Below are 57,671 nucleotides of genomic sequence, written 5' to 3' on the forward strand. Positions count from 1 at the left end.
CTGGCTCCGTTCGAGAGCCCGAAGATCCGGCCGAGCGCGTCGAGGGTTTCGACGGTCGGGTTGACCGGGGAGCCGTTCGCGCCGAACCCGCGCTTGAGGTAGCGCAGCTGGGTCTCGGACAGGACGCCCTTGGAGCGCTCGGCGAGTTCGGGGATGGCCACCGGGGACTGCGGCGGGGTCCGGTTCGCGCGCCGGTCGTTTTCCACCAGGATGAGGTGATTCAGTCGCTGGGCGATCTTTTCCGCCCTCGACTTGGTGGAGCCAGATGCCGATTCGCTCACAGACAGTACCGCTTTCCGCTATTCACAACTGCTCCAACTATACCCTCGGTCATTAAAGTGCGCCTGTTTGATCGTGGACACTCAGTTACCACGAGGCCCTGAACAGGAAGTATGTAGTGACTTGACGGTAGGCCGCACTATAGTGAGGGAGCCGGGGCAGCCCGGTAAGTGCACATAGCAACCACGGGGGTGTCGACATGCTTGCGCGTTCCGTCCAGCCGGAGAGAAAGCGCCGCCTCAAGGCCGGCGACCCCCCTTCGTCCCGGTTCACCACTTGCGCAGGAACGCCCCGTCGCTGCGCGTGACCACCCTTCCCGAGCGACGACCGTGCCGGATCGCGGACGCCAAAGGAACGCCGTCCACCAGGTAGGAGTCGCCGCACCGGGCAACCGCGGCACCCTGGCCCGCGGCCGCATCGGCGGCGTCGGCCGGCGTGAGCCAGCAGCCGGCCGGGAGCCGCACGAGCAGGCCCCGGGCCGGGGAAGAGGTAGCACCCGCCACCGGGTCACCCACTTTCGGTCTGAGCCACAGAGCCGAGATGCGCTGCGGCTGGCCGGCCGCCATGGCCGACCAGTCGACCATAAGTGCAACATCGACAATAGACAACCAATTGATCCATCAGCATCCCAGCCGAGGGCGGTCCCGTGCTCCTGTCCACCTCTCAGCCCGTGTCGCGGGACTCCGGCGACCTCGACGAGATCGAGCGGTGTGCCCGGGCCGCGGCCGCGGCGAGCACCCCGGAGGAACGCAAGGCCGCGCTGGGCACCCTGTACATGGCGCTGCGCGACCCGGTCGTACGCGACATCCGCGCCCGGGTGGACAACATGGCGACCGCGGAGGATCTCGCGCAGGAGACGTGGGTGCGGGTGGCCCGTTCGATCGGGCAGTACAACAGCCGCTCGGGCGGCTTCGTGCCGTGGCTGTTCACCATCAGCAGGAACCTGGTCGTCGATCACTACCGGGCGGCCGGCCGGCGCGCCCAGGAGATCCTCAGTTCGACCCCGGTGGCCGTTGACGTTCCATCGGAGGATGAGGCTCCCGAGCGTTCGGCGGAACGGCGCGAGGTCGCGGCCATGTTGAAGGGCTGCCTGGCTAAGCTGCCCGAGCGCCAGCGCGAGGCGGTGTACCTTCGGGTGTGCGTCGGGCTGAGCACCGCCCAGACCGCGCAGGTACTCAGCACGCGGCTGCGCCCGACAACGGAAGGCGCGGTGCGTGTACTGCTTACGCGCGGCCTGCGTAAACTCTCACAGATCCTGCCGGAAGACGCCGCAGCTCACAGGCTGGCTGAACCTCTTCTTGCGCCGGCTCCGCGCGCAGAGGAGGGTGCTGTGCGTGAAGTGATCAGGGTGTAAGGCGACGAGATTGGACCTGGGATGCGACGCGCTCATGTCGACCGGCTGTGTCGGACCCTCTCCGGAGACGGCGCCGGCGTGCACGATCGGGCTACCCGGCGCGCCGCGGCGGTCGCCAACGCGCTGCACCCGGCAGAGCCGCTGAGCGAAGCGGCCTACCTGCGGGGCCTGGACGCGATGTTCGCCGCCGTGGACGAGAGCTTCGAACCGCCCGTCTCCGTCGCCCCGGAGGCCGGGGCCACCCCGCTCCCTGCCGAGGAGATGACCGTTCAGCCCGCTGAGGTCGGCACGGTCAACGTCGACGGGATGCGCGTCGTCGCCGCCCGGTCCGTCGAGGCCCTCAGCGACACGGACCTGCCCGAAATCGCGGCGCAGGTCGCCCAGTTCATGGCCGAGCGCCACGATCTGGCTGCTCACGATAGGTAGACATGCAGCTTCGCCCCCCGGTGATCGTCGTCTCGTCGAGGATCGACGCCGACGCCACGCTGATCATCGACGGCGACCAGCCACTCGTGGTCATCCGCCCCGCCCAGACGTTCGACTCGGCAGTCCTCGCCGTCCAGGCCGCGCTGCGGGCGGACTTTCCGCACCTTCACCCTGACCAGATCCGCGCGATGGTGCGGGCTCAGCTCCCCGACCTGCCGACCATGGACCGGCTGATGGGCGTCGGGGAGTCGCCGCCGCCCATCGACCGGTGCGCCCCGGTTCGCTCCGGCCGGCAGATCGTGCCGCGCGCGCCCAGACGGCGCAGGTCCGCCGCCATTGGCCAGATACTGCTCGCCGCTGTCATCGCCGCGGCCGGCGTCGGCGTCGGGTACATGGTGGGGCAGCACGGGAGCAGGACCGCCGCCGTGCTGGATCGGGTGCCCGTCCCCGCCGCCACGCTGTCCGCCTTCGCGGCCGACCCGGCGTTTCGGCAGTTCGCCGCCGCCGGGCAGATGCGCTGCACGAGCCTGGGCCCTCTGCAGGCCCGGTGTACGGACGTCGATCAGCTGGTCATGTACAGCGAGGCCGCGATATCACCCAACTCGGTTGCCTACACGTTCAGTTACGGCACTGAGCGGATCTACATGATGGCGTTTCGCAGCAACGCCGATGCTGCGGCGTGGGCGCAGGAGAGCGGATCGCAGAAGACGCTGGACAACCTGAGCGTGGTGACGAGGTTCGCGTTGTGGGGTTCGGACGCGGCCCGGCTGCGGGAGTACCAGGAGCTGATCGTCGAGGCCGCCCGGCAGGAGCAGACACGCCCGGTGTCGGCGAGCCTGACGGTCAAGATGCCGGATCGGCTGGCGGCTCTGGCGTTCGGCACACTGGGGGTCGTGTCGAGCCGCCTTGACCGGCTTGATTTGGCGCCGAACGCGCCCGGGTTGGTCGCCGCGGTGCACCTGGTGCTGGGCGGCGAGACGGAGCCGCCGGCGTCGGCCCGGGTGACCGCGTCGGCCGATGGGTCGCTGGTCACCACGATGCTCGGCGTCGACCAGACCGCGTCTCCGCCGGCCAAGCCTGTTCCGCCGCCTCCGCCGCCTCCGCCGGCCGAGCCGTCCGAAGCTCCGAACCCAGACGGTGGCGCCAAGTCCCCGGAGCCGCCACCGGAGACTCCCCGCCCCTCACCGAAGCCGAGCACCGGAACGTTGTCGCCGTCCGCCACACCGTCCCCGACCTCCGGCGCGACGTCGTCCCCGACGCCCCCGGCGGAGAGCGGGCAGCCGCCGTCCCCCGGAACCGAGGCCCCGGCAGGGCTGCCCGTACCCGAGGACCACACGGACCCGGCCGGCACGTCGGAGCCGGACGACGCCGCGCCGCCTTCCGATGAGGTGTCCGAGACGCCGGTGGAGAGCCTGCTGCTGGCGGGGCCGCCGACCGGCCGACCGCCGACCGCGGCCCCCTCGACGAGCGGCTTCCTAGAAGGGCGGCGGAGGGCTCTGCGGCCAGTCCGCTGAGGAACTGGCGGGGGACGAGGCGCTCCAGGGGTCGGCGTCCGTCGTGGCCGGGCCGGGCCGGCTGGCCCGGGCGACCTTGGCGGTCGCCGAACGCAGGCTCGGACCGACCTCTTCGACCTCGACCTCGAAGACGGTGCGTTTCTCCCCCGCGGTGGTCTCGTACGAGCGCTGCCTCAGCCGGCCCTGCACGATGACGCGCATGCCGCGCTGGAGGGACTCGGCTGCGTGTTCGGCCTGCTGACGCCAGACGTTGCAGGTGAGGAAGAGGCTCTCACCGTCCTTCCACTCGTTGCTCTGGCGGTCGAAGGTGCGCGGGGTGGACGCGATGCGGAACTTCGCGACCGCTGCCCCGGAGGGGGTGAAACGCAGGTCGGGGTCGTCGACGAGGTTGCCGACGAGGGTGATGGCGGTCTCTCCTGCCACGGGTCTGTTCTCCTCCGGTCTCAGCGGGCCGCGAGGGCGGCGATCTTGGCGCGGGTGCGGGGGCCGGCGACACCGTCCGCGCGGCCGAGCCCCGGGTGCTTGCGGATCATGTCGTTCACAGCGGCCGCCGTCTGCGGCCCGAAGTAGCCGGTCACCGGCAGACGGTGGCCGATCCGGTTGAGCTGCGCCTGGATGGTCTTCACCTCGGCGCCGCGCGCGCCCGGCTTGAGGCTGGCCGTCTGGTTGGTCTGGGTTCCGAGGGCCGCGTTGGCGATCCGGGCGCGGGTCTTCGGGCCGGCGACGCCGTCCGCCGGGCGGAGGCTGGGGTTGAGGCGGACGAAGTCGTTGACGGCGTTGGTGGTGAGCGGCCCGTAGTAGCCGGTGGCGGGCAACTGGTAGCCGATCCGGTTGAGCTGGTGCTGCAGCTCCTGGACCTCGGGGCCGCGCGCGCCCGGCGCGAGCGCGCCGGCTGTCGTACGGCTGCTGCTCCCGGTGGCCGTCCCGGCGGCGAGGGCGGTGATCTTGGCGCGGGTGCGGGGGCCGGCGACGCCGTCCGCGCGGCCGAGCCCCGAGTTCTTGCGGATCACGTCGTTCACCGCCGCCTCGGTCTGCGGCCCGTAGTAGCCGGTGGCGGGCAGCTGGTAGCCGATCCGGTTGAGCTGGTGCTGCAGCTCCTGGACCTCGGGGCCGCGCGCGCCCGGCGCGAGCGCGCCCGAGGGGCGGGTGGGCTGCGGGTCCGGCTGCGGGTCGGGGCGGGGCTCGCTGGTTGTTCCGCCGGGCGGGGTGACGGGCTTGGCGTCGTCGGGAAGGGTGATGCTCTGGCCCGGCTTGATCTGGTTGGGGTCGGTGATCTGCGGGTTCGCGTCGAGCAGGTGCCCGAGGGTGATACCGGCGAGAGCGGCGATGGCGGAGAGGGTGGCTCCGGCCCAGATGACGACGCGTCGGGTGGTGCTCGGCGGCGTGGTGTTGCCGGAGCCCGCACCGGCGAGGGTGAGCAGGGTGGCGAAGGCGATGTTGCCGGGGTCGCCGTGGTCGTTCTCCGGGACGTGCTGGTGGCCGCACCAGCCGCGGAAGGAGTTCCACGCGGCGAAGGAGAGGCGGACGCCGTTGCGGCCGTAGGAGTCCGGGTAGGGGGCCCACTGGGCGGGGCCGTCGAGCGGGATGCCGTTGTGGTCGCGGTGCCAGGCCATGAACGCGGCGAGGTCGCGCAGCGCCCAGTCCGGGGCCTCGGGCCAGAAGATGTGCTGGATGCCTTGGGCTGTCCAGCGGCGGTGGGTGGCCGGGTCGCAGGTGCCGATCAGCTCGATCTGCACGGCGCCGGCCGTGTTGGTTTCGACGCCGCCGGGAGCGTTGACGAGGGCGCGGGCGGAGTGGTCGAACGGGAAGTGCTGGCGGAAGAGCAGGCGGCGGGCGGCGAAGTCGGGCTTCGCGGTGACGTGGGGTGCTTCGGCTCCGCCGCTGTAGTCGGGCCAGCCGGTTCCCTCGGTGGTGTGCAGGACGCCGCACCGGGGGTTCATGTAGCTGCCCGGGTAGTGGTCGGCGAACCACTGCGAGCGGTCGGCGCCCGGGTAGAGCGTGTCGGTCATGCTGCGCCCCTTCGTGATGGTGAGGGGCGCAGCGTCGCGGCCGGCGGGGGCTAGTGTCTCGGGCTGTCGGGGGCCGGCTCGGGTGGGTACTCCAGGGCGTGGAGGGTGACGGCCAGACGGTCGGCGAGTTGCTCGGCGTCGACCTCGTCGGCCGGGGCGGTGGTGGTGGTGGTCTCCTCGGGGGCCTGGTCCTTGCCCCAGTGGGTACGGTGCTGCCGTTCCAGGTAGAAGCTGATGGCCTTGAAGTCGGGTGCGGCGCGGTCGGTGACGGTCTCCTCGATGATCTGGCCGGTCTCCGGGTCCCGGGCCTTGCGGGTGGTCTCCTTGATGACGAAGCCGCCGTTGATGAGGCGGCGGAGCTGGACGACCGCGCCGGCGTGGGCCAGTTCTCGGGCCTGCTCGATGCGTTCGTGAAGGGCGAGGTAGTCGTCTTCGCCGGGCTGGGCCGGTTCGCCCTGGCGGCGGCGGTCGGCTTCCTCGCGGCCGCGAGCGAGCCAGCGCAGGAAGGACGCCTTGTGGACTCCGGCGACGGCGGCCGCGGTCTCAACGGGCATGCCCTGGCGGGTGGCTTCGATGAGCTTGTGCTCGGTGTCGGGGGTGAGCAGGCGCCGGCGGCCGCGGCCGCTCCCCTGGGGGGCGTCCGGGCCGTGGCGGGGCTTGCGGCGGGTCACGGGGCGGTGGTGGGTCAGCTTCGGCGGGGCGTGAACTGGTCGCCGCAGGTCGGGCAGCGGACGAGGCGCGGGCCTTCCTCGTTGTCGTCGTCGTTGAAGGAGGTGTCGTCCCCGAGGTCGGAGGTGAGTGCGAGGGCGGGTTCTTCGCCGAGGGCTTCGGCGGGGGCCGCACGCAGCAGAGTCTCCATCTCGTCGTCGGTGTAGGCGAGGGAGTCGAAGAGGCTGGCGTCGGTGGTGACGAGGTCTTCGAGCATGCCGGCGAGCATGCGGCGGTCCCAGTCGGCCTGCGCGGTGATGCGGTTGAGCTTGATGATCAGCGCGTCGGCTTCGGCGTCGGTGCGGGAGGACCAGCCGCGGGTGACGGGCAGGAGCCACGAGCCGTCGTCGTCGAGGAGAACGCCGTCTGGGGTGGTCTCGCCGTCTGCGTACATCTCGACGAGGGCTTCGTGGCGGCCGTGGCCGGCGATGCTGCGCCCGGTGCGCTCGTCGACCAGGACGGGGTCGACGAAGCCGTGCTCGCGGATGCTCGCCTTGATCAGCGGCAGTTCGTGGAGCTTGGGGTTGCGGGTGGCGGGGGTGAGGGCCTGGAGAGGCATGTAGGCGATCCAGCGCGGTGCCTGGACGGGTGGCGTGGTCACGGGCCCTCTTCTCGTGGCGGGTCGGGCGGTCGCGGGGGCGGGGCTCAGTGGTGACCGCGGGTTCCAACCGCGCGCCCCGCTCACTGTGTGGGGCAACCAGGAGGCCGTCAGCCGTCGCCCCCGCGACCGGTGTTGCTCCGGGCTCGCTCCCTTGTTCCCGGGCGGGGGCGAGTCCGTGGCCGTGGGGTGGTTCGCCGGTGCGCACGATGGCGGTCCGTCCATGGCCGGCCCGGACGGTAGTGGGGTCGGAGCCTAACGTCTCTCGTTAATCATTGCTTGTGTTACAGTTATTCGGTGTTGGGGCAGCCCAGCCGGCCGGGGTCTGTAACGCCCGGGGACGGTTCGTCGTACCCCCAGGTGTACGGCCCGGCACGAGCACGTCCGGGAGAGCACCCGGACTCACCGAAAGGACACCCGCGTGACGGACCAGCAGGAACCCGAGGCCACAGCGCCCACGCTCGCCGAGCTCAGCCAGCGGGCCACCGTGCTGAACCAGATGGCCAGCCGCTTCACGGAGCTCGCCGCGGTGGCGAAGACCGACCTCGACTCCGCGGTGCTCGCCCAGCACACGAGCAACGGCGTGAAGTCGATCTCCACCAGCATCGGCGGCAGCAAGGTCGTCACCTGGACGGTGCGGGAGCCCAAAGCCCCCGGCACGGTGGTCGTCTCCGACCGGGCCGCGCTCACCGACTGGGTTCACCTGAACCACCCCGAGCATGCCGGGTGGGAGGCGACGATCATCGGCGCCTTCGAGCAGGTGCTCATCAACGCGGCCGTCCACGACAAGGAGAGCGGCGCGATCATCCACAAGGACACCGGCGAGGTACTGCCCGGCCTGGCCTGGAAGCCCTCCCCTGCGCCGTCGAGCGTCGCCCCCTTCTGGACCCCGGACGGCCGCGACCAGGTGATGGAGTACCTGCGCGACGGCGCCGTGGCCGAACTGATGGCCACCGCCCTCCAGCTCGGGCAGGGGGACGAGGTCTGATGTTCCCGGTCACGCAGTTCCCGAAGGCGGTCTGCCTCCGCGTCGACCCGGACGTGATGTTCCCTTCGGCGAAGGACACCAAGGGCATCGCCTTGGCGAAGGCGACCTGCGCGTTCTGCCCGCACAACGACGAGTGCATGGAAGCCGCCCTCGCCACCCCGGCGGGGCGGGACGAGGGCGTACGGGCCGGAACCACGCAGGACGAGCGGCGCAAGATCCGCCGCCGCCGCGCCGCCGCCACGCGCAAGGGTCGGCAGGCGCTCGCCGCCTGACCCGGCCGCATAGAACCACCGCCCGGCCGGGCCGTTAACCCGGCCGGGCTCCACCCGAGGATGACACTCTTGAGCACCGCCTTGCCCGACGCGGCCCGCCGGCCGTCGCCCACCGCCCCGGCGTCCTGCTGCACGCACTGCCGCCAGCAGCGCGCCGCGCTCGACGTGGGCCTGTCCGCCCCCGCGTTCCGCCTGCTGTCCGCGATCGCGCTTCGGACAGCGGGCGACACCGCGTGCTCCGGCGCGGCGGCGGCCGCCGACCTGAGCCCGTACCAGGCTCGGCCGCTGCTGGGCGAGCTGGTGCGCTCTGGCCTGCTGGCCCGGGCACGGCACCGGCGCTCCCGTACGACCGTCACCACCTACCGTCTCCTGGAGGTGGCCCGGTGAGCCTGGAACCGATGCTGTGGGCACTCAAGGACAGCCCGACCGCGGACACGTTCGAGCGACTGATCCTGGTCACGCTCGCCGAGCGCGCGGACTCGGACGGCTGCAACGCGTTCCCGTCGAAGGCCACCCTGGCGAAGGCGGCGCTGTGCGACGAGAAGACGGTGGGACGCAAGCTCAAGCAGCTCCAGCAGCGCGGTCTGCTCGGCGAGGGCGATCAGAGCGCGGCCCGGCACATACCGGAGCGCTACCGCCCTGTGGTGTACGACCTGCTGATCCCGCACTCGTGGTTCGGGCACCGGATCGACCGGGTGAACGAGGAGCGGCAGCAGAGGGGGCTGGCGCCGCTGAGCGCCCGGTCGCGGCCGGACATCACGCCGGCGCCGGCCCGGGTCCGGCGCGCCGACTTCGGCAGGAAACGCCCCACCGACGAGGAGACCGCCGCGAGGGGGGACTTGAAGTCCACGGACTCTCAGTCCCCCCTGAATCCGAAGGGCGCAGGGGGGACTGAGAGTCCTGGCAGGGGGGACTCACAGTCCTGGGAGGGGGGACTTCAAGACCCCCAAACAACCCCTATAAACCTCCCCGGTAACCCGCCCCAAGGCGCGGGAGGCGTCGGCGTGCCCTCTCCGGCCGGCGCGGGGCCGGGCAAGCCGGACGGCGGGGACGGCAAGCCGCCCCGCCCGAAGTCGAAGACGCAGCAGGACGCCGAACGCCGCGCGGCGCAGGCCGAACAGGACCAGGTGCTTGACCAGCTCGCACGCGACGGCGCGACGGCTTGGTGGGACCACGCCCAGGCGCAGTTCGGGCCATGGGCCGGCAGCAAGAACGGCTTCATGATGCTGATGGGCATGATCCGCCGTGCCGCCGGTGCGGGCTACACCAAGCAGCAGATTTGGGCGGCCCTGCTCGACTGCGGACGGCACGTCCCGTCCGCGCAGCAGTGGCAGGGCGCCCTCGGCACGGCCGCCGGCAAGGCAGTCGTGCCGGGCCGGCGCGGCACGACACCGATGTACGACGACGCCGCTTCGCACCCGCGGGCCGAGCAGCCGGCTGCGGACTCGGTGGTCGACGCCGTGCTGAGCGCGCTGGACAGTCGATGAAGGGCAGCAGCACGGTGACCTCGATGGCCGAGCTGGTGCTCGGGCGGGAGCTCACGGACGCGGACCACGGCGCCACGGTCAAGGCTCTGGCGATCCGTGAGGCTCGCGCGATGATGGCCCGGGGGACGGCGGAGCAGCGCGCCCGCGGCGCGGTCCCGGCGCAGGACGGCGCGGTGTGGGAGCAGCCGGACGAGTACCGGCAGGGCATCTACGCAACGGCCTGGCTCAAGAGCCTCGACCGGGCGCGGCACCGCGCCTACCTGCGGCACCACGTCACGGTGCCGCCGAACGGGCTGCCGGACGGGCACGTGCTCCTCGATGTCGACCAGCACCCCGAGGTGCTCGCCTACTGGGTGCAGCGCCTGGCGGCCGGCCTCGACACCAAGCAGCACCTGGTCGCGTTCGGCAACGTCGGCTCCGGGAAGACGGCGGCGCTGATCGCGCTGGGGTCGCTGGCGGTGAGCGCGGGGGTCATGACGCGGTATGTGCGCCACGGCGACTACGTGCGCTGGCTGCGCCCGGACGGCGCGCCGCCCGGGCTGACCCAGCTGCAGGTCCGGGAGTTCCACGACCGTGCCGGGCTGCTGATCCTGGACGAGCTGTGCGGCGAGATGGACGGTCAGGCGACCGAGGCCGTACGGCAGGCGACCGGGGACCTGTTGTCCGCCCGGATCGCCTCCGGGCTGCCGACCGCCATCGGCACCAACCTGCACTCGGCGCAGATCGCGAAGATCCTCGGCGACCGGATCGTCTCCCGGCTCGGGGAGAGCGCGACGGCGCTGCAGTTCGTACGGCCGGACCGGCGCCAGCCGGTGCGCTGGTGAACCGCCGACCGCGGGCGCCGCGCCGCCGACCGCTCGCCAGGGTGGCTAGGGTGCGCAGGGAGGATGCGAGAGGACGGTCCCCCATGCCCGAGTACGATCCGGCGGCCCGCGCCAAGGTGGCGACGGCGGTCGCTCAACGCGAGGTCGCCCAGTTCGCCGCCGCCCTGGTCGGCGAGACCTCCACGGCCAGGCCGGCCCATGACCGGATTCGTGAGGCACGCCACCTGCGGCTGCTGGCCCTGGAGGCGTTGGACCGAACGGTGATCGCCGCACGGCTCGACGGTGCCGGCTGGGACGAGCTTGGCGAGGCGCTGCTACTCGACCCCGAGGTCGCGCAGGTCCGCTATGAGGCGGCGGCCGCGCGGTGGGCCGCCCCAGCGGCGGCGGCAGCACGTGGCCCAGGCGAGCCGGGCGATCCGGACGTGGCGGGCACGGCGGAACTGCTCGATGCTTGGTACGCGGCCGCCCGGCCGGTGCTCGACCCTCAGATTGAGGAACCGGTCGACCGGCCGGTATCGAGAACACTCCACCCAAACTAATCATTGTTCATGATACAGTTAAGGAGGGGATGCAAGGCTGCCGAACCCGGCAGCATCACCGGGCCAGCAACCCGGACAACCGAAAGGACACCCGCGTGACGCTCCTAGTCCCGCCGCGCCGCCTCGACCGCGAAGTCGACGAGCCCAGCGGCCTCCCGGCCTGGCCCCGCCTGCTCCTAACCGGCGTGGAGAAGAGCGGCAAGAGTTACGAAGCCGCCCTGGCGTCCACGTCCGACCTGATCGGCCGAACGTACTGGGTAGAGATCGGCGAGGACACCGCCCACGAGTACAAGGAACTCGGCCCGTACAAGATCGTCCGCCATGACGGCAGCTACCTGGACATCCTCGACGCCGTCCGCTACGCCGTGCACCAGCCGCGCGGCGAGGACGGCAAGCCGAACCTGATCGTGGTGGACTCCGTCACCATGCTCTGGGAGCTGCTGTGCGACGAGCAGACGGAGGTTTCCCGGCGGCGGGCCAACGAGCGGGGCGCGCCGCCGAACAGCGAGCTGACCATCACCGCCGACCAGTGGCAGAAGGCCAAGTCCCGCTTCAAGGACGTCATCAACACCCTCAAGTACCACGACGGGCCGGTGCTGCTCCTGGCCCGCCTGGAAGACGTGGTCCTCTTCGACGGGGACAAGCCCACCCGGGACCGGGTGTGGAAGGTCAAGGCGGAGCGGTCGCTGCCCTTCGAGTGCACGGCCGTCGTCCAACTGCGGGGCCGGGACTCGGCGTTCCTCACCGGCGTACGGTCGCTCAACCCCGACCTGAGCACCGCTCTCATCCGCCCCCTGCCCGGGTTCAGCGTCGACAAGCTGTTCCGCGACCTCAGGATGCACGAGCGGGTCGCCCGCTCCACCTACGTGGCGCCGAACCCGGGTGCCTTCTTCCGCGAGCAGGCCGAACAGCTCGACGTGCTCGACGACCTGCCGGACGACCCGTCCAGCGAGCAGCTGGGCAAGCTGATCATGCTCTCCTTCGGCACCCGGAACCCCGAGTACCTGCACCGCCTCACCGCGTTCTACGGCCACGAGGCCCTCAGCCGCCGCAAGGTCACCGGCAAGGACGGGCCGGTCTCCGCGTCCGACGCCATCGAGCGCGCGCTCAACGTCCTGGCGGGCACCACCGAGGTGAAGGCCCCGCAGCCCGGGCTCGCCGCCGGCGGCCCGGGCGGCCCCGAGGGCGAGCCGCCGCGCTGCGCCATCCCGGCCTGCTCCACGCCGATCGACCAGGTCCGCCCGTACCCGGCTGGCCCACGTTGCGCGCAGCACAGCCCCCAGCAGCAATCCTCCGCGGACGCGCCGGAGCAGCAGGCCGAGGGGGAAGCACCGGAGCCCCACGCCCCGGCATCGGCCGCCCCCGTCCTCGGTGACGCTCCGGCGGCTGCACAGCCCAGCTCCGAGGCCGATCAGGTCGGAGTCGAGCAGCCAGTTCAGGAACGACCGGTTCTGGAGCGGCCGAACCCGGCGCAGATGCTGCGCGACGAGGCGGCCGCCCAGGCGATGGTGCTCGGGATCAGCGTCGACAAGCACCTGACCGACCTGGCTCCCCCCGGCAGCACCGCCGGGCAGCTGCCGCCGTCGCGGCTGGCCGCGCACCTGCGCCAGTGGCGGCCGATCGTCGTCACCGCGCTGCGGGACAAGGGATTCGACGACGTCGCCGACCGGTACGCGGCGCTCGGCACTCGGGCACCGGCCCGGGAAGCCGCCGAGATCATCGGCGCGGCGGCGCTGCAGTAGCAACCGCCGCGTGGGCGGGGCCTCGGCCTCGCCCGCACCGACGTTCTACGGCCTGGGCGCCGTACGGCGGTTCTTCTTCGCCGTACGGCGCCCCCGGGCTGCCGCGGCTTCCTCCTCGCGGCGCAGCCGGGTGTACTCGGCGGGGAACATGTCGGCCAGCCGCCGGCGGGCGCGCTGCGCGGGGTTGCGGCCGCGGTCGAGTCGGCCGCTCGCCCGGGCGGCGTCGCCGGCGGCGATCACCTGGGCGAGCTGCAGTTCCTCTTCCAGGGCGGTGCGCAGGCGACGGATGCGCTCGGTGTAGGCGTTGCGGGACTCGTCGTCGCCTTGGGGCACGTGGTGGTTGGTGAGCAGCCGCTCGATCGTCGTGGCGACGCGGGTGACGACCTCGGGGCTGTGGAAGACGGCGGCCAGTTCGGGGTCGGCCTTCGGGCGGGTCACGAAGTCGACCAGCATGTCCGTGAACGCCTGATCGGGGGCCGCCGCGAGGGCTGCCGCCATCTGGTTCGGTGTCGCGGTCACGTGCTGGTGCCTTTCCAGTGCCTGGCGTGTTGGCGGCGGCCCGCCGGTCCCGTCCGCCGTGTGCCGGATCACCACGTAGCTGCGCTCCCCGGCCCCGGCCGCGCCCGAGGGCACGGCCGGTGGGCTTGGCTACTTCGTTGCCCCCGCGCCGAAAGGACACCCCCGGAAACCCGGGTCGTGTTCTTCGCGGGGGCTTTCGCCTCGACGGTGGATAAGTGGCGGGCCGCCTGGTCTGGAATGCTACGGGCTGCCGTTCGGATTCAGGAATCGCTCCCTCGGTCCGGGTCGCTCAGCCGCTGCTTGAGCCGGTTCAGGGTGTCGTCGGAGGTGTCGAACGTCAGGTTCGTCAGGTCGATGCGGGCCGGCGGGGTAGGGCTGGTCGCGGCCTCGATCTTGGGGGCGATGCCGTAGCGGTGCCACAGGGCGGCGTAGGAGATTTCGGAAGCGGCGATCACGGCGGCGCCGGCGGCGAGCAGGGCGCCGGGGCTCGCCGGGTTGCTGAACCCGCCCTGAGCGGCGACGGTCGCGGCGCCGGAGAGCGCCGCGAGGATGGTGACGATCAGGGTCTTTACCTTCGGGGACCAGTGCGGGCGCAGCACGACGGCGGCCACGAGCGGGAGCGCGGAGCCGACTGCTACGCCGTAGCCGGCGCTGTGGACGACCAGGTTGTTGAGGTTCAAGGTGTGCCTTCCGGTGGGGTGGTTCCGGGTGGGCACGGTGGCGGCCGGCGCGGGTTTGTGTCGTGCGCTCAGGGCTCCAGGTCGGCGCGGATCGGTTCGTCGGGGGCGGGGTGGGTGGCTCCGAGGGAGGCGAGTTGGGCGCGCAGGAGCCGGATGTAGCGGATCGCGGCGTCGCGCCAGCGGCGGTGGTCCTCGGCCATGCGGTCGAGCTTCTCGGCCTGCCGGGCCTGGCCTGCTTCCAGGGCGCTGATCCGGCCGCGGAGTTCGGCGCGTTCGGCGCGGTGCTCTGCGTACAGGGTGACGAAGCCGGCTTGGAGTGCGTCGGCGGCGGAGGCCGCAGCCGCGGCTTCGGCGGTATCGGCGGAGACCTCGGCGGCCGCTTCGGCGGCGTGCTCTTCGGCGGCGGCCTTGCGGCCGGCTTGGCGGGCGGCGAGCCAGCCGCTGGCGACCACACCGAGGAGCGCGCACACCGGGGTGGCGACCGCGGCGATCGTCTCGGTGGTCGCCAAGTGCTGGGCCTTCCTCGGGCTTCGGTGGTGGTGCCGCGCGGGCCGGGGCCTGGGGGGTGCGGCTTCGGCCCGCGCGGGGATTCAGGTTGGCGGGGGCGAGGTGGTTGCGTCGCGCCCTGCCGGCCGGTCAGTCGATGACGGACCAGCGCACGGCGTCGAGGGAGACCCAGCCTCCGGACGCCTTGTGCGTCTCGATCTCGCCGGTCGGCTTGATGTAGAGCACGGAGATCGTCTCGGCGGCGTTCGCCACCGAGAAGACCTCGCCCTTGCGGGGACGAAGCGTGGGATCGTCGATGGTGGCGATGACACCGCCGGCGAAGGTGCCGGGGATCTGGATGAGGCCCCGTAGGGCGACCATCCCGTCCGGCATGAGCTTGGCGCCGGGCACCTGCCAGGTGCTGCCGACAGCGGTGGCTCCGGCCTTGAGCGTGAGGCTGGTCCAGGTCGTTGCCTTCTTGATGAACCCTGCGGTGGTGTCCAGCAGGATGTCGCCGCCCTGGAGGCGAAGGCCGCTCCTCGTCTGGAGGAGGACCTCCCCGAGGACGGCCTTGAGGTGCAGGCCGTCCCGGTCGAGGTACATGTTGGCGATCTGGTCGGCGAGCTGGACGAACCAGCCCTCCGGTTCGAGGTGGGTCAGGGCGGTCTTGTAGCCGCCGGCCAGGTTGCGGCGCACGCTCGTCTCGATGGTGGCCGCGTTCGTGTTCGAGCCGGCGGAGCCGGTGATCACAGCTTCGCCTCCGAGCGCGCCGTCGCCGTTGACGTAGAGGCTGTAGCCGCCGCGCTCGGGGAAACCGGTGGGTTGTCCGTTGAAGGTGCCCGGCCCGCCGGAGGTCAGCCACAGCGTCGCGGTGTTCGAGCCGTTCGTGTTGAGCTGCGGGCCGGTCAGGCGGGTCATGGGCGTGTTGATGTTGTCCGTGTTGCGGACTTCGGCGGTGAGGCGGGCGGGTTTCTGTTCGGCCGGAGTGCCGGAGTAGAGCAGCGCGGAGGGGTTGGTGGCGCCATCGGTCGGGTCGGTGGGTGAGAGAAGGACTCGGCGGCCGGTGAGGGCGGTCTGGATGGTGGAGCCGACGAGGGTCACGCCGGTGATCGTCTTCCCGTCGATGGCGTCGGCAGCCAGATGCGCGGCGGTGATGGCGCCGGCGGCGATCTGGCCGGCGGTGATGGCGTTGACGGCGATCTTGTCGCTGGTGATCGTGAGCGCCTTGATCTCGCGTCCGGTGATGGCGTTGGCGGCGATCTTGCCCGCGCTGACGGCATCGGCGGCAATCTTCCCGGCGGTCACGGCGGATGCCTGGAGGGCATCGGAGTTGATCGCGCCGGTGGCGACCTTGACCGCGGTGACGGCGCTGTTGGCGAGCTGGAGTTCGCCGATGATGCCGTTGATCAGGTCGTCGGTGACGACCTTGAGGGGGGTGCCCTGGGCGGCGGCGCCGGCCGGCCCTCGGGCGCCTGCGGCATTGACCGCGACGAGGCGCAGCCATCGGGGGCTGTAGGTGGCGGTGGCCAGGGTGATGCTGGCGCCGGCGGCGGCGAGGGTGGCGACGATGCTCTGGGGGCCGGGGGTGAAGTCGGCGCTGGTTCCGGCGTGGACTTCGAGGTGGGAAAGGTTGAGCGGAGCGGTGTAGGCGTCCGCCCATTGGCCGTCCCAGGTAACTTTCAGCGCGGCCTTCGCGGCTTCGACGAGCGGGGCGAGCGGGGTCGGCGGCGGCGGGGAGACGGCCACGGTGACGCCGACCGTGCCGTCCCTCTGGCGGCCGATGGTGCTGATCACCGTGCCGTCGTCGTCGATGACCCGCAGCTGGCCGCGGGCGGCGCTGTAGGGGAGCTGGGCGGCGCGTTCGATGTTGGTGAGGCGCTGGTCGAGGTTCTTGAGGAGGGCGGCGAGTTCGCGTTGCTGAACGGCCTGGTCGAGTGCGCTGGTCAAGCGGCGGTGCCTCCGTGTCGGGCCGGGTCGGTGATCAGCCCAGCGCGTCGGAGCGTTTGAGGGTCAGCACCGCGGTGCCGTCCGCTCGCAGTTCGTCGGCGGTGATGCGGTGCCAGACCTGGATGTCGCCCACCCACGGCACGTGGGTCTGGACGAGGATGTCGTCGCCGGGCGACCAGGAGCCGATGGGCGCGTTGGGGTGATCGCGGACTTCGAGCATCGGAACGTAGATGGCTTGTGTCCTGGACTGGAGTTCACGGTTGCCCCGGGCACGCAGAGCGGCTTCGCTGGTGGCGGCCTTGTCGGCGACGACGTGGACGCGGCGCAGCCGGCCGTCCGGGCGAGCGAGTTGAAGGCGCGTCTTGGTGGCGCCTTCGCCTCGGCCGAGGACCACGACTTCGTTGGCGAAGTCCTCGCCCATGGCGCGGGGTGTGGCGGTGGCGGAGATGTTCTCGCCGTCTGCGAAGCGCAGGTCGTCGCGCTTTCGGCCGAGGCGTGGGGCGCCCAGGCGCAGGCGGTGGACGATGGTGCGGTCGTTGCCGGTGGCGGTGGACCAGGCGTGTTCTTCGAGGTAGTCGAGGTTGTGCTGCAGGAAGATGTTGTCGATGGCACTGCCGCTGTCCGGGGTGTCCCACCAGGCGAGTTCGTACGGGTCGGAGCCGTCGTCGGCGCCGAGGAGGATGTCGGCCTTGTGCTGGTCGACGGCCAGGCCCAGGCGCCCGTTGTCGTAGGACTGCAGGTGCGCCCAGAGCTCGCGGACGGCGTCGTAGGCGTCGATCCGAGGCCCGCAGTAGGGCGGGGGCGGGGGCGTGACCTGGACGGAGCGCGGCGGGTCGGTGAAGTCGATGTACCCGTCGTGGTTCTTGTCGAGGCCGGCGTTGGGGTCGGGCGGGGTGATGAGCATGCCGGACTGGATCAGGCCCTCGTAGGGCAGGCCGTGCGGGTAGGCGGTGTAGCCGGCGCACTCGATCACCCACTTGCCGTTCTCGGGGTGGCACTTGACGATCAGGCCGCCGCCGCGGATCTGTCCCTCGATCTCGGCGAACACGGCGGTGTCCCACTCCTGGAGCAGGGGACGGCCGTCCGCGGCGATCAGGCGCGCGTACTCGGGTTCGATGTGCCCGGTCATGCCGCCGGGACCGGACAGCTGGCGGGTGGGGGCGCTGGTGAGGGTCAGCGGCACGTCCCAGTCGAGGATCTGCCCGGTCAGGACGCGCAGGGCGATGAAGCGCCAGGCCACGGTGCTACGCCCCGTCCTGGGCTGCGGCTTCCTGGAACTGCACGCGGCAGATCAGCTGGGTGGAGCCGTTGACGTCGAGGCGGCCGGGGTCGATGGCGGTGGTCTGGACGAGCAGGGGTTGGGTGGTGCCGCGCCAGGCAGCGGGGATCGAGTACCGGTCGGCGAGCATTTTGTCGGCGCGCCGGAAGCCGGTGCCGCCGTCGTCGTCGAGTTCGCTGTTGGAGCCGGCCGTCCCGCCGAAGACGTGGCGCATCTGAACGTACACGTTGTTGTTGGACAGGCGCAGGCCGCTGAGGTTGGTGGTGATGATCGCGGTGACCGCCCACTCCGGGATGTCGATGTTCCAGTTCGCCTGCTCGGGCCAGTTCTTCGGGGCGCGGTCGGTCGGCTCGATGTAGGAGTAGCCGCAGCCGATGACGGTGTAGATGCGGTCGTCGGTGCGGGGGCGGGCGACGCGGCGCAGGTCCTTGATGTGGGCGGGCAGGACGCTGCTGGTGTTCGGAGGCAGGTCGATGCGGGCCAGGGCGATTGCGGAGTCGCCGGGGCGGACCTGGCGAACCGAGGTGGTGCCGGCGGGGACTCCTGAGATCACCCGGGTGAAGATGTACGGGCCGGCTGCGGGGCTGGCGGGCTGCTGCCAGGTCTCGCCCATCAGGTAGGGGTTCTCGATGCGGGCGATGATCAGGTCGGACCGCGCTGCGGGGCCGGTGGGGGTGATCGGGATCTTGTCGATGCTGATCATCCGGCCGGCGTACGCCTCGTACTGGGCTCCGGCGGCGCGGTTGAGGATGGAGCAGGCGCCGGTGAGGACTTCGACCTGCTGGCCGGGGGCTGCGAGTGCCCGTACGCGCAGGTCTGCGGGGCCGATGACGCCTTCGGCGCCGCCGACCGCGTTGTAGGCGAGCAGCCGGGCGATCGCACTGGAGTGCTCGGCGGAACCTTCGACGAACCACGGCACGGAGTCCCAGGACACGGTGACGCTCTCCTTCGGGTGGGCTAGTAGAAGCGGTGGGCGGATCGCCAAGCGACGGTGGCGCGGGAGGTGCCGGTGTCGTCGGCGATGGTGTAGCGGGCGTGCTGGAGGCCGGGGGCGAGGAGCATGTCCTGCATGCGCGGGGTGCTGCGGGTGAGGGCGCCGGCGACGCTGGCGGTGCCGTTGCGCAGGACGGTGCGGGCCCACGGGCGGGGGTCGACGGTGACCCACTCGCCGTCGCGGAGCGTCAGGTCCAGGCCGATCGTGATGCGCTGGCTCAGGTCGCCCTGCGCGGTGCGGCCGGGCCCGTAGAAGCTGAGCGCCGGGTTGCGGCCCGGGCCGTAGAAGGTGGTGACGGGCCAGGTCGGCAGGGTGCCGCCGACCGGCAGGGCGCCGGGCGGCTGCGGGGGCGCGGGGATGCGCTGGGACAGGGCGGCGGTCAGCGGCGAGGTGAGGCCGCGGATCGGGGCCGGCGCGGCGGTGGGGGTGGTCGACTCCTCGGCGTCGTCGTACCAGCGGCCGTCCGCGACGGCGAACGTGGCGACGAGGGTGGTGCTGCCCTGGCGGGTGAAGCGGGTGTTGGCCGGGGCGATGCTGCGGGGGCGGCCATAGGCGCGACGGATGCGCCCGCCCTGCATGGTGCGCAGCACCGCGACAGCGCCCATGCGGCGGCGTACGGCGGCGGCGTCCCAGGCGGCGAGCAGGGAGTCAACAGCGGCGAGGTTCGCGGTGTGGCGGCCGGCCGGGGTGCTGGCGGCGTAGACGGTGTCGACGGCCAGCTCAAAGCTCACCGTGGTGGTGGAGGTGGTGTCCTGGCCGAAGCGCACGCCGTCTTCCAGCGGCAGGGCCGCGTCCCCGAGGGTCGGTTCGGCGCGGTCGAAGGTCGGCTCGCTGAGGAGGTAGATGCCGGTGTTGAGGGTGCCGAACAGCAGGTCGGCACCCGGGTGGAGGCCGTCGCCGTCGTAGAGCAGGTTGAACTCGCCCTCACGCAAGAACGCCATGGACGCCTCCCAAGCGGGCTCTGCGGAGCTGGAACATGGCGCCCTGGAGGGCGTCGCCGCTGCTCTCGCGGTCGGAGCGGGTGATGATCAGGTCACCGCCGACCAGGGCGGAAGCCTGCGCGGCTGGGGTGGAGCGCACGGTGTACTGGGCGCTGCGGTAGAGGTCCGCGGCGGTGAGGGCCGGTTGCCGCAGGGCGCCGGCCGCGTTGTAGACGACGTGGCCGCCGAACATGTCGGCGACACGGGCGAGGATCTGCTCGGAGCGGGCGCGCTTGGCGGGGCTGAGCGGGATGTACGCCTCGCCACCGGTCTCCGGCTCGGCCCACACGCGCCACTCGCCGGGGCGGGCGATCTGCGCGATGTGTTTCTCGGTGCCGCGGGCGAACGCCTGGACGCGGCCACGGATGCCGCCGTTGGCGAAGCCGGTGAGGATGCTGCCGTCCGCCTGGGCGCTGCGGGGGCCGCCGGCGGGGTAGTTGTACTGGACGTCGACGTTGACGGTGCGTCCGCGCAGGGCGTTGATGATGCCCTGGATGGCGGACACGTTCTGCGAGACCTCGGTGCTCGGCGCGCTGATGCGGACCTGGTGGTCCGGCAGCCGCTCGACCTTGAACCCGATGTTCTGCAGTTCGGAGATGGCCCGGTCGGATGGGGCCTCGACGGTGATGCTCTTCTGCCCCGGGGTGGCGCTCAACTTGTCCTGAATCGACTGCAGTTCACCCATTGCCTTGAGGGTGGGCACGTCCACGTCGATCTTCTGCCCGGGCGGGAACCCGGCGAGGGTCTTCATGATCGAATTGAGCTCGGCGTTCGCCGTCGCCGACGTGGTGGTGATCTGGACCTGCCCGTCCGGCAGGGTGATGACGGTGTAGCCCAGGCCCTGGAGCAGCGTCTTCGCCTCGTCGGTCATCGCCTGGACGGTGATCTGCTTGCTGCCGGGCACCTTGGCGTACTCGGCCTGGACGCCGGCGAGCTGGGCGAGGACGGAGTCGACGCCGCTGGCGGCGAGCAGGGTGGTGACCCGGTCGGGCACCAGGCCCATCGCGGCGGCAGCCTTCTCCGCCTGCTCCCGCGTGAGGCCGTAGCCCATCGCGGTCTTGACGGCGGACTCGTACAGGCGGGCCATCTCCGTCTTGGCGGCCTGGAGGGCCTCGGGGACGGTCTTCTTCTGGCTGATCGCCAGGTCGTAGGCGGCGCGGGTGGAGTCGAGCGTGGCGTCACGGATCGACGTCATCGACTGGTAGAGCTGGTGGCCGTTCTCGACGCTGGTCTTGAGCGAGCCGTCCGTCTCCACCAGTGCCGAGCCCCAGCCCTTGAGGTAGGAGGTGCCCTCCTTGAGGGCGATGTTGCGCTCGTCGGTGGCGTTCTTGGACGCCTGGAGGGCGGAGAGCACCGCGCCGTCCGCGCGGGCCTGCGCGTCCTTGAACGACAGGGTTCCGCCGGCCAGGAGGTCTAGGGCGGACTTGAGCGCGTCGGTGCGGGCGGTCGCGTCTACGGTGGCGTTGCTGAACTGGCCGACCAGGCCCTTGAGCTTCTCGTACACCAGGCCGGAGCGTTCGAGTCCACCGGCGGCGTTGGCGACGTCCTTGGTCTGCTGGGCCTCGCTCTCCTGGACCTTGAGGAGCTCGTGCAGGGCCTTCGCGGCATTCTCGGCGTCGCGGGCCTTGTTCTTGAGGTCGTCGGTCGGCTTGCCCCGATACGCCTTGAGAGCGGCTTCGGCCTGCTCGTCCATGGTCTTGGAGAGCTGCTTGAGGCCGCCGTTGAGCCCGAGGTAGGCGTTGGTCATCTCGGGCAGGCCGACCTTGACCTTGGCCATGACGTCGAGGAGCTTCTCCTGGCCGCCGAGGACCTTCTGGTCCTGGAGGAGCTTGGCGGCGGTGGTGCGCACGTCGGTGGTGACGGCGCCGTTGGTCTCCTTCAACGCGGTGGACAGCTGCTGCTGGGAACGCTTCTGGTCGGCGGCGGCGGCCGCGGCCCTCTGGTGCCAGTTTGCCAGCAGTCCGAGGCCGATCCCGAGGCCGGCCACGGCCATGCCCATCGGGCCGCCCATGAAGTTCACGAGGCCGGACCAGGCTCCCTTGAGGCCGACCGAGACGGCGCTGCCGACGCCGGTGATCCTCGTCTGCGCTTCGCCGGCCGCCGAGCGGGTGTCCAGGAAGGCACGGTTCATCGCGTCGATGGTGGGGACCGTGGCGCCCAGGCGCGGCACGTTGGACTGCAGGACGGCGACGGCGGCGCCGACCCGCCCGAGGGAGACCCCGGAGCGTTCGGCGTGCCACTGCTGGAGCGCGATCTGCTCGTTCAGGCCGCGGAAGGTGCCGATCAGGCCGGTGGTGGTGCGGCCCAGCCCCGTGGCGTTGGTGTTCGCGGTGGAGAACATGCCGTTGATGCCCTGCACGGCCTTGATGCCGAGCATGACGACCAGAAGCCCGCCGAGGGCGGTGGACAGGCCCGGGACGGTGCGCAGCAGCACCGCGACCACATTTGCCAGGCCGGAGAAGACGGCCAGGAGCGGGGCGAAGGCGGCCGCGCCGCTGGCGAGGCGGCCGATGATCTCGGCGATGTTGGACAGCACCCCGAGGACGTGAGGTCCCAGCGAACCGAGCCCGCGGAACAGTGCGCCGAGCGCGGGCAGGAGTTGGGTGCGGATCTGGGAGACGAACGCGGCGATCCGGTCGTCTGACCCCATGTGGGCGAGGCCCTTGCCGAGGTCTCCGACCAGGCCGATCGTCTCGCGGGCGCCGGGCAGCGCCTGGTCGAAGTAGTCCTTGAGGCGGTTCTTGCCGGAGTCGGAGTGCGACCACTTGTCGAACTTGTCGAGCTGGCGCTCCATCCCTGCGAGCAGGGAGTTACCCGACTCCCGGCCGGCGGCGAACACGCCGCCGAAGCCCTTGCCGAGGCTGCGCATCGATCGGCCGAGGGAGGCTGCGACGTCGGCGCCCTCGTTCATTGCCCGGTTGAGGGAGCCGTTCTCGCGCGCCGCGGCGATGGCGGTGCGCGCCCACAGCGTGCCGCGGCGAGTCGCTTCGGCCAGGCGCTCGACGAACGGACCGCTGGCCACGAGCGTGTCCTCGGTGGCGTGGCCGAGGTCCTTGACGGCCAGGCCCATCGTCCCCAGCACCCGGGTGTTGGTGCGGACGATCTCGGCGGCGTCGGCCCGGAACACGGGGTTTCGTACCCACCGGGCCGCGTCGGTGAAGAGACGGTTGCCGATGTCGGCGACGCCGGTGAGCTGGGTGCGGACGAGTGGCAGGACGACCGAGCCGAACGCGTTGATGTCGCGCGCCTGGTCGAAGAAGAGACGTTTCTGCGTGTCCTGCTTGATGCTCTTCCAGACGTCCTGGAAGCCGAGGAGAGCCTGGATGCTTTCCTGTACGGGCGGCGGGACGGCGTTGATCGCCGCCGTCATCTTCTGGAACTCGCCGGCGCTCATCGTGGTGCCGTCGCGCACCGCCGCGAGCTTCTGCCCGTACGCCTGCGCGGCGGTGCCGACACCGCTGAACAGGGCCTTCGTGCTGAGCAGGCCGACGCCGAGCGCGGCCAGGACGCCGGGGATCGCGGCCAAGGTGTTCACCGCCGGCCAGGCCGAGCCAACCATGGCGGTCAGGCCGGCTCCGAGCTGCGCGAGCGCGCCGACCGCAGGCTGGACGAGCGTCAGGATCGCGCCCATGAACATGGCGCGGCCGGGCAGCTGGAACGGGATCTTGATCCCGCCGCCCTGGGCGACGTCGCCGTCCGCCTCGCGGACCCGGCGCCGCACCGCGTCGACCAGTCCTCGGGGGTCGATGTCGGGGCGCAGCCGCATGCGGGCACCCTGCTCGCCAGTCGCCTCGGAGACGACGCGGGTGAGCTCCCGGCGGAAGTGCTCGCCGTCCGGGCTGACCTTCGCGCGGACGCCTTCGGCAGCGCCGTCGACAGCGCGCTCCATATCGCTGCGCAGGTGCTCGCGGTCGACGGCGAGCTTGACCTTGGCGCGCAGCCCGGCGGACGCCTCCTCGACGACGGCCTTGAGCCGCTCGCGCAGGCCCTCGCCGTCGACATCGACACCGATGCGGGCCTTGACGCCTTCGGCCGCTTCCTCGACCTTGGTGCGCAGGCTGCGGGCGAACCCTGCAGCTGTGGCCTCGACCTGCACGACGAGGCGCCCGGCAAGCTGGCCCTCAGCCATGCTGGACCCTTCCTCGGTGCGAGGCCGCGTCAAGCAACTGGCGCAGACCTGACGTGCCGGACGACGGCGGTGATGGTGCGGTGTCCGCGGTGCGGACGGTGTTCGGCCGGGGGACGGCCAAGGGCTCGGTGAGCCGCCGGTCGGCGGTGTAGACCGAGGTCAGCTCGACGAGCTGGGCGAGGAGTTCCTCCTGGAAGCCCCACCAGGCGCGCTCGCCCGGGGCGCGGCGCGTGCGGGCCTGCTCGGGCAACCCGTCGAGGAGCACTACGAGGCGGCGGACTCCGAGGAAGGCGGGGTCGCCGGGGCGGCGCCAGACGTCGCGGGCGTCTCGCCGGTGGTGGTGGGCGAGGTCGTACTCGAGGTCGTCCCACCTGCCGCGGGCGAGGTCGGCGACCCGGAGAGCTTTCCCAGGCTCACGCCGTACGCCTTGATCAGGGCCCGCGTCAGCCGCACGTAGTCGGCGATGCTGGGCCTCTGCGCGGTGAAGCGCTCGAACTGCTCGACCCCGAGGAGCAGCAGGTAGACGTCACGCAGCGCCGCGAGGAAGGTGCGCGGCAGGTGCGGGCGGGTGAGCAGCAGGTCGACGATGCCGCCGGCGATGTTGTTGTTCTTCTCGTCCGCGATGACCTGCGCGGCGAGGCCCGGAAGGTCGAGGTTGTTGGCGAGCAGCGGGTCGAGCGCGTCGAGCGGCAGCTCGGCGGGGAAGATGAAGGTCTCGCCACCGAGCAGGACCGGGATGCCGTTGGGGTGGGTGACCTCTCGCTTCGGCGCGTCGAGGTCGATCAGGAAGTCGCTCAAGGGGGGTCCTCTCCCAGCGGGTGGGGCGGTGGTCGGCGGGGACGGTCGCACAGCCCGGAGGCTTGTGGCGACCGCTGCCGTCAGGACTCCTTGAACGCGGGGTCGTCGGTGAGCATGTACCAGGCGTCGGTGTCGTCGCCGCCCAGGACGCCGAGGCGCAGCGGCAGCTTCGACCCGGAACCCTTGGACAGGTCGTTGGCGACGCCTTCGAGCTGCATCGCGCGGGGGAAGACGAACCGGTAGTGCTTGCCGCCGTCGACGGCTTCGAGCAGCGCGGCCACGTCGGTGCGCTCGCCGATGCGCGGCGGCACGAACTTGTAGTGCTTGGCCGTGCCGGTGCCGGTCGGGGTGATCTCGGTGATGGTGCCGCCGCCGTACACGGCCTTGAAGTTCGGTGCGGACCACTGGAGCAGGTCCATCTCCACCGTGACCGCGTCCGCGGTCTGGAACTGGCGCACGGGGAAGTCCGACTGGGCGCTCTTCAACGACTCGAAGTTCGGCTCCTCCTTGAACTTGAGCGAGTCCTCGGTGGTGTGGCCGACCGAGCGCCACCCGGCCGCGAGCGCAACGGTGGCGTCGGCGGGCGCGGCAGTACCGACCGGCGCGAGGTAGAGGTAGAGCCGGCCCGGGACGACGGTCTCGGCGGAGTTGGTCTTCGCGCTCACAGGGGGTGGCTCCTCGCGGTCAGGGTGGCTGCGGCGAGGAGACGGTGCGGTCCGTACGGGGCTTGTGTCGCGCCCTGGCCCCGGCTCAGGGGTGCAGGACGACCTGGAGGGCGATGCTGTAGCGAATCGCCCCCGAGGTGAGCTCGGTGAAGGCAAGCGGGCCGCTGGTGGCGACGTGGCTGACCACCGGGCCGGCCGGCGGCGGGTCGACTTCGGGCAGGTCCAGCAGGGCGCCGGCCGCCAGCAGGGTGAGCCGGCGCAGTTCGGCGGAGCCGGGCCAGCCGGCCGGGTCGGAGATCACCTCGATCGTGACCTCGCTGGCGGTCTCCCAGCGCAACCCGCGCAGGTCACCGCCCGGGCCCGAGGTGACCCGAAGCCGTGGCCAAGGCGCTTCGACCAGGCCGGAGACATGGCCAGGGCCGCCGAACGCCTCCAGTACGGCCGGGTGCCGGCGTAGGTGAGCCAGGGCCACGGCGACGGGGTCGGCGGCCGCGACCTTGTGCAGAAATGCCGGCTCGGTCATCAGCTACGCGCGACGTAGCCGTTGGCACGCAGCTGGCGGGCGTAGTCCGGGGCCACCCACACGTCGGCGCCGGGGAGGTAGTCCTGCCCAGCGATGAACAGGTGGTGGGAGAGCCGGACCTTCTCCGGGACCTGGTTGGCGCCCAGGGGCGGGCCGACCACGGTCTGCTGGTCCGGGCCTCCGCTCGCGGCCGGCTGCTCGGCGGTGGGCGAGGCGTTCTTGCTGCTGGTGTTGGTTGCCATGGCGGTGCACTGTGTCCGGCCCGGGCCCTTGCGTCGCGTGCTCTACCCGTACTTGAGGGCCACCTCGTTGGCGGCTCTGGCCATGAAGTGGGTGCCCGTGGCGACCAGGCCGCCCGGGTAGACGTCGCCGAACTCGGCCTGGACGACGAGGTCGCCCTCGCACGCCACGGTGACGGTGACCCGGTTGCCGGCCGTCACGGGCTGACCGGCGTTGATGCCATGGGCAACTCCCTTGGGATCAAGAATAGTTGTGCATCGGCAGTTCTTGAGGTTCGCGACGGCGCGGCTGCTCTCGTCGCGCGGCGCCTTCATGTAGGTGTACTCGCCGACACCGCGGTGCTTTCGGTCCCAGTCCATCGACGGCACCTTGAAGCGCAGGTTGTTCGGGACGCTCTGGCCCTCGGTCTGCACGTGGGTGTGGCGGACCCGGTCGTCGGCGACAGTCACCCACTGCTTCGTGGGCGGGGCCAGACGCTTGGCCCGATCAGCGACTTCGTCGGCGATCCGGCCGACCTCGGGCGCCACCATCGCGGCCACCATCGCCTCCAGCCCCGGCGCTGCCTCGAACCGGGCCATCAGGGCACCAGCGGCGGGTCGAGGGCCGCGGTGACCGCGATGTAGTCCGCCGCGCCGTCCACCGCGACGGCGCACAGCCGGGCCGTCGTGATCGTCCAGGATTCGGCGCCGTCGACGAGCCGGTCCCCGGGGCGAAGAGGCCAGTGCCGTGGGTCCGCACGAAGCGACCATGACCCGTCCGCCTGCATCACGGCGGCGCCGGGCAGCGCCGGCCCCGAGGCCGCTGCCGTGCCGGGCCTCGGGGGCACCGGCAGACCGTGCGCGTCGCGCTCCCAGGGGTGTTCGGCGACGTAGGCGGTGAAGCGCCGGTTCGCCAGGATCACCGCCACAACGACACGCTCCCCCCGTACGGCCACGGTGCGGCCGCGGGCCGCGGCCGCACGTACACCGGCGGCTGCCGGTAGCCGTCCAGCGTGACCAGCACCGGTAGGGCCCCGGGCTGCCCGGCACTCGGCGCGGCCTCGTAGCTGATCGACTGCCCCTCCGCCGACAAGGACGACACCCGGCGCCCGCCGGCCCCGCCGGCCCCGCCGCCCGAGGCCGGGGTGTTGCGGATCGTCTCGGCGGCGTGCGCGGTGATGAAGCGTCGGATCGGCCGTTCGGCCGCGCCGTCCAGCCCGACGCGAAGCCGCACGTCGTACGTGCCGTCCGGCCGCGCCGTCCAGCCGTCCACGGCGAAGTCGTCGTCCGGACCGCAGTGCGCCCATGCCTGCCACGACCCCAGGTCCACGCCGGACGCCGGACGGACGTCGTTCAGCGTGGCCAGGCGCGGCACCAGCGGACGAGCGAGGTACGCCTCCACGTCGGCCTGCGCGTCCTCGATCGCCGTTCGCAGGCCGTCGCGCTGCGCCTCGGTGAGCGGCAGCGGGATGCCGGCGTGGTCGGCAACCGCTTCGGGGGAGGTGACCAGGCCGGTGCCGGTTGGCAAGTCCACCCGGATCGTCCGGTCCGTGCTCGCGGGCGCGCCGGCGGCAGGGGTGAAGGCGACGGTCCCCCAGTAGCGGCCCGGGGCCAGGGTGTCCGAGATGGCGAAGCGGTACGTGCCGGGTTTCAGCGTCGTCGCGGCCGCGACGGCAGCGGGCTGGCTGGTGCGTTCGGGGGTGGTGTGCAGGGTGAGGGAGGTGACGGTCCCGCCGGTGGCGGCCGGGTCGAACGCGGCGCCGCCGTACGTGGCCTGCCAGTCGAGCATGGACACCGTGGCCTACTCGCCGAGCGCGTGGTGGACGCTGGCCTGGTCGCGCAGGCGCTGCAGCAGTAGTTCGACGACCGTCTCGGGCAGGTGGGCGCCTTGCGCTGCGAGCAGGGTGGTGCGGGTGCGGCCGTATTCGTCGGTCCGGTTCTCGACCAGGCGGACGGTGCTGACCAGGGTGTTGCCGTGCGGGGTGATCCGCTCGAACAGGCTGTTCAGGTCGGTGGGCGGGCGGCGGGTCTGCGAGTCGACGATCAGCCCGTCGATCGTCTCGGGGAGTGCCTCCGCGACCGGGACCCGCTCGGGAACCCTGGTTTCCGGCACGGGGTCCGGTTCGAGGCCGGCCGGGGGTTCCAGCGGTGCGGCGGCCGGGACGAGCGTGCTGGCGTCCGCCACGGCGCTGTCTGGATCGACTGGTTCGGCGGCAGCAGCGGCCTTGCGGCTGCGCGGGGTAGTTGTCATCAGCTGAGTCCTTCACCACGGGGCTGTTGGAGCCTCAGCAGGGTGGCGGCCGGGAGGGCTTGTGTCGCGCCGAGCCGGCCGCCACCGGAACCGGTCAGGAGTAGGTGAACCCGCCCACCTTGGTCACGGTGCCCGCGTCGTCGGTGAGGACGACGTCGACCGCACCGGCCGCCTTCGCCGGGACGGTCACCTTCACCACGGTGTCGGAGACGATCGTCAGGGCGGTACCTGCCGCCCCGCCGAACGTGACCGCGCTGGTGCCGTCCAGGTTCGCGCCGGTGATCGTCACCACGGTTCCGCCGGCGGCCGGGCCCCCGGACGGCAGGATCGACGTGATGGTCGGCAGCGGGAACAGCTTCGCAATGTCCGACTCCCGCATCTGGGCGCCGGGCTGGAAGGCGATCGTGCGGATCGCGCCCTCGGGCTTGCGGTCGCCCTCGGCGTAGCGGCGGGTCGCATAGATCCGCTCGGTGACGGTCATCATCCGGTCCGGGACCGGGGTGGCCGGGAAAGCGGCCTTCGTGATGCGGGCGCCGCCCGCGGTGTACAGGCCCACGACTGGGACCTCCTTCGGGTTGGGGCCTCCGATGTTGCGTGGGGGCACCCTCTACCGTCGACCGCTTGATCGCGGGCCAACCCGATCGCCCGCTAGAGCGAACAACCTTTTCTCAATGGCATGTTGGCCACCGCAGATGGGTACTTTTTGTCCGTGAAAACTCACCGTCAGGACACCGGATACGGTGGCAACCTCCCGCCGTTGCGGACTGACGGAAGATCGGCGGCTGGTCGCGGCGTGCTCCGCCCCCGCACCCGTGGCCAGCGCCCGGCGGCGCTGGACCCGCCTACCTTTGTGGGGGGCTCCTCCCCCCACACCCCCCACCAGCCCTGCGCGGGCTGGACATGCGCTCCGCCTGCCCTGAGCTTGGTCGCAAGCTCCCGCGCTCACCCCTCGGGCCTTGACGGCCCTCACTGGGCAGTTGGTACGAGGTTCCAGCGGCTGGGCGCCTCCGTGGTTGCCGTCGTGGCTGGTGAGGTACGTAGCGCTCGCGTGAAGTGGAGCACACCGTCATGGAAAGCTCCCCGGACCAGACGTGCTACAGGAAGCCGATCGACGTTGGCAGCTGTTCACGAGGTGGTGAAGGGAACACGTGCACCTCTGTCAACTGCCGCAATGCCTTGGTCCGGTAGGCGCCAGGTGGTCACGTCCAGGATGGATGAGCATGGAAAGGGCCCTCAGGGGCCCGGTTGCGGCGGCAGCCGCAATTCCATGATCGGCGTCGGTGAGGGTCGCCAGTCGGGTACCGCGGGCCGGTGCGGTGTCAGTAACCCGGGCTGCGGAAGCGGCAGTACCAGCGGCCCGGAGGGCGAGTTGGCAGGTGCGGCACCGGCGGGTGGGTCTTAAGGAAAAAAGGGGCAGAAGTTGATCATGCCTCTGACCTGCGGAAATGCGAGATTCGCTGTCGTGGTTTCGCGACAGTTGAAGACCGATCTGTCGCGGTTGCATCGTCAGTTACGACGCTGACTCACCAAAAATGGTGAGTCGATTCGCGGTTGACGGTGCCACTGGGTCCGGATGGTAGCCCCCGGGCTGGGCGTTTTGGGCGTCGAGCGAGCCGGCCTCGCGCGCGCGTGCGCGTTTTAGGTAAAAAGGCTTGAACTCGATCATGGCTCTGACCTGCGTAGATGCGAGATGTACTGTCGTGCTTTCACGACACTTGGAACGCCATGTGCTCAGCGCGCAGGGTAATCGACCCGCTTCGAGGTCGGGGCTGGACTGTCGTGCGGGTGCGACATCGACTCACCGAATCTGGTGAGTCGAGCGATAGTGTCGTGGAGCCGCGACACTGACTCACCGTTTCCGGTGAGTCGACTGTACTTTTTTGGTGAGTCACGCTACGTTACGGATCAAGCGCGCCCCGAAAGGCTCACCATGACTCTCCCTGCTCGGAAGGAACCGGCAGCACCGAAGCCGGCCAAGCCGGTGAAGCAGCCGGTCCGGTCATCGCGGCAACGTGACCGGGAACTCGCCGAGCAAAGGCTCATCGAGGCGATGTCCTCAGCCGTGGGGAAGGCCACCAAGGGCCGAGGCAGTGCGCCCATCTCCATCACGGCAACCGCCCAGTACCGAAACCCTCACCTGATGCTCGGGGAGCACGGTTACTCGGTCGTGTCGAACGCCTTCATGTCCCGCGTCCTGGCCCCCGTGATCGCTGCCCGAAACATGACTCCCACCGAGGTCGCAGTTCTGCTGTACTGCATGGGTGAGCAGAAAAAGGGGTTCGTCTCGATCAAGAGGCAGCAGGACGTTGCTGACTTCCTGGTCCTGCCCAGGACGAACGTGTCCTCTGCGCTCGTTCGACTGGAGGACTGGCACATGATTCGGAAGGTCAACAGGACGAAGCTCCAGATGAACCCGACCCTGTGCTTCAACGGAAACGGGGACCTCCAGCAGGAGGAGCTGACGGCAGCCCGCCTGCTGCAGGCTGCCCCGGGGGACTTTCCGGACCTTGTGGTTCCCTCGCCCCGCACCAAGAAGGGAAGTTCGTCATGATCATGAGGACTGAGGTCTGGGAGATGATCAGCGAACTCGGTCTGGCCGGTTCGGCCTACAAGACGCTCGCACGCCTGGTGAGGAAGCAGCAGCCCGGCGGCCACATCGAGTACTCGCAGCAGGAGCTGGCGGAGATCCTCGAAATGCACCCGAACATGGTCAGCCGGGCCATGGGAACCCTCACCCGGGCGAACGTCGTGCTGCGGCCGACCCGCTACAGCTACCGGCTGCACCCGTTCGTCGCGGGCTACGAGAACGAAGACGAAATGAACGAGGCGATCGCGCAGGCCCTCGAAGACATCTCGAACGGTGACCTGCCGGCAATCAGCGTGCCCAGGAAGCGCCACTTGGCGGCGGTTGGCTGACCGTACGTGGGGTGCCGCTCAGAGGTCTTCTGAGCGGCACCCCACGTACGCCACTTGGCGCGGTGGAGCCCTAAGCCCAGGTGCCGACCACGAAGGACTCCGGTCGGGGGACCTCCAGGGCGACGCGCTCGTCGGCGCGGATGGTGATGACGCCGTTCTCGAAGTTAAGGCCGTTCTCGCTGGAGACGGTGACGGAGACGGACTCGCGGTCGTAGAGCTGGGCGCCGGTGCCGAAGGCACCGACCAGGAACTTGTCGTCGGCCATCGCGGTGGTGTCGACGACGTTGAGGCGCCAGACCTTCTTCTCGGCGCCGACCGCGACGGCGATCGCAATGCGGAAGGCGCCGTTGTTGTCGGTCTCCAGCTCCAGTTCCTCCCAGAGGTTCGGGGAGATCACCAGGCCGGTCATCTCGTACTCGGCGAGGATGCCCTTGGTGATGGCCCGGCGGACCTGGACGCTGCGCTTGTCGGTGGCCTGGGCCTGGTACTCCTGGACGCCGGGGACGTTGAACAGGCCGGTCAGCTTCTCTCCGTCGCCGGCGCTGTGGAGGAGGTCGTAGTCTTCGCGGTACTTCACCCCCTCGATCATCCTGTTGTTGATGAACGACTTGAGCCGCGGCTCGTCGGACAGGATGTTCTTGTGCGCGTGGAGGACATGGGCGATCTCGCTGACCGGGTACATCACCGGCTTGAAGTCGAGCCTCGACTCCGGGGCGCGGCCCCACTGGTCGGTCGGCAGGCCGGCCGCCGGGGAGACGCCGTCCGCGGCGGTGCGCTGTCGGATCTGCGCGGCGTTGTTGGTCCAGCCCGTCTCGCGGATGCCGTACAGGACGGACGCCTTGGTGGTCGCCTTGGGGAAGAGATCACGGATACGGGACTTGCGCCGGGCCAGCTCGCTGATGCCGACGTTCTGCGCGCCGCCGAAGCTGTTGTGGGTGATGGTGCCGGCGGACAGAGCCCAGATGGACTTGCCCTCCAGGCCGGCACGGATCTGGGAGGAGCCCTCGAAGCCGCGCTCGCGGGCCCGCTCGAAGGCGTCCGACTCGGTGAAGAGGTCGCCGAGGGACTTCACCTCGGGGCCCTGGGGGCTGCCGTAGAACTGGCCTGCAGCGGGCGGGGCCTCGGGGGAGTCCAGGTAGCCGGCGATGTCGTCGGCGGTCTTGCGGGCGTCGATCAGGGACTTGAGCTCCTGCGCCTCCTGGATGACCTTGCGGTACGCGGAGTTCTGCTCCGAGCTGACGGTGAAACGGCCCTTCTCGTCGACCTTGAAGGTCTCGGAGATGCGGCGGGCCTCGACCTGGCGGGTGGCGAGTTCATCGATGAGAGTCTTGAGCGGTATATCGACGGTGGCGGTGCTCACGAAGCCTTCCAAGTGCTGGTGCGAACGGTTGGTGCGCGTCGCTCGCCCGGCCAGCACCGGGACGACCCGAAACGTCCGGGTCAGTGGAAGGGAGATGAGGGTCTAACGTCGCGTGCTGCCGCGTCGGAGGTGCCAGGCACGGCAGCACGGTGGAGTTCGGTCAGGCGGCCAGCGCCTTGAGCTGGGCCTCAACCTCGTCCGGGTCCAGGGTCACCTCCTCGTCGCCGTCCTGGGCCGGGGCTTCCCCGCCTGGCCCCGTGCTGTCCGGGATGGTGGCCGCGGGCGCGGGGCTCGGGGCCGCAGGCGGAACCGGCGCCGGAACGGGCGTTCCGCCTTGGCGGTCGTCCTGGCCCTGCTCGTCGTCGAGATGGTCGTACAGGCCCCAGTCGTCGCCGAAGTCGTCGGGCTCGTCGTCGTCCTCGCCGATGGGCATGCCCTTGCGGGCCAGGGTGCGCAGCAGGCGCTCGACGGCAGGGCGAAGGTTCTCCAACTGCTCGGGCTCGACGTCGGCCACGGCGATCGCCGAGGTGGCGTCAGCGAGCCGGCCTGCGGCGGGCTGCAGGAATCGTGCTTCGACGGCCTCCTCGGGTTCGGCCTCCTCCTCGACCTCCTCGTCGCCGTCAGGGTCGTCGGTGTCGACGGCGACGACCGTCAGCTCGACCCGCTGCGGGGTGCCAAGGACGACATCACCGTTGGCACTCTGGTAGGGCACGGAGTAGGTGATCGTCTCGCCGGGTTCGGGCCGGGCCACGGTCGCGATCACGCGGTCGGGGAACGTCGCCTCGACGCACACCCACGCCGCGTCGGCGCTGGCTTCCTGGTTGGGCAGGAACAGCACCTGGAGCGCATCCCGTAGGCGGGCCTGCTGCTCCTCGTACGATCCGGCCATGGGCGGCTGCATGCTCTTCTTCTCCTGGATCTGGCTGATCAGCGACTGGGCCTCGGTGACGGCTTGATGAGCGGTCTTCACTTCGAGTCGGCCCCGCCGCCGGGCGAGGGCCTTCGCCGCGGTGACGGCCTGGCGGGCGGTCTTCACTTCGGTCGCCGGCCCCAGCGGCGCGGGAACCGGCGGCGGCAGAGCAGTCGGCGAAGGGGCGACCTCCCGTTGATCGTCGGGCTGCTCCTCGGAACGGCCCAGCGGTATGCCGACACGGTCGGTACCCCGGACGACGAACAACTCGTCGAAGGTGACTGGCATCGCGTCGACGGCCGGGACATCGTCGGGGAGGTCGTAGCCGAGCGTGAGGTGCGGGGTGAAGCCGTGGTCAGCGTGGAGGGCCTCGTTGAAGACGGAGCCGGCCACCGCGGACACGATTCGCTGCTGCAGCTCCGTCAGGCCCGGCACGTCGACAGGCACCCACACCGGCACGCCCTCCTCGCCCGGGGGGAAGCGGCCGATTCCGCCGAGCTGACCTTCGAGCTGTGGGGCGCCAGCTGTGGCCGTGCGGATCAGGTCAGGCAGGTCGTCCGGGTGCCCGCCCAGTGCGTCGGCCTGGCCGAGGTAGGCGAGGGTGACGTGCAGATCGCCGGCATCGGTGCCCTGCGGGTGTGCGAGTGCGTCGGCGACCTCCGGCGGCGGGTACAGGGCGATCATCACGCCCTGGCCGGCCTGAGGCTCCCCGTGCGGCCCGGTCGCCTTGAACTCCAAACCCAGGGGCTGGCCAGCCGGGTTGCCCTTGACCTCCAGCGCCATGGTGAGCGGGTGCGCGCCGTGGAGTACCGGAGACACCTCGTACAGGTCGAGGTCGTGGATGATCCGCACCCCGGCGCGCTTGGTGGCGCCGCCCTTGGGGACGACGTAGCCGATCGACCACTGGGCACCGCCGCCCTCCTCGTGCCACTGCTTCACCTGCTCGAAGACGTCACGGCCGCGGCTGGTGCGCAGGTTGTGGCCGACGTCGGCGACCAGGGCGCCAGCGTCCTTCGGCCAGGGCTTGCCCATCGGGGTGGCCTTCGGGAGCCGGGGGTCGCCGGGCAGCCACTCCTCAACCCGGTGGCAGACCCCGATCGGGTCCTTCCACTCGTGGCTGAACACGGGTTTGACGGGCCGGGCGGACAAGGTGCGGGTGAACGCCCCGGGGAGGATGATGTCCCCGACCTCGTCCTGCACCCCGGTGACGGCGCAGATCGCTCGGACGATGCCCTGCAGACGGCGGGGCCGGGCTGGTGGACGCGGCGGCACGGGGCACTTCCTCGGGGCGGGGGACGATGAGCCCCGCGACCGTGCCCCCTCTGAGCCCTTACCGTCTCGGCGTCACCCGGAGTTGCTTGCCTCGCCGTCCTGCTGCTCGGGCAGCGCGCCGCCAGCGTCCTGGAAGCCGCGGAGCCAGAAGCGGCGCCGGTACCGTTCAGCGAAGTCGCCGAGCTCCGAGTAGGGGCATGCCGTCGCCGTCGTGTCTGCCTTCGCAGCAGCGGCGCCCTCCGCCGCGGCCTGGACAGCTGCAGCGCGGCCAGGCAGGTCCTGAACCTCCACGTCGGCCTCCTTCTACTTCCGGAACTCGTCGGGGAGCTCGCTGTCCTTACCGCTGGGGTCCGGCGCCGCCCCGTCATCCGGCTGTTCTCCGTCTTCGGGCTGCTCGTCGGTCGGGGTGCTGCCGCCGGATGCCGTCATTCCGGCGTCGTCCACGTCCACTGCCCAAGCATCGGCATCCGAGTAACGGTAGACCTGGCCGGACGGATCGCGCAGCCACCCGGTCAGTGTCCCGTCCGCAGCACGCTCCAGCCACGCTTCCTCACCGCCCGGGGCGGAGAAACGGGCCGTAACTGCCGGGTCGTCCGGCAACGTCTCGTCGCCCTCGTCGTACGGATCGCCCGCCCACTGCCGGCCATCGTCAGCTGGCTCCTGGCCCTCGGGCGCCTGGCCGGTCGGCTGCTGGCCGGACGGCACCGGGCTGTCCGGCTGGAGGGACTTCACGGAGATTCGATAAGTGCGCACACCGCGAGGGTGCGCGGCGAGACGAGCTTGTGTCTCGCCACACACCCTGAGCAGCGTCGGGAGGGCTGGGCTACTCCTGCGGCGGCTGCTCGCCCGGAAGGGCAACGTCGATCGGTTCTCCCCCGTTGCGCACCATTGAGCGGCCGACCGCCTCGTGCTGGGCGCCCACCTGCCCGTTGAAGGCGAACAGCGGGTTCACCTCGTACCCGCCGTTCGTCGACAGCATCAGCCGGTACCTCACCAGCGTGCCCCGGGCCCGCTTGACCGTCTCGATCGTGACGCCATAGCTTCGCGAGATGGCCTCCAGATCGAGGTTCACGTCGTTCGCCCCGGGGCCGGGACGCCACGGCTTCATCGCCGCCATCGCCTCGAAGAGAACTGAGAGTTCGAGGGCCGACAGCCCGGACCGAGCCAGCCACCGCATGTTCACCGAGGAGACCGCGGCCCACCGCAACTCGGGGAACATGAATCTCGTCTGGCGCTCGACGGTGATACCGAGGTGTTCGCTGGTCATCAACGGTTTCCCTTCACGGTGATGCCGAGCACCCTACGGCCGGGCCCAGACCGGTATCGGGGCCCGGGCCGCGGCCGGGGGCGCGTGGCGTCCTGCCCGCGCCCCTCAGGTGCCTTACGCTGCGTCAGTACACCGTTCCGGCGACGTGCACCCCCTCCAGCCCTGGCACCTCCCCGTGGACCCCCAGGATGCGGCTGCTGCGTTCCTCCAGCAGCGCCACCACCGACCTCGAGTCCGCGCCGTCCACCACGATCGGGGCCTCGGTCGGCGACGGCCGCACCAACGTCCCGCCGCGCTGCGCCGCCTCCACCATCGCGGACACCAGCCGGGAGCCGATCACCGGCCGGTCGGCCTGGCCGGTGATCTCCACCTCGTATACCTGCCCACCAGGCAGCGCGCCCGTCACCCGCAACGTCACCTTCGCCTCCGATCCGCTCACGCCCGCCGTCCCAGCGTGCTCATCACGCCGAGCAGCCACTGGCGCAGGTCGTCGTCCAGATACCACGTCGAGCCGCTGAACATCGCCTCCAGCGCGGTCGGCAGCACCTCCCAGGACCGGCCGTCCGCTGGCTCCGAGCCAGTGAACATGTCCGCCCACCCGCCCTGCCGGGCGGTCGCCCGCGGGTGGTGCCCGCGACCGGGGAACCACTGGGCCAGCCGGATCTGCGGAGCCCGCTCGCGCGCCCCGACCTCGCCCCGGGAGGTGCGCACCCAGTGGTACGCCTCCTCCGCGGCGGCCAGCTCCGGGATCGAGTGCTGCAGGTGGTGCGCCAGGGCGTGCAGGGCGGTCGCGTCGCTCTCACCCACGGTCAGGTGCCGGCTCTGGGGGTGGTAAGAGCCGCGGCGCGCACCTGCGCTGACGGTGAGCGGGCCGGCCGCGGCCAGCCAGTCGGCGGGCAGGAACGCCTCCAGGCCGCGCAGCCGCTCGGCGCCCTCGCCGCTCGCCCGCAGGCCGCCGCCGTCGCCGAGCTGCCGAACCCGACCGAGCGCCTGCTGGGCGGTACCGCGCAGCGCAGCCGCGTACGCCGCCTGGGCGCGCCGCTCGTCCGCGACCGCCTGCCGGGCCTCTGCCCGGGCGCTGTCCAGTTCCAGCTCGGCGTCGCGGCTGCCGGCAGCCGCCTCGGCGGCGATCCGGTCAGCGCGCTGGGTCGCGGTCTGCGCATACTGGTGCACCGACCGGAGACGTCCGTGCGGATCACTTCCCAACTCCGGTGCCACCTGCCGCATTTGGTCGGTCACCATCGCGTCCAGGGCCTCGCCCGCACCCAGAACAGCGGCCAGATGCCGCAGCGCCTCCGGGCCCGGTCCGCCGTCCACAGCCCGGTCCGCCGTCCACCGCCGCTCTTCGACAGCTTCGGGCAGCCGCCCGGCCTCAAGGTCGGCGGTGCTCGCCGCGCCCCAGTGGCTGACCGTCCGCTCGACCTGGCCGAACCGCCCAGCCGGCAGCATGGCCAACCACGGCGTCAGATCCACGCCGGCCTCCGCGCTCCCGCCGGTCTCGCCAGCGGCGGCCGCGACGTCCGCCTCGATCTCACGCGTCTCCGGCCACCACCGAAGCCGCCGCGCCAGCCGCTCCCGCACCCGCTGGAGACGCTCCCCGTCCTCGCCCCGCCACACCGTGGCGACCTTGCGCAGCAGCTCCCGCAGCCAGACCGCGACCCGGCGGGCCAGGCGCACCAGCGCGGCCATCACCCGGGAGAACAGCCCAGGCCGGGCCTCGGACGGCACGCCGTCGACGATCTCCCGCGCCGCCTGTTCCTGACCCTCGGCCATCGCCCGGACCGTGCGCTGCACGATCTGCTCGACCTGCTGCTGGTCCAGGCGCCGGCGGCGCAGCATGGACGCCGCCACCGCCAGCGCGGAGCCGACCGCGCGCCCGGCGAACGACGCCGTCGTGGCGCCGGCGCGCTGCCCGGCCGCAGCCGCCGCTTCACCCCGGCCAGAAGGCGGAGCCCCAGGCGCAGAACCGGCGTGCCGGGCGGTGGCCCGGTAGGAGCGAGCCATGGCCACCAGAGCGAACGTAGTCGGGTCGATGCCCTCGGGGATGCGGCGCAGCAGACGCACCGCGCGCTGCGCGGTCTCCTCCTCGCTCTCCCCGTCCAACGGCTCCAGGTCGTTGAGGGTGCGCAGCACCGCCTTCACCGCAGCCTCCCGCGCCTTCTGCGCGGCGTGCCGAACGGCCTGCTCGGCGTGGGCATGCGCGGCTTCGTCCAGGCCAAGACGACGCAGGGCCTCAGCAGCGTCGGCGGCCCCGTGCCGCTCACCCCTCCGGGCGCCGGGCGCCAGCCGCTCGGCGACGGACTGCCGCAGCGCGTGGATGGTGCCCGGCACCACGCCCTCCACCGCGGCCTCCACAACGGCGTCGACTGCGTCCCGCGCGCGGGACGCGACGACGTCGCTGGTCCTCGGCCGCGCCGCCGGCGCGCCCGAGGGAGCTGACGGCGCAGCCTCGGCGGGCTTCGCCCCGGCCCCCGGCGCGGCCGCCTGCGGCGCCGGCAGATGGTGAACCGGAGCCGAAACAGGCAGCACTTCCTCCTCCGCGAGACCGTAGGCATCCTCGACCGTCACCGACTGGGTGCCGCCCGGCCCCGGCCGGGAATCGGTCACCACCACCGGCGTCGACGTGCCGTCCCCCTGCGGCACCGCGACCACGTCCCCGGGCACCAGGTCCCCAGCCGTCCCCCGCACCGGCGCCCGATCCCGCTCCTGCGGCCGAGCACCGGCGGCCCGCGCGAGCCGGTCAGCCGCTCGCCCGGCCGTACGGCCCTCCCCGGTGCGCGGATCGGCGTGCTGACGCAGCGCCTCCTCCAGAGCCCGGGCCTGCTCCACGGTCACCGGCTGCCCGGCCTCGATCCGCTCGGCCGCCTCCACGGCCTCCGGCTCGTCCGCCTCACCGAGCCCGAGGGCGTGAATCCGCGCCCGCTCAGCAGGCGTCAACTCCGGGACGATCCCGGCATCGGCCTGTGGCGCGGCACCCGCGGGGGTGACCCGCCGGGTGTCGTCGATCCCGGTGACGGCCTCCTGCGGCGACAGATCGGCCGGCTGCCCGGAGGCGCCGGTGGCACGCGGCAGCAGCAGCGCCCGGTCGGCCCGCAGCTGCCCGCGCGTTCCGGTCCCGACCTCCTCGTAGTCCACGACGACGTGCTCACCGTCGCGGACCGGCTGGCCGACCACCTTCACCGGCGTCTTGCGGCCGGCGTCGTCCACCAGCACGACGTCCCCCTGGGCCAGCTCCCCGGCCGGCACCGGCCGCAGCGCCACGATGGCGGGCCCGGCCTCGTCCGGCTGCGCGCCGCGCGCCACGGTCAACGACCCGCCATCGGCGAGCTCGACGCCCTGCGGTGTCGCCACCTCGACGGCATCGCCGTCCACGGTCTGCACCACGCCGACCGGCTGACGGGTGTCCGGGTCGACAGCGACCTGACCCGGCTTGATGTGCTGCCCGTCCGGCGTCCATCCGGCCGGGCGGGCAGCGCCGCCGTCGACCACCTCCAGGTCCCCCGGGGCGGCGTCCTGGTCGTGGCGCCGCCCGTCGTAGCGCACCGACACCGCCGAGGCGGTCACCCCGGTCACCATGCCCTCCCTGTCGCCGGGGCCGCGCACCAGCGAGCCGGGGAACAGCCCCACGCCGTTGCGGTCGGTGGGGTGGTCACCGTCCAACCGGCCGGTCATCGCCTCCAGCTGCGCGCCGGTCAGCATGGAGCCCTGCTCTGTCAGCGCGTCGGCCCGGGCGGCCTGCTCACCGGCGGCGACGAACACCACCCCGCGCCGGCCGGACGTGCCCTCTGCGTCGTCTCCCACGGTGACCTCGTGGCCGCGAATCGTCCGGCCGCCGCGGGTGATCACCGCCTCGCGTCGGCCCAGCACCCATCCGGAGCGGCCGATCGGGTTGCCGTTCTCGTCGCTGCCCTCGACCCGGGCAACGTCGCCCGTACGGAGCTGCTCGACGGCTACCCACTGCGCGGGCCGGCCACCGATCGGATTGGGTGCCCCCTGGTCCTTCACCCGCTTCTGGCGGTCAACACCGTCCTGCTGCTCGGCCTCAGGCCGCTGCCCGGCCGCCGGGACGGCCGCAGACGGCCGCTGCTCCGGCTCCGCCTCGACCGTCGTGGCGCGTGCGGCCGCCAGCTCGTCCGCACCGGGAGGTCGCTGCTCCAACCCGTCACCCGGAACGTTCACCACCGGCAGCTCAGCCGACTCATCCGACCCGGCGGCCGCCCGCGCGGCATCCTGCTCGTCCTCCCACTGCGCCCGGGCCTGCCGCTCACCGGCCAGATGCTGCTGGTAGTACCGGGAGAACGACACCGGCCGCTCGCCGCCGTTGTGGTACTCGATCCACTCGCGCAGTTCGTCCGAAGCGTGCTTGTCGAAGACGGACTGCGGGGCCTCGAACAGCATGTAGTCCGGGTCGTCGATCCGCAGACCGTTCGCGACCCGCCGCGATGGCCGCCCCTCAGCGGCCGCCCGCGCGTCCTCGGCCTCCTGCTTGACCCGCGCCGCCCGCGCCTTCTGCGCGGACTCCCGGCGCACCAGGTAGCCCTTGGTGTAGTCCTCGACCGCAGACCTGATCGTCGGCCGGTACTCGTTGTCGTACTGGTGACGAAGCCGCTGACGCTCCGCCTCCACGCGCTCCAGGTACTCCCGGCGGGTCTCCTTCGTCGGGTACAGGCCGGCCAGCTGATCCATCAGCTCCTCCTCGGCCGCCCGAGAGACATCGTCGGCCGGGGGTGCGTCGGAAGCCTGCGCGGCCAGCGAGGCGAGTGCCCGCCAGTAGTCCCCGCGCTCCGCGGCCCGCCGGTCCAGCTCGTCGGCGATCCGGTGCAGATCCGGGTTACCCCAGTCACCGGCCGCCGCAACCTGGTCGCTCAGCACCGCCAGGTGCGCCTCCAGCACGCCTTCGTCGACGCCTGCCAGATCGTCCGGCAGCTTCTGGCCGCCGCCGTCCATGGTCGGAAGCTCCGCGCCCGGCAGGTCGGCCAAGTCGGCTGCAACGGAGGGCACTTCATCGCGCTCCTGAGGCGCAGCGTGCTCATCGCGCACTGCACGCATCGCCTCGCCGATCCGGCGTCCCTCAGCGTCCCGCCATCCCCGTCCGGCCGCCCGCGCGTCCGGCACGTCCCACGGGAACGGCCGCCCCTCGGCGTCGACCAGCCCCTCGTAGCGGGCCGCCATCGCCGCCGCGTCCTCCCGGCTGCCCTCCACCGAACTACCGTCACGCGAACCGATCGTGGCACCCGTACGGGCGTGGCCGAACTCCCAAGTCCGCCCGCCGTCCTTCGACCAGTACGCCACCCCACCGCCGGGGGAGACCCCCAGCGTCGGGTTCGAGCCGAGCCGCGCTACGTACGCCCGGTTCTTCGAGCTGCCAGGGATGCCCTCGCCGCCGGTGAACCGCTCCCGAACCCGCGCGAGCCGCTCCTCAGCGGCGCCCACACCCTCGGCCGCCGTCGCCCCGCTGGCCGGTTCCACCGGGAGCTCACCAGCGCGGTCCTGCCGCCCAGACGAATCAGGCCCCTGCAACGCGGCCTCGATCAGGGCGCTGCGCCGCTCGTGCTCCTCCAACGTGCCGGGGAACCGGTCGCGCCGGACCGTCTCCGGCAGGTTGGCCACCATCGCGTAGAACGCGTCGTGTCGGGCAACGTTCAGTGGCTCCTCGACGCTGTGCGCGCTGATCGCTGCGGGCTGGTCGGGATCGGCGCCGTCCGCGTGCAGCAGGAACCGCTCCACTGCATCCGCGTCGAGGCCCCGCTGCTCAGCCTCCGCCCGGGCCTGCGCGCGCTGGCGGGCGAACGCCTCCCGCAGCTCCTCGTAGTACCGGCCCTCGCCGATGATGCCCGGGCTGCCCCGGCGCCCGTCACCACGGTAGGACCCGAAGTAGACGGCCTCTCCGGCGGCGGGGTTGTCGGCGGCGCGCAGCCGCTCCAGGTAGTCCGCTGTTGCGCGCTGGCGGGCCGCCTCGGCTTCGGCCCGCAGCAGGCGGGCCCGCTCGGCGAGGAACTCCCGCATCGGGCCGTCGTGTTCGGCAAGGAAGTGCTCGACGTTCGCGTCGAACTGGGCCAGCGGCGCTGCTGCGCTGGCCTCGCCCAGCAGGGCATTCCACTCCTTGGCGTCGTCCGGGTGCCCGCCGGCGGCCGCGGCCAGACGGCCGACGACGTTGGGCACCTGCCCGCCCTCTTCCGGGTTCCAGTGGCTCGCCACGACGCCGGTCGGCGGCTGCACCTTCCCCGCCCGCCGAACCGACCCGCCCGCCGAACGACGGGAACGGCTCGGGCGGTTGCCGCGTCCGGCCAGGACACCTTCACCCTCAGCCTCGTGTCCGCCTGGCACGGAGGAGCCCTTCGGGAGGGGCAGCCCGATCAGCGGGACGTCCGGTGCCCCCAGCCCATCGAGGTCCGGCCCGCCGCCGTTCGTCCCGTCAGGACGGCCACGGCGATCCCGCCGACGACGGCGAGAACGTTCCCTGCCGTCGCTCTCGTCGTCCTCGCCGCTGCCGTGCTCGGAGTCGTGCTCGCCGTCTCGCTGCTCGGCGGCCGTTCGGTCGTCGAGCGCACGGTGATCCGCTTCACGGTCGCGGTGCTCCCGCGGCTGCGGACGCTCCGCGTCGACGCCCTGCCCCTGGTGGTTCTCCCGGTCAGCCGAAGCCCTGTCCCGGCCGTCCTCCTGGTCCTCCTGCCGGCGGCGATCCGCCTCCTCGGCGTTGCCCTCGTTCTCGCCGCCCAGCTGCTCCCCGGCGTTGCGGTCCCGCTCGGAGCCCGCCCCGTGGCGCGCCGCGTCCTGGTCCTCGCGCCGGCCGCTGCGTGCGTCGTGCCCGGCAGCCCTGCGCGGCACCGGCTGCTCCGCGTCGGCCGCGGTGTGCTCGCTGTCCTCCTGCTCCGGGCCGTAGCGAGGCGGCTTGGGCCCGCCTTCGACCTCAGCCACGATGCGGGCCCGACGCCACTCGGTCTCACGCTTCTCGCGCTCGGCTTCCTCCGGCCTCGTCCCCGAGCGCCGGTACGCGCGTTCGTCCGGGAAGAACGCGTCCAGCGCGTCACCGAGCTTGTCTCCCCGCATGAACATGGCGTGCTCCGGCCGTCCCTCATGCCGACGCGCCAGCTCGCGATACAGGTCACGCGCCTTGCGGATGCGAGCCGGATTGCTTCCGCCTTGCCCGTTGCGCAGCGACGACAAGACCATCTGGAGGTCGCTGTAGAGCTTTCCGGTTTCCCTGTCCTGCCGGGTCAAGCTGGTCTGCCCGTGGTTGTAGAGCTCCAGGTAGAGCTGCTCGGCCAGACCAGCCAGGTACTGGCTCTGGCTGTCCGGGGCAGTGCCGTACCGCTCCGTCATGACACGGGCGATGGCATCCGCGATCGTCGGGTAGAGGGACGGCTTGCCGTGGTGGCTGTCCTGCTTCATCCCACCGCGGACACCGAACGGGTACTCGGCGATCCACGTCTCGCCCTTGCCCCGGCGCGACACCTTGCCGATCCGGCGCCCCTCACTCCACAGCTCGAAGCGATCGGTCTTGGCACTGGTCCGGTTGATGGTCACACCGACGTAGCCGGTCGGGTGCGGCGAGGCGTCCTTCGGCCCGGGCACCACCAGGGGCGCCGGTGCTTCGCCAGTGCGAGGCCCCTCGAAGGGCGCCATCCGGCGCGCCTCCTGGGCATCGCTGTACCTCCGCGACTCAACGGGCACCTTGTGACCGTGCTCGCGAAGCCACTGCCGGGCCTCCAAAGAGAGCTGCCGCAACTCCTCATCGGTGTAGGACCGATCCCAGCGCCACTCCGGAGCAGGCGGAACATCCGCAGGCATGAGCGGAACGACCCAGGACTCGTCCTCGGGCACGTTGCCGTCGCGCCGCCGGGACAGGAACTCCTCGACCTTCCCGAGGTTCCAGCGGGTCTCGTTGGACTCGGCGTCATCGGGCCGCTCGGAGCCGTGCTCGCGCAGCCAGTCCCGCATCGCCCGGGCAACACGCTGCAGCTTCCCGGTGTCGAGACGACCGTAGTTGTAGTCGTAGTACGGGATGGGCGGGCGGTCGCCGGGGCCGGACTGCTTGAGGTCCTCCGGTCCCTCCTGCTGCGAAGCGGCCACGCTCTCCGGCACGCCGGAGAGCCCGCCGCGGGCGTCGTCCTGGTGCTCGGTCGAAGGAGAGGACTGCTCCGGCGCGTCCGCGCCACGGACATGTGCCTGCTCCTCCGCGACGAACTGGGCGAACTCCCGCTGCTCACGTTCGATGTCCTGCGGGCTCGGCTCGCCGGAAGCACGGTGGTACCGGTCCTCGGGCCGCATCGCCGCGAAGACAGAGGCGAACTGGCTCTGCCCGAAGGGATTGTCCGGACCGCCATGCAGGCGAGCCAGCTCCCGATCAGCGTCGCGGATCGTACGCAGGTCCTCGGGCACGCTCCCGCTGTCGCTGCGGCCCTCCGCGAGCGCCGTCAGCGCGCGTACGGCAGCAGCATGAAGGCGACGCGCTTCCTCGTTGCCCTCAAGTCGGCCGAGCGGCGGGAAGGTCCGTGCCTGGTACTTCGCGAGGCCCTGGAGGTGCCACTCCGGCGCGTCCGTGGGCACCGGACCGTCAAGCCGATCGTTCTCCACCGCCAGGTCGATGGCCCCTTGCAGGGTGTCGAACGTGAACGGTCCCTTGTAACCCCGGCGCTTCTTCCGGCCCGTGATCCCGTACGGGTGGTACGGGTAGTACCGGCCCTCGTGGCTGGACAAGCGGCTGATCAGCCGGCCGTCCCGCCACAGATCGTAGAAGTCGCCATCGGGCTGGAAGCGGTTGAGCGTGACGCCCTCGTGCTGGGTCGGGTAGGAGGCGGTGTCTCCCGGGCCCGGCAGCGTCCCGGCGGCCGTATCCACCGGCTCGTGCAGGCGCTCGGGCGCGGGCGGAACCGGCTGGGAGCCGGCGGCGGGCTCGCCCTCCGCCGTGAGGGAGCGAAGATCCGCATCAACCTGTTCCGGGGACAACTTCACATGCTCGCCGAGCTGCTGCGGTGCCTCGCCCGCAGCCGCCTCAGACGGGGTCCCCCGGTCAGCGTCGAACCGTGTGCGAGCCTGGCGCATCCGCTGTTCGTACGACACCCCGTTGATATCCCGCACCTCGTCGGCGCGACGGGAGATATCCCACGAGAGCCCCAGCGTCGTCCCCTTGCCGTCCTTGATCGACTCGAAGGCAAGAGCGAGCCGGTGGGCGTCCTCCTCGGTGCCGGCCACCTTGCTCACCTCGGGGTCACCGACGTACTCGCCGAGGGCGCGCGTGGTGATCGACCAGGTCTTCCCGCCGTCCTCAGTCCAGACCCAGAAGTGCCCCATCGGGCTGAACTTCATCGTCGGGTTCTTGGACTGACGGAGCGCGAACGCCGGATCGGTGGAGTCCGGCGCACTCGTGGCCAGGCTTCGCTTCGCAGACCGGACCCAATCCGCGTTCGGCTCGGGCTTCTTGCTCCATTCCTCCTCCCACGACCGCTGAGCATCAGCCCAGTCGACATCCGCTGACCGCTCCGTCGCCGCGGCATCCGTTGCGTCGGACCCGGTAGACCGCGCATCAACGCCATCCCCGGCGGGGGGCACCGGGGTCGAACGGTCCTCCGCCGCGCTACCAGAGCCCGGATCGTGCTGCTCCACCACGGCCGGCCCGCTGCCCGGCGGCGTGTAACGACCAGAGTCGATCGCCGCCTGCAGCTCGTCGTCCGAGGCGACGTCGGCGCGCGGTTGCGGATCGCCGTTACGCCTGCGCACCTGCTGCATGGAGATCGTGGAGGTGCGGCCCGTCTGCGGGTCGCGAACCGTCAGCACGGTGTCGGCCTTGACGACGTCGCCGGTGAGCACCTGCTCGCCGTCGTCCGAGACGTACAGCACGGTGTCGCCGGGGGTGAAGTCCTCGCGCGTCCAGTCCCGCGGGTAGTCGGTGTCCGGCGCCTCCATTGGGTCCTCCGAGCGGGTCACCTCCCACACCCAGCCCAGACCCCCTGCGTCGAGAGCCTCGGTGGCCCGGGTGACCGCGACGTACGAGAGCCTCAGATCCTCGTCGCTGGGCATCGTCGTCAGGTCGTACTTGCCGGACTCGTCCATCTCCGGGCCGCGGAAGTCGCCGGCGATCCTGACCCGGCGCCACTCCAGGCCCTTCGACTTGTGTGCGGTGGAGATCACCACGTCCGGGTTCTGGTGCTCGCCGACGATGCCGCCCTCGCCGTCCTCGGGGGCGTGGCTGTGCTGCTCGATGTACGCCTTCACGGCGGCGAGCGCGGTGTCGCGGTTGCCGGCCGGGTTCTTCACCGTCCAGCTTCGGCCGGACTTGCGGTTGGTCACCGTGTGGGTGCCGGGCTGGTAGTACCAGCGCTTCGACTGGTCGTCCCAGGCGAGCTTGCCGAAGCCGTTGGCCTTCGGGTCCTTCAACCAGCGCGTGAACGCCTCGTGGTCCGGGTCGCCGAACCTGGTGCCGGAGATCCACAGCCGCTCGCCGTCGTCACTGACGCGGATGTCGGAGGCCAGGCCGCCCGACTCCAGCAGCCGGTCGAGCTTGCCGTCCGTGTCGTTCTCGATCAGCTGGACCAGGGTGCGCATCGACCCGGCCGCCTCGGACTCCTGCTCGACGTACTCGACCACGTCGTCCCACGCGGCGAAGTCGGCGAGGTCCTTGTGGTTGGTCTTCTCGCCGGCCTGGAGCTGCCGGGCGGCCTCGACGAACTTGCGGATCTCGTCCAGGCCGCCCGCGACGGCGACCCGCTTGCCGCGGTCCAGCGCGTCGATCGCCTCGATCACCGCGGTGGCGTTGGTGCGGCACAGCACCGCGTCGACGTCGTCCGGCCCCAACTCCGTGATCCGCGACTCCTTACCGGGCAGGCCCTTGAGGCGCATCTCGGTGCCGGACAACCGAAGGAACCGGTTGCCGGCCTCGGCGATCTGCGGACCGAAGCGGAACGACTGGGTCAGGGTCAGCCGCGCGTCGACGGGGAAGCGGGCGAGCGCGTCGGTGGCGCCACGGAACCCGTAGATCGACTGGTTGGAGTCGCCGACCGCGACGACCTGCACGCCCTGCTTCATCGCGGCGCGCACGACCCCGTCGAGGACCGGGTTAACGTCCTGAGCCTCGTCGAAGAAGATCACGTCCGTGTCGACCTTGAACCCGGACAGCGCCCACTGCTTGACGATGTAGTCCTGGTCGTACGTCAGCTTGCCGTGCGGGTCGAGGATGTCCTCCCACATCCGCTCCGCGATCGGCTTCAACGCCTCGAACAGCGCCTCGCGGTGCTCCTCCTCGATCCACGGCGGCAGGCTCAGGTGCTGCGGGCCCATCTCCTCATCGGAGGACTGGCACCACCGCGAGACCAGGTCGCGGGCCTGGTAGGCGGCCGACGACGGCTTCAACGACTTCCCGGGCGCGTACTCCACCCAGTCGTACACCCGCATCAGATCGGCCACGGTCTGGGCGGTCTGGCGCTTCGCGCCGCCGTCGCCGTCCTGCGGCAACCTCTTCCCGAGGTCCCGCCCAGCGTCCTGGTACCGCTTGTTGACCGCCTGGAAGGCCATGCCGTTCGCGGTCTGCGGGGTGACGTTGTCCGCGTACTCGCCCTTGGCCTTGGCCTGCTTCGCCTCCTCCGCCACCGACCGGTTGAACGCGAGGTAGGCGATGCGCTTGCCCGGCATCCGCCGCGACAACTGCTTGAGCGTCGACGACTTGCCGGTGCCCGCGAGCGCCATCACCGCGGTGTTCAGGCCGCGCCGGGCCACCGCCTCGTGGATCAGCGTCTGCTCCGGAGTCGGCGGGTACTCCTCCTGCTCCGCCGCCGCGGCGTCGATCTGCTCCCAGTCGGCATCCGAAGGCGAGCCGGGCTTCGCCGCCGGCATGTCCTCGATCCGCTCGACGTTGCGGCCCTCGCCCTCGTCGGCGCGCAGCCCCTGGCCCGCCAGCCGGCTCTCGATCTCCTCCCCACGGTCAGCCGGCTTCTCGACGACCGTCTTGCGGTTGAGCTCCCGCTGCACCTCCCACCGGCGCAGCTCGGCCCGACGCCGCCATGCGAGAGCCAGCGGGTCGGTCGAGTTCTCCGCCGCCTGCACGGCCGCGTCGAGATCCGACAGCTCGTCGTCCAGCTCCTGCTGGTTCATCCCCGTCACCGGCCGGTCGCCGACCATCGGCCGCCCCTCCCCGTGCTGCGACGAAGGTGCCCCCGAGTGCCCCTCTCCACTGCTTCCGGCAGCCGGGGCATGCGGCTCGCCGGGACGGAGCGAGGCCAAGTCCGCCTGCACCTGCTCGGGGTCCAGCGGAACGCGCTGCTCGGTACCGCTCGACACCGCAGACTCCGCATTCGGCACCGTCGCGTCGGTCGTGACCGGGTCGGCGTCCCGGACGGGCGGCGAGTACGGCTGAGCGAACGGGTCGGGCTCGCCCGGCCGGGGCAGGGTGGCCTGCGTGCGGTCCGTCTCGTACGCCTCGCGGTCCAGCTTGTCGGCCGCGTTGCGCAGCACCTTCTGCTGGCGCCGTCCGGCGGCCGTGGTGGCGTCCGCCTGCTCGGCGGCCGCTCGGGCGGCGTCGCGCAGGGTCCGCATCTGGTCGGAGCGCATCTGGTAGCGACGCCAGACGCCGGGCTTCCAGCCGATCGGCTCCTCGGGGTCGGGCTGCGCGAGCTGAGCCAGCTCACGCACCTGCGCCTCGGTGAGCGTGACTTCCTTCCAAACGTTCCCCGTCGCCCACGCAGCGCCCTGGCCCGCCGGCCGGCCGCGATGGTCCAAGCTGATGCCCTGCGCGACGTGGGTCGCCATCCGGATCGGCGGGATGCCGGCCTTCGCGGGCATCTCGTCGTGCCAGGTCATGTCCTCGGGCGCGCCGCCGCGGGCGTCCTGGCCCCACCAGGCGGTGCGGCCCTTTTCGTCAGGCCGCGAGCGCACCCAGCCGATCGTGTTGCCGTCCTCGTCGGCGATCCAGCCGTGCCCGGCCTCCTGGTCGAGGCTGTGCAGCCGGCCGCCGTAGTTCACGGCCAGGCCCTCGGGAGTCGATGCCTGATCGAGCTTCGCCCGCCGTTCCTCGGCCGCGGCCTCGGTTGCGGCCGCGAGGCTGGCTGCTTGCGCGGGCGGCTGCTCGCCCGGGCGGTGAACGTCATGGTCGGGGTGGATGGCGTAGCGGCCCTGCACGTTGACGAAGTGCTGGCCGTCCTCGGTCGGGCTTATGTACGAGCCCGGGCCGTCCGGGGTGACGATCTCATCGCCGATCTCGTACCGGCGCACCTGGCCGTCCTCGGCGGCCGCGGGCTCCGGCTGAGCGTCCGGGCCGCCGGTCTTCGGCGCGTCGTTGACGTCACCGTTCTCAGGGACGCTCGGGACGTTCGCATCGGGCGCAGCCTGCGCTGTCGCTTGCGGCTCGGGCGTCTTGCCGCCGTTGCTCCTCTCGGCCACGCCGGCAGGGCGCTGCCCGGACGGGGTGGCGCCGTCAGCGCGGCGGAACGTGTGCTCGGGCCGGTGCATCAGGGTTCGGCCATCGGTGGTACGCACCCGCACCCCGCCGGTGCCGTTCTTGCCGAGCTGCTCGGGCTCGTCGGCGATCTCCGCCACCGTGCCGTCGTCGGCGACGTACCGGTCGCCCCGGCGCAGACGGGAGGCCCTAAGCCGGTCGGTAGCGCCTTCGGCGTCGGCGAACATGTCCGGCGTGCCGAACTCGTCGGCCACCTGCTGAGTCGGCTGTGCTGCCCGCACGTCGGCGGCGCCGAACAGCCCGGCGTCCTCGCCGCCGGCCTGCTCGGCCTGCATCTCCTGCCAGCTGCCGCCCGGGCCGGCCGGCGCATCCGCCTTCGCCCTCTCACGGCGGCGGGCCTGCTCGGTGGACAGCACCGAGTGCCGCGCGACGTCCTCGGAGCCGACCTCGCCGTCCCCGAGGAGATCCGGCTCCAGCGACGCCATCTCGTCGGCGATCTGCTCGTCCGTCAAGGTCGACGGATGCGCTCGCTCGTCCCGGCCCGCCGGGGCCGCGCTGCTCTCCGGAGCCCGCTCGGCCCCCTCGGGGACACGAGCCCCCGCCTCACGCTCTCCCGCGGGCCGCTCGGGTCCGGGCGCCGCCTGCGCGTGCGCAGCATCCGGACGGGCCCCCCGCTGCTCCCCATCACGAGGGAGCGGAGAGTCAGGGGCGATCGACGCTAGATCGGCCTGCACGCTCTGCGGAGTCAGCTCCTCCGGAGCGTCCTCCCCGGGACGGCCGGCGGCCCGCTTCTCGGCGGCCTGCTGCGCCCGCTCCCGCTTCGCCAGCTCGCGCCGTGCCTTCGTCGCCTCGCGGTCCGGCCACGAGACGGTGGTCCGGCCGTTCACGTCGGTGGAGACCACCGGCGGCGCCGGAGTACGCGGCATGACGTCCACGTCCTGCACCGCGGCCGGATCGTCGGCCTCCTCCGGGCGCTCGCCAGCCCGGATTCGGGCGTCCCGAAGCTGCTGCTCCAACGCGTCGATCCGGCGGCGTTGTGCAGCACGCTCGTTGGCGTCGCTGCTGAGCGGCTTGGACTGGGCGCTGATGATCGCGTTCACCAGACGGGAGCGCTGCTGCGCGGTCTCCAGCTCGTCGGCCTTCTCGAACGGCTTCTTCAACCGCTCGGTGGCGACGGCCGCGTTCCGCTCCTCCTGCCGCAGGTAGCTCTCGGCGGCCTCGATGTTCGCCTCCGTGCCGGCGAGGGAGTCCTCAAGGCGGGTGATCGGGGTCAGCGACTGCGCGTCCAGCATGTCCTGGGTGTACGAGCGGCGGCTTCCCGGCACGTCCGGCATGGAGATGTCGGCGACGTAGACCCGGGCGCCGGCGTGATAGCCGACCCGGAACTTGGCCACGACGTCGACACCGCCGACCTCACCCAGCGACACCTGCGCGTGCTGCTTCCACGGGCTCTGCCGGCCCTCGGCTATGACCTCGCCAGCCAGGCGCGCAAGCTCGGCGCTCGCCTCCTTGCGGCTGGTCAGCTTCTTCCCGCCTAGGGTGGCGTTGAACGCGTCACCGCGGGTGACGCGCTTGCGCCCGGAGACGGCCTGCAGCTTGGCAACCAGGCCGGCGGTGCGATCCCGCAGATCGTCGGTCTGATGGATGGTGGCACGGGCGCCGTCGATCGCCCGCAGGTACGCCTTGTGCTGGCGGGTCAGCAGCCCCAGCGACGCGCGAACGTTCGCCTGCTCCAGAAGGTAGGGGTTGCCGGTCGCCATCGCGGTGACCTGCTCGGCGTTGAAAATACCGTCCGGGATGTCCTCCACCGTGCGGTCGGTGAGGTTGCCCTTCATCAGCTGCCTGATGAACTTCGCCTTCCGCGCGACGGTCTGCCAGCTGAAACCGTCGAAACTCTGCTCGGTGACGTACTGGAAGATCGACACCTCGGGATTGACGTTGCCCTGGCGGATGATGCGGCCGTTGCGCTGCTCCAGGTCAGCCGGCCGCCACGGGCAGTCGAGGTGGTGCAACGCGGTCGCACGCAACTGGACGTTCGTGCCGACGCCCATCTTCGTGGTGGAGCCGATCAAGACGGCAATCTTGCCGTTGCGGGCATCGGCGAAGAGCCTCGCCTTCTCGGCGTCGTTCTTCGCCTCGTGGATGAAGCGGATCTTCCCCTCGGGGATGCCGCGTTCGGCGATCAGCGCCTTGAGCTCGGCGTAGGCGGGGAACGGGCTCTCGTCCAGCTCCTCCAGGTCGGCCGGCGCCCCCTTCTTCCCCTTGCGCTTCTTCTTGTTCGGGTCCTGGGGCGTGCCCATGTCCAAGAACACGATCTGCAGCCCACCCTTGGTGGGGTGCGGCGTCGGGTCGTCCTTGCTGGTCGGGTACTCGGTGTCCTTGGTGGACTCGTAGATCCGGTGGATGTTGTCGGCGGCGGTGCGCAGCTTGTTCCCGGCCTCGTCGAGGCCGACCATGCGCGGATCGAGGGAGACCTTCCGGCCGTCCGAGCTGATCTTGAGCATGTTGTCTTCGGTCGGCTCGACCAGGCCGCTCTTCACCGCGGCCGCGCGCCGGGCGAGGGACTCCTGGTAAGCGAGCATCGCCTCGGTCGGCTCGACCTTCACGGTGATGGCCCGGCCGGTCGACAGCTCGGGGACGTCGAGGTCCAGGTCCTCGGCGGTCTTCACGTCCGCGACGGTCTTCCAGATCCGCAGCAGCTCCGGCATGTTGCGGAACGCCGAGAAGCGGGACACCTCACGGAACCCGGAGCCGTCCGCGGCCAGCTCCACCCCGTTGACGATCTTGCCGTAGGTGGAGGCGAACTCGTCGAAGTCGCGGATGCGGGCCCTCTCCAGGAGGTCCGGCCGCAGGTAGCGCAGCATGGTGTGCGCCTCGGTCACCGAGTTCGAGATCGGCGTGGCGGTGGCGAAGGTGACGACCCGGCCCGACTTGGTCTTGCCGCGCAGGTAGTCGAGCTTCATGTCGAGGTCGGAGGCCCGGTTGGAGCCCTCGATGGCGGCGCCGGGGATGGAGCTGTTCGTCGCGAGGTTCTTGTAGTGGTGCGCCTCGTCGACGACGACGTAGTCGATGCCGGTGTCCTCGAAGGACAGGCCCGCCTTGTCCTTCATCGCGGAGGTCTTCTTCTCGATCTTCGCTTCGAGGTTCTTGAGCCTCTTGCGGATCTCCTTGACCATCCGCGTCTCGCGGCCGCCCGCCGGCCGGTCCGCTTCCGAGACGTTGCGTTCGCCCTTCGCCCGGGCCAGGGCCCGCTTGAGGGAAGCCTTCTCCCGCTCGATGTAGGCGAGCTGCGCCTCGGGGCGCATGTCGATCGACTCGAAGGCCCGCTGCGTGAGGATCACCGCGTCGGCGTCGGTGGTCGCGACACGGGCGATGAACTCCCGGCGCTTACGCCCGGTCAGGTCGTCCGAGCCGGCCGCGAGCAGCTTCGCGTCCGGGTACAGCTCCAGGAACTCGTCGTGGAACTGCTGCAGCATGTGCCCGGGCACGACGATGACCGGCTTGCTGGCCAGGCCCAGACGCCGCAGCTCCATGACGCCCATGGCCATCTCGGCGGTCTTGCCGGCGCCGACCTCGTGGGCGAGCAGCACGGCCGGCTCGTTGACCATCCGGGCGACCGCGGCGTGCTGGTGGTCGTGCGGCTTGAAGTTCTCCGCCAGGCCCGGCATGGTGCGCCGCTGGCCGTCGTAGGAGCGCAGCGCGAGGTTGTTGTGGGTGTCGTTGTAGACCTTCTTGATCTCGGCCGCCCGCTTGGGGTCCTCCCACAGCCAGTCCTGGAACCGCTCGGCGAGTTCTTCGGCCTTCGCCTGGGCGAGGTCGGTCGCGTCGGTGTCGACGTAGCTGGAGCCGTCCTCGTTGCGCCGGCGGACCTGGATCTTGCGGTTGGTGAGGATCGCTTCGACCAGCGTGGTGGCGGGGTAGTCCTCGGTGCCCCACGTGGTCCGGGCTGCGGTCGAGCCCTTGACCCGGTTGTTCGCTTCGACCTTCCACAGCGAGCCGCCCTGGTACTCGACCTTGACCGGTTCGGGCATCAGCTCGTTGAGAAACGCCTGTACGGGCTTGGCGCCGAGCCATGAGGCGCCAAGCGGAGCGTCGATCTCACCGGCGGGGATGTCCGGCGGCAGCACCTGCTCCAGGTGCTCGACGTTGACCCGGAACCGCGGGTCGGTGCCGGCCCGGTCGTTGGCTTCGTTGAGCTTGGCCCGGACGTTGCCCGACAGGTAGTCGGCGGCCATCTCCAGGTCGCCGTCGCCGGGCAGCTCGAAGACGAGCGGCATCTCCTCGCCGGTGACCGGGTCAACGGAGCGGGCCGCCAGCAGCCGAGCCCGCGCCTCGTCCGGCGTGGTCCGCATGACCTTCGCGAGCTCGTCCAGGTCCAGGTGACCTATTCGCTCGTGCACCAGCACGGCGGCGTCCTGCGGGGAGTCCGCCGTCTCCGGCAGAGTCCGGTGCCGGCCCGCGCGGCGGGTGAAGATCGACGCGGGGCTGCTGGTGCCGTTCTCGGCGTCGAAGGAGTCCAGCGCCTTGACGATCGACATCGTCGGGTCCTTGGTGAACAGGCCACCGCGCGGCGGCCGGTGACGGACCGCCTTGTCGATCTGCTCGCCGGTCTCCGGGTCGGTGGCCTTGCGGACCTTCCACTCGAACCTGTTGATCGCCCCGTGCTGCTGGTGGTACGCGTCGTAGCGGGCCTTGAGGCCCGTACGCAGCCGCTCGATCAGCGGCTCGTCGTTCTCCGGAGCGTTCTCGGCGGCGACCAGCGCCTTGAGGGCGTCACGCAGCCCCAGGAGGGCCTTGGCCTCCTCCGCCTGGCTCTTCGGCACGTCGAACGGATGGACCTGACCGTCCCGGACCTGAGTCAGCGTGCCGTCCTCTTCGACCTGCACGTGCCCGTCCACCCGGTTCGAGCCGGGCTCCAGCAGCCGCGGCTTGCGCCGCTCGGCACTGTCCTTCCGGTACGCCAGGCCATCGGCCTTCGCCTGGTCGACGACGTCCTTGAGCGCCCGCTCCAGCGCCGGGGCGAGGTGGCCGTCTCCGTCCACCCGCAGGTCGTTCGCCCGGTTCAGGCCGTGGCCGATCGCCATCTGCCCGAGGACCCGGTCCGGGTTGTCGGCGAAGTACGGGTTGAGGAAGACCCGGTCCTTCGACGTAACCGGCTCCTCCGGGTCCTGGCCGGGCAGCCCCTCGGCGGGCGCGGAGTGCACCCACATTGGGGGGTCGCTGGGGCCGCGCTCCTCCAGCGGCTTGATCGCCCGCTTTCGGTCCCGGCCGGTCGTGAACTCCTTCTCACCGTCACGGCGCCGGAAGATCAGAAGGTCCGTGACGACGTCCGTGCCGGCGGTGCGCCGGTGCGTGCCGGACGGCAGGCGGATCGCGCCGAGCAGATCGGCCTTGCGCGCCATCTCCATGCGCGCGTCCTCGGCCCGCACCGAGCTGCCGTCCATCGTGTACCGGGAGGTGACCACGGCGACGATGCCGCCCGGGCGGGTCAGGTCCAGCGACTTGAGGATGAACGCGTTGTGGATGCGGTGGTTGCCCTTGTTGTGCCGCAGGTCCACGACCTCGTACGCGCCGAACGGGACGTTGCCCACGGTCGCGTCGAAGGTGCCGTCCGGCAGGTGGGTCTTCTCGAAGCCCTCCGCGCGGATCTCCGCATGCGGGTACAGAGCCTTCGCGATGCCGGCGGTGATCGGGTCCACCTCGACACCGGTCACGTGCGCGCCCTCGGGCGCGTTCCCGATGAAGTTCCCCGACCCGGCACCCGGCTCCAGGACCTCCCCGCCGTCGAACCCGAGGTCGCGCAGCGCCCCCCAGACCGACTGCACGATCTGCGGGTCGGTGTAGTGCGCGTTCATCGTGCTGTCGGCCGCGCGCTCCCAGTCCTCGTCGGACAGCAGCGAACGCAGCTCCCGCGCCAGCGGCGCGAACTCCCCAGACGGCGAGTCCACGAACACCTGCGGGGTCGCACCCCACCCGGACCAGCGCGCCAGCACGGCCTGCTCCTGCGGCGTCCCCGGCCGCTGCTCGGCCTCCAGACGCCGCAGGACGCGGACCGCCTCGATGTTCGCCTTCACCCGAGCGGGCACCGTGGACGGAACCAGACTCCGGCCGTCCGCCGGCGGCCGCCAAGTCGGAGCGTTCTCCTCCTCCTCAGGCGACCCGAGGACTACACGACCGCGATCGGCGGCAGCGACACCCTCGGCATGTCCAGATCCTCCGTCCCGACCTCCTTCGGCACGCTGTAGATCAGCTCGTGCAGCGCCCCCTCCCGAGCCCGCATCCTCGCCATGTTCACCAGCCCGATCCGATCCGCCGTCTCGTCGGTCGGCTCCAGATCGTCGAAGATGTCCTCCCAGGTCTCCCCGATCTGCGTCTCCACCTCCTCGCCGATCCGCTCGAAGAACGCCGTCGCGTCCGGCCCCATCTCCGCCGTCGCCGCCGGCCGGTACGTCTGCCAGTACGCCTTCGCGATCTGCCCGTACGGGTTCACTCTGGTCCCCTCCTCGATTCCTGACGGCCGCACCGCGGCCCTCGTCATTCTCCAGCTCGCGGGCGTCCTTGATCGCGCGGTCGAAGGCGTCGACGAACTCCGTGCCGTCCAGCCGGTCCCGCAGATGAGGCGCATCCCAGTCGAACAGCTCACCGCGATCGTTGCGGACCTGCTCGGCGGCGTTCGCCACCAGCAGGGCCTCGCGCTTCGTCGAGAACAGGCTCCGCTTGTTGCCGCTGCCGTCCCCGTAGCGACTCTGGATCAGGATGCCGGTGCCCGAGTGGTGCACCACGTACTTGCCCTTGGGCGTGCGCGTGACCATGAACCGGCCGTTGGTCGACAGCTGCTCGTTGCTGGTCAGCTGCACGACCTTGAAGGCGCTCTGCCGGTCCTTGTCGGCCTGGGCGCTGTCGGCGCTCGTCGGGTCGGACCCGTCGTCCCAGTGGTAGCGCACGTCGCGGACGGTGCGGAACCGGCGCGGCGCAGCCTGCCCGGCCGGCAGCCACCCACCACTCCGTGGTCCGTGCTGCTCCGAGGCGTCCTGCTCCTGGTCTCCGCTGTCGTCGTGGCCGTCGCGGCGCCGCCCCCTCTCTGGTATGTCGGCCTGGGCGTCAGCGCCGTCGTGCCCGGAACCCTGCGCCTCCGGTGTGGCGGCCTGCCGGTGCCGAGCACGGGCCTCCGCCTCGATCCGCGCGGACGGCACCTTGCTGCCGTGATCCCGTTCCCACCGCTCGTGCGAGTACGGGTGACCGACCAGTTCGAACCCGTCCGCAGCGCCGCCGTTGACGACGGCCAGCGTCTCCTTCCGTCCGCCGTGGCCCTCCCACGTCAGCGTCGTCTTGTCGCCGTCCCGCTTCACATCCAGGACCCGCCGGGTGTACCAGCCACCGTCCGCGTTCGGGTTGCCGGCCACCACGAACTCGCCCGGCTTGATCTCCCGAGCCGCCGCCCGCCGGTGCCCCGGCTGCTCCCGCGCCGGGCCCTTCGGCGGGCCGGCCTTCTCCGCCGCCCGCTCCAGCTCCTCCCGGGTGTAGGACTGCCAGCCCTCCTGCTTGTGGATCGGACCGGACTCGAGGTCCTCAGCAGCCCGCAGGGCCTCCCGCTTGCTGCCGTGCTGACGCTCGTGCACACGCCCGGTCGCGGCCTCGTAGACCCGCCACTGACCGTCCTCCCGGCCCACCATGTGCCGGCCGGACTCTGTCAGCTGCGCCGACGAGATCGCGCCCGCGCGCTCGCGGGCAGCCTCCGCGCGCACCCGGGCGTCCTGCGGCTGCTCGGCGTCGGCCGCCAGCGGGCGGACATCGCCGCGCCGCCACGACTCCACCGTGCTCGTGACGGTCGGCTTCTCGTCCGGGATGTGCTGCTCGTCGTCGCCCTTGTCGTGTGGCTTCACCTGCACCCGGGGGTCGCCTGCGTCCGGCTTCGTGATGCCGTCGCCGCGGCCACCCGTCGACGCCTGAACCTCGCGCTTGGCGTCCTCCGCCAGGACCTTGTCCTCACTCGCGGTCGGCGCACTGCCGTCCGGACGGGACACCATCGTCAGCCGGTTCGCGTAGAGCTTCTCCCGCTCGCCGCTGTCCAGCCGTTCGACGAGCACCTTGTCGCCAGCCAGCGCCCGCAGTACTCGGGCCAGACCGCCGCCCCACAGTCGGGCGATGCCGCCCGTCTCCACGAACCGCCCCTTGCTGTCGCGCGGGTGCAGAGCGGGATTCCAGGGCCGGCGGGTGACCTTGACCTCAAGGCCGGCGGGAGCGGTGCGGTTCTCGTCGTGCGGCATGCGGCGGACCATGCACACCCGGGAACGCTAACGTCGCGCCCTCGCTGCGACACGACCAGCGGGACAGCGCCCGCCGCCGATTC

At 71.5% G+C, this 57,671-nt stretch carries 43 protein-coding genes (1 of these 43 cut by a window edge); 12 read left to right on the forward strand and 31 right to left on the reverse strand.

Annotated elements, in window-relative coordinates; genetic code table 11:
• Positions 1-206, reverse strand: partial view of a hypothetical protein gene (locus tag ACPC54_RS30625; protein ID WP_498969457.1) — the 5' end (the start) only. Its footprint begins 241 nt before the window's first position; only the first 206 of its 447 coding nucleotides appear in the window; it begins with the start codon at positions 204-206; the stop codon falls past the left edge of the window.
• Between the two features lie 342 nt (positions 207-548).
• The gene (locus tag ACPC54_RS30630) at positions 549-863 is read right to left on the reverse strand and encodes a hypothetical protein (RefSeq protein ID WP_498969458.1); all 315 of its coding nucleotides are present in this window, start codon (positions 861-863) and stop codon (positions 549-551) included.
• Between the two features lie 62 nt (positions 864-925).
• Between ACPC54_RS30630 and ACPC54_RS30635 the strand changes: the two genes are divergently transcribed.
• The 3 genes from ACPC54_RS30635 to ACPC54_RS30645 all read left to right on the forward strand — a co-directional run bounded on the left by ACPC54_RS30635 (position 926) and on the right by ACPC54_RS30645 (position 3,573).
• Positions 926-1,633, forward strand: coding sequence for an RNA polymerase sigma factor (locus ACPC54_RS30635; RefSeq protein WP_498969459.1), 708 nt, complete (start codon positions 926-928; stop codon positions 1,631-1,633).
• A 78-nt stretch (positions 1,634-1,711) separates the two neighbouring features.
• Complete coding sequence (locus ACPC54_RS30640; RefSeq protein WP_498969461.1) at positions 1,712-2,059, forward strand: hypothetical protein; 348 nt, start codon at positions 1,712-1,714, stop codon at positions 2,057-2,059.
• A gap of 20 nt (positions 2,060-2,079) precedes the next feature.
• Entirely contained in the window at positions 2,080-3,573 is a 1,494-nt protein-coding gene (locus ACPC54_RS30645; protein WP_498969462.1) for a hypothetical protein, read from the forward strand.
• Here ACPC54_RS30645 and ACPC54_RS30650 read toward each other — a convergent pair.
• From ACPC54_RS30650 to ACPC54_RS30665, 4 genes are read right to left on the reverse strand one after another with little or no spacing between them, the layout of a single operon-like run.
• Positions 3,535-3,996, reverse strand: coding sequence for a single-stranded DNA-binding protein (locus tag ACPC54_RS30650; protein WP_498969464.1), 462 nt, complete (start codon positions 3,994-3,996; stop codon positions 3,535-3,537). The two genes, ACPC54_RS30645 and ACPC54_RS30650, sit on opposite strands and share 39 nt — an antisense overlap.
• A gap of 20 nt (positions 3,997-4,016) precedes the next feature.
• The gene (locus ACPC54_RS30655; protein WP_498969465.1) at positions 4,017-5,582 is read right to left on the reverse strand and encodes a peptidoglycan-binding protein; all 1,566 of its coding nucleotides are present in this window, start codon (positions 5,580-5,582) and stop codon (positions 4,017-4,019) included.
• 50 nt (positions 5,583-5,632) lie between these two features.
• The gene (locus ACPC54_RS30660; RefSeq protein ID WP_498969467.1) at positions 5,633-6,253 is read right to left on the reverse strand and encodes a hypothetical protein; all 621 of its coding nucleotides are present in this window, start codon (positions 6,251-6,253) and stop codon (positions 5,633-5,635) included.
• A gap of 14 nt (positions 6,254-6,267) precedes the next feature.
• Entirely contained in the window at positions 6,268-6,891 is a 624-nt protein-coding gene (locus ACPC54_RS30665) for a ParB N-terminal domain-containing protein (protein WP_498969469.1), read from the reverse strand.
• Positions 6,892-7,309: 418 nt separating this feature from the next.
• Here ACPC54_RS30665 and ACPC54_RS30670 point away from each other — a divergent pair, with 418 nt between their 5' ends.
• The 7 genes from ACPC54_RS30670 to ACPC54_RS30700 all read left to right on the forward strand — a co-directional run bounded on the left by ACPC54_RS30670 (position 7,310) and on the right by ACPC54_RS30700 (position 12,740).
• Entirely contained in the window at positions 7,310-7,876 is a 567-nt protein-coding gene (locus ACPC54_RS30670; protein ID WP_498969470.1) for a hypothetical protein, read from the forward strand.
• A complete protein-coding gene (locus tag ACPC54_RS30675) occupies positions 7,876-8,148 on the forward strand; it encodes a WhiB family transcriptional regulator (RefSeq protein WP_498969471.1) in 273 nt (90 codons plus the stop codon). Before ACPC54_RS30670 ends, ACPC54_RS30675 begins: the two co-directional genes overlap by 1 nt.
• A 69-nt stretch (positions 8,149-8,217) precedes the next feature.
• Complete coding sequence (locus ACPC54_RS30680; RefSeq protein ID WP_498969472.1) at positions 8,218-8,535, forward strand: hypothetical protein; 318 nt, start codon at positions 8,218-8,220, stop codon at positions 8,533-8,535.
• The gene (locus ACPC54_RS30685) at positions 8,532-9,635 is read left to right on the forward strand and encodes a helix-turn-helix domain-containing protein (RefSeq protein ID WP_498969473.1); all 1,104 of its coding nucleotides are present in this window, start codon (positions 8,532-8,534) and stop codon (positions 9,633-9,635) included. Before ACPC54_RS30680 ends, ACPC54_RS30685 begins: the two co-directional genes overlap by 4 nt.
• On the forward strand, positions 9,632-10,459 hold the full coding sequence (locus ACPC54_RS30690) for an ATP-binding protein (protein WP_498969474.1): 828 nt from the start codon (positions 9,632-9,634) through the stop codon (positions 10,457-10,459). The genes ACPC54_RS30685 and ACPC54_RS30690 overlap by 4 nt, the downstream gene beginning before the upstream one ends.
• An 83-nt stretch (positions 10,460-10,542) precedes the next feature.
• Complete coding sequence (locus ACPC54_RS30695; RefSeq protein ID WP_498969475.1) at positions 10,543-10,998, forward strand: hypothetical protein; 456 nt, start codon at positions 10,543-10,545, stop codon at positions 10,996-10,998.
• Positions 10,999-11,093: 95 nt separating this feature from the next.
• Positions 11,094-12,740, forward strand: coding sequence for a DEAD/DEAH box helicase family protein (locus tag ACPC54_RS30700; RefSeq protein WP_498969477.1), 1,647 nt, complete (start codon positions 11,094-11,096; stop codon positions 12,738-12,740).
• 45 nt (positions 12,741-12,785) lie between these two features.
• Here the strand turns inward: ACPC54_RS30700 and ACPC54_RS30705 are convergent, their stop codons facing one another.
• The 18 genes from ACPC54_RS30705 to ACPC54_RS30790 form a co-directional block, all read right to left on the reverse strand.
• Positions 12,786-13,259: a hypothetical protein gene (locus ACPC54_RS30705; RefSeq protein WP_498969478.1), complete on the reverse strand. Its 474-nt coding sequence runs from the start codon at positions 13,257-13,259 to the stop codon at positions 12,786-12,788.
• Between the two features lie 260 nt (positions 13,260-13,519).
• Positions 13,520-13,939: a hypothetical protein gene (locus ACPC54_RS30710; protein WP_498969479.1), complete on the reverse strand. Its 420-nt coding sequence runs from the start codon at positions 13,937-13,939 to the stop codon at positions 13,520-13,522.
• A gap of 68 nt (positions 13,940-14,007) precedes the next feature.
• The gene (locus ACPC54_RS30715) at positions 14,008-14,448 is read right to left on the reverse strand and encodes a hypothetical protein (RefSeq protein ID WP_498969480.1); all 441 of its coding nucleotides are present in this window, start codon (positions 14,446-14,448) and stop codon (positions 14,008-14,010) included.
• A 127-nt stretch (positions 14,449-14,575) separates the two neighbouring features.
• Positions 14,576-16,372 carry a hypothetical protein gene (locus ACPC54_RS30720; RefSeq protein ID WP_498969482.1) on the reverse strand — a complete coding sequence of 599 codons (1,797 nt, stop codon included), beginning with the start codon at positions 16,370-16,372 and terminating at the stop codon, positions 14,576-14,578.
• Between the two features lie 34 nt (positions 16,373-16,406).
• Complete coding sequence (locus ACPC54_RS30725) at positions 16,407-17,612, reverse strand: hypothetical protein (RefSeq protein WP_498969483.1); 1,206 nt, start codon at positions 17,610-17,612, stop codon at positions 16,407-16,409.
• Between the two features lie 4 nt (positions 17,613-17,616).
• Positions 17,617-18,585, reverse strand: a complete 969-nt coding sequence (locus ACPC54_RS30730; protein WP_498969485.1) for a hypothetical protein — start codon at positions 18,583-18,585, stop codon at positions 17,617-17,619.
• A 23-nt stretch (positions 18,586-18,608) separates the two neighbouring features.
• The gene (locus ACPC54_RS30735) at positions 18,609-19,586 is read right to left on the reverse strand and encodes a hypothetical protein (protein WP_498969486.1); all 978 of its coding nucleotides are present in this window, start codon (positions 19,584-19,586) and stop codon (positions 18,609-18,611) included.
• Entirely contained in the window at positions 19,570-23,754 is a 4,185-nt protein-coding gene (locus tag ACPC54_RS30740) for a hypothetical protein (RefSeq protein ID WP_498969488.1), read from the reverse strand. The genes ACPC54_RS30735 and ACPC54_RS30740 overlap by 17 nt, the downstream gene beginning before the upstream one ends.
• Positions 23,747-24,004: a hypothetical protein gene (locus ACPC54_RS30745; protein WP_498969490.1), complete on the reverse strand. Its 258-nt coding sequence runs from the start codon at positions 24,002-24,004 to the stop codon at positions 23,747-23,749. The genes ACPC54_RS30740 and ACPC54_RS30745 overlap by 8 nt, the downstream gene beginning before the upstream one ends.
• 14 nt (positions 24,005-24,018) lie before the next feature.
• A complete protein-coding gene (locus ACPC54_RS30750) occupies positions 24,019-24,552 on the reverse strand; it encodes a hypothetical protein (RefSeq protein WP_498969492.1) in 534 nt (177 codons plus the stop codon).
• An 80-nt stretch (positions 24,553-24,632) separates the two neighbouring features.
• The gene (locus tag ACPC54_RS30755) at positions 24,633-25,217 is read right to left on the reverse strand and encodes a phage tail tube protein (RefSeq protein ID WP_498969493.1); all 585 of its coding nucleotides are present in this window, start codon (positions 25,215-25,217) and stop codon (positions 24,633-24,635) included.
• An 85-nt stretch (positions 25,218-25,302) separates the two neighbouring features.
• Entirely contained in the window at positions 25,303-25,740 is a 438-nt protein-coding gene (locus tag ACPC54_RS30760) for a hypothetical protein (RefSeq protein ID WP_498969495.1), read from the reverse strand.
• Positions 25,740-25,982, reverse strand: coding sequence for a hypothetical protein (locus tag ACPC54_RS30765; RefSeq protein WP_498969496.1), 243 nt, complete (start codon positions 25,980-25,982; stop codon positions 25,740-25,742). Before ACPC54_RS30765 ends, ACPC54_RS30760 begins: the two co-directional genes overlap by 1 nt.
• Positions 25,983-26,024: 42 nt before the next feature.
• Complete coding sequence (locus ACPC54_RS30770; protein ID WP_498969498.1) at positions 26,025-26,558, reverse strand: hypothetical protein; 534 nt, start codon at positions 26,556-26,558, stop codon at positions 26,025-26,027.
• Positions 26,558-26,887, reverse strand: a complete 330-nt coding sequence (locus ACPC54_RS30775) for a hypothetical protein (protein WP_498969500.1) — start codon at positions 26,885-26,887, stop codon at positions 26,558-26,560. Before ACPC54_RS30775 ends, ACPC54_RS30770 begins: the two co-directional genes overlap by 1 nt.
• The gene (locus tag ACPC54_RS30780; RefSeq protein WP_498969501.1) at positions 26,878-27,753 is read right to left on the reverse strand and encodes a hypothetical protein; all 876 of its coding nucleotides are present in this window, start codon (positions 27,751-27,753) and stop codon (positions 26,878-26,880) included. Before ACPC54_RS30780 ends, ACPC54_RS30775 begins: the two co-directional genes overlap by 10 nt.
• 6 nt (positions 27,754-27,759) lie before the next feature.
• Entirely contained in the window at positions 27,760-28,209 is a 450-nt protein-coding gene (locus ACPC54_RS30785) for a hypothetical protein (RefSeq protein WP_498969502.1), read from the reverse strand.
• Positions 28,210-28,303: 94 nt separating this feature from the next.
• Positions 28,304-28,765: an IPT/TIG domain-containing protein gene (locus ACPC54_RS30790; RefSeq protein WP_498969504.1), complete on the reverse strand. Its 462-nt coding sequence runs from the start codon at positions 28,763-28,765 to the stop codon at positions 28,304-28,306.
• Positions 28,766-30,139: 1,374 nt separating this feature from the next.
• On the opposite strand from ACPC54_RS30790, the gene ACPC54_RS30795 reads away from it, so the two are divergent.
• Positions 30,140-30,760 carry a hypothetical protein gene (locus tag ACPC54_RS30795; RefSeq protein ID WP_498969505.1) on the forward strand — a complete coding sequence of 207 codons (621 nt, stop codon included), beginning with the start codon at positions 30,140-30,142 and terminating at the stop codon, positions 30,758-30,760.
• Positions 30,761-30,783: 23 nt separating this feature from the next.
• On the forward strand, positions 30,784-31,125 hold the full coding sequence (locus ACPC54_RS30800) for a helix-turn-helix domain-containing protein (RefSeq protein ID WP_498969507.1): 342 nt from the start codon (positions 30,784-30,786) through the stop codon (positions 31,123-31,125).
• A gap of 70 nt (positions 31,126-31,195) precedes the next feature.
• Here ACPC54_RS30800 and ACPC54_RS30805 read toward each other — a convergent pair whose 3' ends face one another.
• The 7 genes from ACPC54_RS30805 to ACPC54_RS30835 all read right to left on the reverse strand — a co-directional run bounded on the left by ACPC54_RS30805 (position 31,196) and on the right by ACPC54_RS30835 (position 57,588).
• A complete protein-coding gene (locus tag ACPC54_RS30805) occupies positions 31,196-32,485 on the reverse strand; it encodes a phage major capsid protein (protein WP_498969508.1) in 1,290 nt (429 codons plus the stop codon).
• Between the two features lie 160 nt (positions 32,486-32,645).
• Complete coding sequence (locus tag ACPC54_RS30810; RefSeq protein WP_498969509.1) at positions 32,646-34,667, reverse strand: 2'-5' RNA ligase family protein; 2,022 nt, start codon at positions 34,665-34,667, stop codon at positions 32,646-32,648.
• Positions 34,668-34,739: 72 nt separating this feature from the next.
• On the reverse strand, positions 34,740-34,958 hold the full coding sequence (locus ACPC54_RS30815; RefSeq protein WP_498969511.1) for a hypothetical protein: 219 nt from the start codon (positions 34,956-34,958) through the stop codon (positions 34,740-34,742).
• Between the two features lie 12 nt (positions 34,959-34,970).
• On the reverse strand, positions 34,971-35,399 hold the full coding sequence (locus ACPC54_RS30820; protein WP_498969512.1) for a hypothetical protein: 429 nt from the start codon (positions 35,397-35,399) through the stop codon (positions 34,971-34,973).
• A gap of 91 nt (positions 35,400-35,490) precedes the next feature.
• A complete protein-coding gene (locus ACPC54_RS30825; protein ID WP_498969513.1) occupies positions 35,491-35,934 on the reverse strand; it encodes a hypothetical protein in 444 nt (147 codons plus the stop codon).
• A 124-nt stretch (positions 35,935-36,058) separates the two neighbouring features.
• Positions 36,059-36,373, reverse strand: coding sequence for a hypothetical protein (locus tag ACPC54_RS30830; protein ID WP_498969514.1), 315 nt, complete (start codon positions 36,371-36,373; stop codon positions 36,059-36,061).
• Positions 36,370-57,588, reverse strand: a complete 21,219-nt coding sequence (locus tag ACPC54_RS30835; RefSeq protein ID WP_498969516.1) for a helicase-like domain-containing protein — start codon at positions 57,586-57,588, stop codon at positions 36,370-36,372. Before ACPC54_RS30835 ends, ACPC54_RS30830 begins: the two co-directional genes overlap by 4 nt.
• Between the last annotated feature and the right edge of the window lie 83 nt (positions 57,589-57,671).

Source organism: Kitasatospora sp. NPDC094028, from assembly GCF_049543595.1.
In the GTDB taxonomy this organism is placed as follows: Bacteria; Actinomycetota; Actinomycetes; order Streptomycetales; family Streptomycetaceae; genus Kitasatospora.

Coding starts and splice junctions, on each gene's coding strand:
- ACPC54_RS30630 (WP_498969458.1), bottom strand. CDS start 863: ATGGTCGACTGGTCGGCCATGGCGGCCGGCCAGCCGCAGCGCATCTCG.
- ACPC54_RS30655 (WP_498969465.1), bottom strand. CDS start 5,582: ATGACCGACACGCTCTACCCGGGCGCCGACCGCTCGCAGTGGTTCGCC.
- ACPC54_RS30675 (WP_498969471.1), top strand. CDS start 7,876: ATGTTCCCGGTCACGCAGTTCCCGAAGGCGGTCTGCCTCCGCGTCGAC.
- ACPC54_RS30690 (WP_498969474.1), top strand. CDS start 9,632: ATGAAGGGCAGCAGCACGGTGACCTCGATGGCCGAGCTGGTGCTCGGG.
- ACPC54_RS30695 (WP_498969475.1), top strand. CDS start 10,543: ATGCCCGAGTACGATCCGGCGGCCCGCGCCAAGGTGGCGACGGCGGTC.
- ACPC54_RS30735 (WP_498969486.1), bottom strand. CDS start 19,586: ATGGCGTTCTTGCGTGAGGGCGAGTTCAACCTGCTCTACGACGGCGAC.
- ACPC54_RS30740 (WP_498969488.1), bottom strand. CDS start 23,754: ATGGCTGAGGGCCAGCTTGCCGGGCGCCTCGTCGTGCAGGTCGAGGCC.
- ACPC54_RS30760 (WP_498969495.1), bottom strand. CDS start 25,740: ATGACCGAGCCGGCATTTCTGCACAAGGTCGCGGCCGCCGACCCCGTC.
- ACPC54_RS30765 (WP_498969496.1), bottom strand. CDS start 25,982: ATGGCAACCAACACCAGCAGCAAGAACGCCTCGCCCACCGCCGAGCAG.
- ACPC54_RS30770 (WP_498969498.1), bottom strand. CDS start 26,558: ATGGCCCGGTTCGAGGCAGCGCCGGGGCTGGAGGCGATGGTGGCCGCG.
- ACPC54_RS30785 (WP_498969502.1), bottom strand. CDS start 28,209: ATGACAACTACCCCGCGCAGCCGCAAGGCCGCTGCTGCCGCCGAACCA.
- ACPC54_RS30795 (WP_498969505.1), top strand. CDS start 30,140: ATGACTCTCCCTGCTCGGAAGGAACCGGCAGCACCGAAGCCGGCCAAG.
- ACPC54_RS30800 (WP_498969507.1), top strand. CDS start 30,784: ATGATCAGCGAACTCGGTCTGGCCGGTTCGGCCTACAAGACGCTCGCA.
- ACPC54_RS30825 (WP_498969513.1), bottom strand. CDS start 35,934: ATGACCAGCGAACACCTCGGTATCACCGTCGAGCGCCAGACGAGATTC.
- ACPC54_RS30835 (WP_498969516.1), bottom strand. CDS start 57,588: ATGCCGCACGACGAGAACCGCACCGCTCCCGCCGGCCTTGAGGTCAAG.